This is a genomic window from Escherichia ruysiae, from assembly GCF_031323975.1.
In the GTDB taxonomy this organism is placed as follows: domain Bacteria; phylum Pseudomonadota; class Gammaproteobacteria; order Enterobacterales; family Enterobacteriaceae; genus Escherichia; species Escherichia ruysiae.
In genome coordinates this window covers 1208332-1263993 of sequence record NZ_JAVIWS010000001.1, presented here as the reverse complement: position 1 = coordinate 1263993, position 55662 = coordinate 1208332, and the positions used below count along the sequence as shown (strand labels likewise).

58 protein-coding genes, 6 tRNA genes and 2 other RNA genes (1 of these 66 only partly in view) are annotated in these 55662 nt (G+C 52.4%); 43 read left to right on the top strand and 23 right to left on the bottom strand.

Annotated elements, in window-relative coordinates:
• The first annotated feature begins 8 nt into the window (after window positions 1-8).
• From eutP to eutR, 16 genes are all read left to right on the top strand, one after another.
• Window positions 9-488, top strand: a complete 480-nt coding sequence (gene eutP / locus RGV86_RS06410; RefSeq protein ID WP_000820741.1) for an ethanolamine utilization acetate kinase EutP — start codon at window positions 9-11, stop codon at window positions 486-488.
• Window positions 463-1164, top strand: coding sequence for an ethanolamine utilization acetate kinase EutQ (gene eutQ, locus RGV86_RS06405; RefSeq protein WP_085461005.1), 702 nt, complete (start codon window positions 463-465; stop codon window positions 1162-1164). The genes eutP and eutQ overlap by 26 nt, the downstream gene beginning before the upstream one ends.
• Window positions 1161-1964 (top strand): ethanolamine utilization cob(I)yrinic acid a,c-diamide adenosyltransferase EutT, encoded by an 804-nt coding sequence (eutT, locus tag RGV86_RS06400; RefSeq protein WP_085461004.1) that lies wholly within the window; start codon window positions 1161-1163, stop codon window positions 1962-1964. The genes eutQ and eutT overlap by 4 nt, the downstream gene beginning before the upstream one ends.
• Window positions 1961-2977: a phosphate acetyltransferase gene (pta, locus tag RGV86_RS06395; RefSeq protein ID WP_085461003.1), complete on the top strand. Its 1017-nt coding sequence runs from the start codon at window positions 1961-1963 to the stop codon at window positions 2975-2977. The genes eutT and pta overlap by 4 nt, the downstream gene beginning before the upstream one ends.
• A gap of 38 nt (window positions 2978-3015) precedes the next feature.
• The gene (gene eutM, locus RGV86_RS06390; protein ID WP_000387713.1) at window positions 3016-3309 is read left to right on the top strand and encodes an ethanolamine utilization microcompartment protein EutM; all 294 of its coding nucleotides are present in this window, start codon (window positions 3016-3018) and stop codon (window positions 3307-3309) included.
• Window positions 3310-3415: 106 nt separating this feature from the next.
• Window positions 3416-3703, top strand: a complete 288-nt coding sequence (gene eutN, locus RGV86_RS06385; protein WP_000762200.1) for an ethanolamine utilization microcompartment protein EutN — start codon at window positions 3416-3418, stop codon at window positions 3701-3703.
• A gap of 11 nt (window positions 3704-3714) precedes the next feature.
• Entirely contained in the window at window positions 3715-5118 is a 1404-nt protein-coding gene (locus tag RGV86_RS06380; RefSeq protein ID WP_001075654.1) for an aldehyde dehydrogenase family protein, read from the top strand.
• 10 nt (window positions 5119-5128) lie between these two features.
• Window positions 5129-5965, top strand: coding sequence for an ethanolamine utilization protein EutJ (gene eutJ, locus RGV86_RS06375; protein WP_000929746.1), 837 nt, complete (start codon window positions 5129-5131; stop codon window positions 5963-5965).
• Window positions 5955-7142, top strand: a complete 1188-nt coding sequence (gene eutG / locus RGV86_RS06370) for an ethanolamine utilization ethanol dehydrogenase EutG (RefSeq protein ID WP_085461002.1) — start codon at window positions 5955-5957, stop codon at window positions 7140-7142. Before eutJ ends, eutG begins: the two co-directional genes overlap by 11 nt.
• Before the next feature lie 116 nt (window positions 7143-7258).
• On the top strand, window positions 7259-8485 hold the full coding sequence (gene eutH / locus RGV86_RS06365; RefSeq protein WP_000512384.1) for an ethanolamine utilization protein EutH: 1227 nt from the start codon (window positions 7259-7261) through the stop codon (window positions 8483-8485).
• Window positions 8482-9885, top strand: a complete 1404-nt coding sequence (gene eutA / locus RGV86_RS06360) for an ethanolamine ammonia-lyase reactivating factor EutA (protein ID WP_085461001.1) — start codon at window positions 8482-8484, stop codon at window positions 9883-9885. The genes eutH and eutA overlap by 4 nt, the downstream gene beginning before the upstream one ends.
• An 11-nt stretch (window positions 9886-9896) precedes the next feature.
• Complete coding sequence (gene eutB, locus RGV86_RS06355) at window positions 9897-11258, top strand: ethanolamine ammonia-lyase subunit alpha (protein ID WP_000769998.1); 1362 nt, start codon at window positions 9897-9899, stop codon at window positions 11256-11258.
• Between the two features lie 20 nt (window positions 11259-11278).
• Window positions 11279-12166 carry an ethanolamine ammonia-lyase subunit beta gene (gene eutC, locus RGV86_RS06350; protein WP_309508398.1) on the top strand — a complete coding sequence of 296 codons (888 nt, stop codon included), beginning with the start codon at window positions 11279-11281 and terminating at the stop codon, window positions 12164-12166.
• Between the two features lie 9 nt (window positions 12167-12175).
• Window positions 12176-12835: an ethanolamine utilization microcompartment protein EutL gene (gene eutL, locus RGV86_RS06345; protein WP_001111028.1), complete on the top strand. Its 660-nt coding sequence runs from the start codon at window positions 12176-12178 to the stop codon at window positions 12833-12835.
• Window positions 12836-12847: 12 nt separating this feature from the next.
• Window positions 12848-13336 (top strand): ethanolamine utilization microcompartment protein EutK, encoded by a 489-nt coding sequence (eutK, locus tag RGV86_RS06340; protein ID WP_010344606.1) that lies wholly within the window; start codon window positions 12848-12850, stop codon window positions 13334-13336.
• A gap of 45 nt (window positions 13337-13381) precedes the next feature.
• The gene (eutR, locus tag RGV86_RS06335) at window positions 13382-14434 is read left to right on the top strand and encodes an HTH-type transcriptional regulator EutR (RefSeq protein WP_032225906.1); all 1053 of its coding nucleotides are present in this window, start codon (window positions 13382-13384) and stop codon (window positions 14432-14434) included.
• A 5-nt stretch (window positions 14435-14439) separates the two neighbouring features.
• Here eutR and hemF read toward each other — a convergent pair whose 3' ends face one another.
• Window positions 14440-15339, bottom strand: coding sequence for an oxygen-dependent coproporphyrinogen oxidase (hemF, locus tag RGV86_RS06330; protein WP_085461000.1), 900 nt, complete (start codon window positions 15337-15339; stop codon window positions 14440-14442).
• 3 nt (window positions 15340-15342) lie between these two features.
• Window positions 15343-16212 (bottom strand): N-acetylmuramoyl-L-alanine amidase AmiA, encoded by an 870-nt coding sequence (gene amiA / locus RGV86_RS06325; protein ID WP_000102902.1) that lies wholly within the window; start codon window positions 16210-16212, stop codon window positions 15343-15345.
• A gap of 213 nt (window positions 16213-16425) precedes the next feature.
• Between amiA and RGV86_RS06320 the strand changes: the two genes are divergently transcribed.
• The 4 genes from RGV86_RS06320 (at window position 16426) to yfeX (ending at window position 18918) form a co-directional block, all read left to right on the top strand.
• The gene (locus RGV86_RS06320) at window positions 16426-16851 is read left to right on the top strand and encodes a GNAT family acetyltransferase (protein ID WP_000406000.1); all 426 of its coding nucleotides are present in this window, start codon (window positions 16426-16428) and stop codon (window positions 16849-16851) included.
• The gene (locus RGV86_RS06315; protein ID WP_024212565.1) at window positions 16838-17287 is read left to right on the top strand and encodes a DUF2919 domain-containing protein; all 450 of its coding nucleotides are present in this window, start codon (window positions 16838-16840) and stop codon (window positions 17285-17287) included. The genes RGV86_RS06320 and RGV86_RS06315 overlap by 14 nt, the downstream gene beginning before the upstream one ends.
• A gap of 60 nt (window positions 17288-17347) precedes the next feature.
• Window positions 17348-17923 carry an RpoE-regulated lipoprotein gene (locus RGV86_RS06310; protein ID WP_000838931.1) on the top strand — a complete coding sequence of 192 codons (576 nt, stop codon included), beginning with the start codon at window positions 17348-17350 and terminating at the stop codon, window positions 17921-17923.
• A gap of 95 nt (window positions 17924-18018) precedes the next feature.
• Window positions 18019-18918, top strand: a complete 900-nt coding sequence (gene yfeX / locus RGV86_RS06305; protein WP_010344616.1) for a porphyrinogen peroxidase — start codon at window positions 18019-18021, stop codon at window positions 18916-18918.
• A gap of 146 nt (window positions 18919-19064) precedes the next feature.
• On the opposite strand, the gene murP is transcribed toward yfeX, so the two are convergent.
• Window positions 19065-20489, bottom strand: coding sequence for a PTS N-acetylmuramic acid transporter subunit IIBC (gene murP, locus RGV86_RS06300; protein ID WP_001040441.1), 1425 nt, complete (start codon window positions 20487-20489; stop codon window positions 19065-19067).
• A 3-nt stretch (window positions 20490-20492) separates the two neighbouring features.
• Window positions 20493-21389, bottom strand: a complete 897-nt coding sequence (gene murQ / locus RGV86_RS06295; RefSeq protein ID WP_001175639.1) for an N-acetylmuramic acid 6-phosphate etherase — start codon at window positions 21387-21389, stop codon at window positions 20493-20495.
• A gap of 229 nt (window positions 21390-21618) precedes the next feature.
• Here murQ and ucpA point away from each other — a divergent pair, with 229 nt between their 5' ends.
• From ucpA to cysM, 6 genes are all read left to right on the top strand, one after another.
• Entirely contained in the window at window positions 21619-22410 is a 792-nt protein-coding gene (gene ucpA / locus RGV86_RS06290) for an SDR family oxidoreductase UcpA (RefSeq protein ID WP_000517454.1), read from the top strand.
• Between the two features lie 303 nt (window positions 22411-22713).
• The gene (cysP, locus tag RGV86_RS06285) at window positions 22714-23730 is read left to right on the top strand and encodes a thiosulfate/sulfate ABC transporter substrate-binding protein CysP (RefSeq protein ID WP_085460999.1); all 1017 of its coding nucleotides are present in this window, start codon (window positions 22714-22716) and stop codon (window positions 23728-23730) included.
• Window positions 23730-24563, top strand: a complete 834-nt coding sequence (cysT, locus tag RGV86_RS06280) for a sulfate/thiosulfate ABC transporter permease CysT (RefSeq protein ID WP_032225900.1) — start codon at window positions 23730-23732, stop codon at window positions 24561-24563. Before cysP ends, cysT begins: the two co-directional genes overlap by 1 nt.
• Window positions 24563-25438 carry a sulfate/thiosulfate ABC transporter permease CysW gene (cysW, locus tag RGV86_RS06275; protein WP_000852695.1) on the top strand — a complete coding sequence of 292 codons (876 nt, stop codon included), beginning with the start codon at window positions 24563-24565 and terminating at the stop codon, window positions 25436-25438. Before cysT ends, cysW begins: the two co-directional genes overlap by 1 nt.
• The gene (cysA, locus tag RGV86_RS06270) at window positions 25428-26525 is read left to right on the top strand and encodes a sulfate/thiosulfate ABC transporter ATP-binding protein CysA (protein ID WP_085460998.1); all 1098 of its coding nucleotides are present in this window, start codon (window positions 25428-25430) and stop codon (window positions 26523-26525) included. The genes cysW and cysA overlap by 11 nt, the downstream gene beginning before the upstream one ends.
• Window positions 26526-26659: 134 nt before the next feature.
• Window positions 26660-27571, top strand: a complete 912-nt coding sequence (gene cysM / locus RGV86_RS06265; RefSeq protein ID WP_000105472.1) for a cysteine synthase B — start codon at window positions 26660-26662, stop codon at window positions 27569-27571.
• 2 nt (window positions 27572-27573) lie between these two features.
• On the opposite strand, the gene RGV86_RS06260 is transcribed toward cysM, so the two are convergent.
• On the bottom strand, window positions 27574-27942 hold the full coding sequence (locus RGV86_RS06260; RefSeq protein WP_000719935.1) for a YfeK family protein: 369 nt from the start codon (window positions 27940-27942) through the stop codon (window positions 27574-27576).
• Between the two features lie 103 nt (window positions 27943-28045).
• Here RGV86_RS06260 and pdxK point away from each other — a divergent pair, with 103 nt between their 5' ends.
• Window positions 28046-28897, top strand: a complete 852-nt coding sequence (pdxK, locus tag RGV86_RS06255) for a pyridoxine/pyridoxal/pyridoxamine kinase (RefSeq protein WP_000096632.1) — start codon at window positions 28046-28048, stop codon at window positions 28895-28897.
• Between the two features lie 41 nt (window positions 28898-28938).
• Here pdxK and crr read toward each other — a convergent pair whose 3' ends face one another.
• The 5 genes from crr to cysZ form a co-directional block, all read right to left on the bottom strand.
• Window positions 28939-29448 carry a PTS glucose transporter subunit IIA gene (crr, locus tag RGV86_RS06250; protein ID WP_000522247.1) on the bottom strand — a complete coding sequence of 170 codons (510 nt, stop codon included), beginning with the start codon at window positions 29446-29448 and terminating at the stop codon, window positions 28939-28941.
• Window positions 29449-29488: 40 nt separating this feature from the next.
• Window positions 29489-31216 carry a phosphoenolpyruvate-protein phosphotransferase PtsI gene (ptsI, locus tag RGV86_RS06245; RefSeq protein ID WP_000623129.1) on the bottom strand — a complete coding sequence of 576 codons (1728 nt, stop codon included), beginning with the start codon at window positions 31214-31216 and terminating at the stop codon, window positions 29489-29491.
• Between the two features lie 44 nt (window positions 31217-31260).
• Window positions 31261-31518, bottom strand: coding sequence for a phosphocarrier protein Hpr (gene ptsH / locus RGV86_RS06240; protein ID WP_000487600.1), 258 nt, complete (start codon window positions 31516-31518; stop codon window positions 31261-31263).
• A 383-nt stretch (window positions 31519-31901) separates the two neighbouring features.
• Window positions 31902-32873: a cysteine synthase A gene (gene cysK / locus RGV86_RS06235; RefSeq protein ID WP_000034402.1), complete on the bottom strand. Its 972-nt coding sequence runs from the start codon at window positions 32871-32873 to the stop codon at window positions 31902-31904.
• 183 nt (window positions 32874-33056) lie between these two features.
• Window positions 33057-33818, bottom strand: a complete 762-nt coding sequence (gene cysZ / locus RGV86_RS06230; RefSeq protein WP_000255356.1) for a sulfate transporter CysZ — start codon at window positions 33816-33818, stop codon at window positions 33057-33059.
• Window positions 33819-34047: 229 nt separating this feature from the next.
• Here cysZ and zipA point away from each other — a divergent pair, with 229 nt between their 5' ends.
• The 3 genes from zipA to RGV86_RS06215 all read left to right on the top strand — a co-directional run bounded on the left by zipA (window position 34048) and on the right by RGV86_RS06215 (window position 37346).
• The gene (gene zipA / locus RGV86_RS06225) at window positions 34048-35040 is read left to right on the top strand and encodes a cell division protein ZipA (protein WP_032225895.1); all 993 of its coding nucleotides are present in this window, start codon (window positions 34048-34050) and stop codon (window positions 35038-35040) included.
• 70 nt (window positions 35041-35110) lie between these two features.
• A complete protein-coding gene (ligA, locus tag RGV86_RS06220; protein WP_032225892.1) occupies window positions 35111-37126 on the top strand; it encodes an NAD-dependent DNA ligase LigA in 2016 nt (671 codons plus the stop codon).
• A gap of 1 nt (window position 37127) precedes the next feature.
• A complete protein-coding gene (locus RGV86_RS06215) occupies window positions 37128-37346 on the top strand; it encodes a DUF3820 family protein (RefSeq protein WP_000410201.1) in 219 nt (72 codons plus the stop codon).
• Here the strand turns inward: RGV86_RS06215 and RGV86_RS06210 are convergent.
• Entirely contained in the window at window positions 37343-38341 is a 999-nt protein-coding gene (locus RGV86_RS06210) for a bile acid:sodium symporter family protein (protein ID WP_000765627.1), read from the bottom strand. The two genes, RGV86_RS06215 and RGV86_RS06210, sit on opposite strands and share 4 nt — an antisense overlap.
• A gap of 283 nt (window positions 38342-38624) precedes the next feature.
• Window positions 38625-39389, bottom strand: coding sequence for a nucleoside-specific channel-forming Tsx family protein (locus tag RGV86_RS06205; RefSeq protein WP_085460997.1), 765 nt, complete (start codon window positions 39387-39389; stop codon window positions 38625-38627).
• Between the two features lie 249 nt (window positions 39390-39638).
• Here RGV86_RS06205 and xapA point away from each other — a divergent pair, with 249 nt between their 5' ends.
• The 4 genes from xapA to xapR are packed head-to-tail and all read left to right on the top strand — an operon-like array spanning window position 39639 to window position 42924.
• On the top strand, window positions 39639-40472 hold the full coding sequence (xapA, locus tag RGV86_RS06200; protein WP_032225890.1) for a xanthosine phosphorylase: 834 nt from the start codon (window positions 39639-39641) through the stop codon (window positions 40470-40472).
• Between the two features lie 59 nt (window positions 40473-40531).
• Window positions 40532-41788 carry a xanthosine/proton symporter XapB gene (gene xapB / locus RGV86_RS06195; RefSeq protein ID WP_000020387.1) on the top strand — a complete coding sequence of 419 codons (1257 nt, stop codon included), beginning with the start codon at window positions 40532-40534 and terminating at the stop codon, window positions 41786-41788.
• A gap of 52 nt (window positions 41789-41840) precedes the next feature.
• Window positions 41841-41999, top strand: a complete 159-nt coding sequence (locus tag RGV86_RS06190; protein WP_000651752.1) for a DUF1427 family protein — start codon at window positions 41841-41843, stop codon at window positions 41997-41999.
• 40 nt (window positions 42000-42039) lie between these two features.
• Window positions 42040-42924, top strand: a complete 885-nt coding sequence (xapR, locus tag RGV86_RS06185; protein WP_000439925.1) for a DNA-binding transcriptional regulator XapR — start codon at window positions 42040-42042, stop codon at window positions 42922-42924.
• A 106-nt stretch (window positions 42925-43030) separates the two neighbouring features.
• Here xapR and RGV86_RS06180 read toward each other — a convergent pair.
• From RGV86_RS06180 to RGV86_RS06155, 6 genes are all read right to left on the bottom strand, one after another.
• Window positions 43031-43164, bottom strand: a non-coding RNA gene (locus RGV86_RS06180) — RtT sRNA.
• 22 nt (window positions 43165-43186) lie between these two features.
• A non-coding RNA gene (locus RGV86_RS06175) (RtT sRNA) lies at window positions 43187-43318 on the bottom strand.
• Between the two features lie 24 nt (window positions 43319-43342).
• A tRNA-Lys gene (locus RGV86_RS06170) sits at window positions 43343-43418 on the bottom strand.
• Window positions 43419-43422: 4 nt separating this feature from the next.
• Window positions 43423-43498, bottom strand: a tRNA-Val gene (locus RGV86_RS06165).
• 46 nt (window positions 43499-43544) lie between these two features.
• Window positions 43545-43620: transfer RNA gene (locus RGV86_RS06160), tRNA-Val, on the bottom strand.
• 44 nt (window positions 43621-43664) lie between these two features.
• Window positions 43665-43740: transfer RNA gene (locus RGV86_RS06155), tRNA-Val, on the bottom strand.
• 258 nt (window positions 43741-43998) lie between these two features.
• Here RGV86_RS06155 and gltX point away from each other — a divergent pair.
• Window positions 43999-45414, top strand: a complete 1416-nt coding sequence (gene gltX / locus RGV86_RS06150; protein WP_085460996.1) for a glutamate--tRNA ligase — start codon at window positions 43999-44001, stop codon at window positions 45412-45414.
• A 50-nt stretch (window positions 45415-45464) separates the two neighbouring features.
• Here gltX and RGV86_RS06145 read toward each other — a convergent pair whose 3' ends face one another.
• A complete protein-coding gene (locus RGV86_RS06145) occupies window positions 45465-45857 on the bottom strand; it encodes a MerR family transcriptional regulator (protein ID WP_000826490.1) in 393 nt (130 codons plus the stop codon).
• Window position 45858: 1 nt separating this feature from the next.
• Entirely contained in the window at window positions 45859-46218 is a 360-nt protein-coding gene (locus RGV86_RS06140) for a YfeC-like transcriptional regulator (protein ID WP_000472029.1), read from the bottom strand.
• A gap of 220 nt (window positions 46219-46438) precedes the next feature.
• Here RGV86_RS06140 and RGV86_RS06135 point away from each other — a divergent pair.
• From RGV86_RS06135 to RGV86_RS06125, 3 genes are all read left to right on the top strand, one after another.
• A tRNA-Ala gene (locus RGV86_RS06135) sits at window positions 46439-46514 on the top strand.
• A gap of 39 nt (window positions 46515-46553) precedes the next feature.
• Window positions 46554-46629 (top strand) — tRNA-Ala (locus tag RGV86_RS06130).
• 207 nt (window positions 46630-46836) lie between these two features.
• The gene (locus RGV86_RS06125; RefSeq protein ID WP_024212638.1) at window positions 46837-49026 is read left to right on the top strand and encodes a bifunctional diguanylate cyclase/phosphodiesterase; all 2190 of its coding nucleotides are present in this window, start codon (window positions 46837-46839) and stop codon (window positions 49024-49026) included.
• Between the two features lie 55 nt (window positions 49027-49081).
• On the opposite strand, the gene nupC is transcribed toward RGV86_RS06125, so the two are convergent.
• Window positions 49082-50284 (bottom strand): nucleoside permease NupC, encoded by a 1203-nt coding sequence (gene nupC, locus RGV86_RS06120; RefSeq protein ID WP_001516818.1) that lies wholly within the window; start codon window positions 50282-50284, stop codon window positions 49082-49084.
• A gap of 298 nt (window positions 50285-50582) precedes the next feature.
• On the opposite strand from nupC, the gene RGV86_RS22440 reads away from it, so the two are divergent.
• Both RGV86_RS22440 and RGV86_RS06115 read left to right on the top strand, forming a co-directional pair.
• Entirely contained in the window at window positions 50583-50642 is a 60-nt protein-coding gene (locus RGV86_RS22440) for a hypothetical protein (RefSeq protein WP_423779531.1), read from the top strand.
• Window positions 50623-51861 carry an Nramp family divalent metal transporter gene (locus RGV86_RS06115; protein WP_000186377.1) on the top strand — a complete coding sequence of 413 codons (1239 nt, stop codon included), beginning with the start codon at window positions 50623-50625 and terminating at the stop codon, window positions 51859-51861. The genes RGV86_RS22440 and RGV86_RS06115 overlap by 20 nt, the downstream gene beginning before the upstream one ends.
• 142 nt (window positions 51862-52003) lie before the next feature.
• On the opposite strand, the gene ypeC is transcribed toward RGV86_RS06115, so the two are convergent.
• Both ypeC and RGV86_RS06105 read right to left on the bottom strand, forming a co-directional pair.
• Entirely contained in the window at window positions 52004-52330 is a 327-nt protein-coding gene (gene ypeC / locus RGV86_RS06110) for a DUF2502 domain-containing protein YpeC (protein WP_000490072.1), read from the bottom strand.
• 114 nt (window positions 52331-52444) lie between these two features.
• The gene (locus RGV86_RS06105; protein WP_032225851.1) at window positions 52445-53701 is read right to left on the bottom strand and encodes an ion channel protein; all 1257 of its coding nucleotides are present in this window, start codon (window positions 53699-53701) and stop codon (window positions 52445-52447) included.
• 203 nt (window positions 53702-53904) lie between these two features.
• Between RGV86_RS06105 and glk the strand changes: the two genes are divergently transcribed.
• The 3 genes from glk to RGV86_RS06090 form a co-directional block, all read left to right on the top strand.
• The gene (gene glk / locus RGV86_RS06100) at window positions 53905-54870 is read left to right on the top strand and encodes a glucokinase (protein ID WP_000170385.1); all 966 of its coding nucleotides are present in this window, start codon (window positions 53905-53907) and stop codon (window positions 54868-54870) included.
• A 218-nt stretch (window positions 54871-55088) separates the two neighbouring features.
• On the top strand, window positions 55089-55415 hold the full coding sequence (locus RGV86_RS06095) for a PTS fructose transporter subunit IIB (protein WP_000038454.1): 327 nt from the start codon (window positions 55089-55091) through the stop codon (window positions 55413-55415).
• Between the two features lie 21 nt (window positions 55416-55436).
• Window positions 55437-55662, top strand: partial view of a PTS fructose transporter subunit IIC gene (locus RGV86_RS06090; protein ID WP_000985311.1) — the 5' end (the start) only. It continues 1022 nt past the right edge of the window; only the first 226 of its 1248 coding nucleotides appear in the window; its start codon is at window positions 55437-55439; the stop codon falls past the right edge of the window.

Genomic DNA, 55662 nt, shown 5'->3' with positions numbered 1-55662 from the left:
AGGCATTCATGAAACGAATTGCGTTTGTGGGTGCTGTCGGAGCAGGAAAGACAACGTTATTTAATGCGTTGCAAGGGGATTATACCCTCGCGCGAAAAACGCAGGCTGTGGAATTTAATAATAAGGGTGATATTGATACGCCAGGTGAATATTTTAGCCATCCCCGCTGGTATCACGCCTTAATTACCACGCTACAGGATGTGGACATGCTGATATATGTCCACGGCGCGAATGACCCGGAAAGCCGATTACCTGCCGGGTTGCTGGATATTGGCGTCACTAAACGGCAAATCGCCGTCATCAGTAAAACGGACATGCCGGATGCTGACGTCGCCGCAACGCGACAGTTATTGCGCGAGACTGGCTTTGAAGAGCCGATTTTCGAGCTAAACAGCCACGACCCGCAAAGCGTGCAGCAACTGGTGGATTATCTGGCATCTCTCACCGAACAGGAGGAAGCAGGTGAAAAAACTCATCACAGCGAATGATATTCGTGAAGCCCATGCGCGCGGCGAACAGGCAATGTCCGTGGTTCTACGTGCCAGCATTATTACTCCGGAAGCCCGTGAAGTGGCGGATCTACTGGGTTTTACCATCACCGAATGCGATGAATCGACTCCGGTAACGGCGTCCGTTCCTGCCAGCGCGCCTGCCGATAAAACCGAAAGTCAGCGCATTCGCGAAACCATCATCGCCCAACTGCCGGAAGGCCAGTTTACCGAAAGCCTGGTCGCGCAACTGATGGAAAAAGTGATGAAGGAAAAGCAGTCGCTGGAGCAGGGCGCAATGCAGTCGAGTTTTAAATCGGTGACCGGCAAAGGCGGCATCAAAGTTATCGATGGCGGCAGCGTGAAGTTTGGTCGTTTTGACGGCGCGGAGCCTCAATGCGTCGGGTTGACCGACCTGGTTACCGGAAATGACGGCAGCAGCATGGCTGCGGGTTTTATGCAGTGGGATAACGCCTTCTTCCCGTGGAAGCTGAACTACGACGAAATCGACATGGTACTGGAAGGTGAACTGCACGTTCGCCATGAAGGCGAAACCATGATCGCCAAAGCGGGCGACGTGATGTTTATCCCGAAGGGTTCCAGCATCGAATTTGGTACGACATCCAGCGTGAAATTCCTGTATGTCGCCTGGCCGGCTAACTGGCAATCCCTATGAAAGATTTCATCACCGAAGCATGGCTAAGAGCGAACCATACGCTTAGCGAAGGCGCAGAGATCCATCTCCCTGCGCACAGTCGCCTGACGCCCTCTGCCCGGGAGTTACTGGAAAGCCGCCATCTGCGCATCAAGTTTATTGACGAGCAGGGCAGCCTGTTTGTTGACGATGAACAGCAGCAGCCGCAGCGCGTTCACGGGCTGACCAGTAGCGATGAATATCCGCAGGCGTGCTGCGAACTCTGCCACCAGCCGGTGGCGAAAAAGCCAGACACGCTGACTCATCTGTCGGCGGAAAAAATGGTCGCTAAAAGCGATCCGCGCCTGGGTTTTCGCGCTGTTCTCGACAGCACCATTGCGCTGACAATGTGGCTGCAAATTGAACTGGCGGAACCGTGGCAGCCGTGGCTGGCGGACATCCGTTCGCGTCTTGGCAACATTATGCGCGCCGATGCGCTGGGAGAACCGCTGGGCTGCCAGGCGATTGTCGGGCTTTCAGACGAAGACCTGCATCGGCTTTCCCATCAGCCTCTGCGTTATCTCGATCACGATCATCTGGTGCCGGAAGCCAGCCACGGGCGCGATGCCGCGTTGCTCAATCTGCTACGCACCAAAGTGCGTGAAACCGAAACCGTAGCGGCGCAGGTGTTTATCACCCGCAGTTTTGAAGTATTACGCCCGGACATCTTGCAGGCGCTGAACCGCCTTTCCAGCACAGTTTACGTGATGATGATCCTGAGCGTGACGAAGCAGCCGCTAACGGTGACGCAGATCCAACAACGACTGGGAGAGACGCCATGATAATTGAACGTTGTCGTGAACTGGCGTTGCGAGCGCCCGCCAGAGTGATTTTTCCGGATGCGTTAGATCAACGTGTGCTGAAAGCCGCGCAATATTTACATCAACAAGGTCTGGCAACGCCCATTCTGGTCGCCAATCCGTTTGAACTTCGCCAGTTTGCGCTCAGTCACGGCGTGGCGATGGACGGGCTACAGGTGATTGATCCACACAGCAATCTTGCGATGCGGGAAGAATTTGCCCACCGCTGGCTTGCTCGCGCAGGCGATAAAACGCCGCCGGACGCGCTGGATAAACTCACCGATCCGCTGATGTTTGCCGCCGCAATGGTCAGCGCCGGTAAAGCGAATGTTTGCATTGCGGGCAACCTCTCTTCCACGGCGAATGTGTTACGCGCCGGATTACGCATTATTGGTTTGCAGCCGGGCTGTAAAACGCTCTCCTCCATTTTCCTGATGCTGCCGCAGTACAGCGGCTCCGCGTTGGGTTTTGCCGATTGCAGCGTGGTGCCACAGCCGACGGCGGCGCAACTGGCGGATATCGCGCTTGCCAGCGCCGACACCTGGCGCGCTATCACCGGAGAAGAACCGCGCGTGGCGATGCTGTCGTTTTCCAGCAACGGCAGCGCCCGTCACCCCTGCGTTGCTAACGTTCAGCAGGCGACCGAAATCGTCCGTGAACGCGCGCCACAGCTTGTGGTGGATGGAGAATTACAGTTTGACGCCGCCTTCGTGCCGGATGTCGCGGCGCAAAAAGCGCCTGCCAGCCCGCTACAGGGCAAAGCGAATGTAATGGTTTTTCCGTCGCTGGAGGCAGGAAATATTGGCTACAAAATCGCACAACGACTTGGCGGATATCGTGCCGTCGGACCGTTGATACAAGGGCTTGCCGCGCCGATGCACGATCTCTCTCGTGGCTGTAGCGTACAGGAAATTATCGAACTGGCGCTGGTGGCAGCCGTACCGCGTCAGACAGAAGTGAACCGCGAAAGCAGTTTACAAACACTGGTTGAATGAACGGTCCCGTTCTGGACCCCTATAAAGAGGAAAACACAATGGAAGCATTAGGAATGATCGAAACCCGGGGCCTGGTTGCACTGATTGAGGCTTCTGACGCGATGGTAAAAGCTGCGCGCGTCAAACTGGTTGGTGTTAAGCAGATTGGCGGCGGCCTGTGTACTGCGATGGTTCGCGGTGATGTTGCTGCCTGTAAAGCGGCGACCGATGCCGGTGCCGCAGCGGCACAGCGTATCGGCGAGCTAGTATCTGTCCACGTTATTCCGCGTCCGCACGGCGACCTGGAAGAAGTGTTCCCGATCGGCCTGAAAGGCGACAGCAGTAACCTGTAATCACCCTGTGTGACGTCGATTCGGGCGTCACGCTCTCTCCTTTTTCTATTTACCTTCTGCGGAGGGTAGGGGGAGCTTTTACCTGAAATACGCCACGGAGGCGGGTATGAAACTGGCAGTCGTCACTGGACAAATTGTTTGTACCGTACGCCATCACGGACTGGCGCATGACAAATTGCTGATGGTGGAAATGATTGATTCACAGGGAAACCCTGACGGGCAGTGTGCCGTTGCCATCGACAACATTGGCGCAGGAACCGGGGAGTGGGTGTTGCTGGTGAGTGGCAGTTCCGCCCGCCAGGCGCATAAAAGCGAAACGTCACCGGTCGATCTGTGCGTGATTGGCATCGTCGATGAGGTGGTCTCTGGCGGTCAGGTAATTTTCCACAAATAAGGCAGAACATCATGAATCAACAGGATATTGAACAGGTGGTGAAAGCGGTACTGCTGAAAATGCAAAGCAGTGACATGCCGCCCGCCGTCGTTCATGAGATGGGCGTTTTCGCTTCCCTGGATGACGCCGTTGCGGCAGCCAAAATTGCTCAGCAAGGGTTAAAAAGCGTGGCAATGCGCCAGTTAGCTATTGCTGCCATTCGTGAAGCAGGCGAAAAACACGCCAGAGATTTAGCGGAACTTGCCGTCAGTGAAACCGGCATGGGGCGCGTGGAAGATAAATTTGCCAAAAACGTCGCTCAGGCGCGCGGTACGCCGGGCGTTGAGTGTCTCTCTGCGCAGGTGCTGACCGGCGACAACGGCCTGACCCTAATTGAAAACGCGCCCTGGGGCGTGGTGGCTTCGGTGACGCCGTCCACTAACCCGGCGGCAACCGTAATTAATAACGCCATCAGCCTGATTGCGGCGGGCAACAGCGTCATTTTTGCCCCGCATCCGGCGGCGAAAAAAGTCTCCCAGCGGGCGATTACGCTGCTCAACCAGGCGATTGTTGCCGCAGGCGGGCCGGAAAACTTACTGGTGACCGTGGCAAATCCGGATATCGAAACCGCGCAACGCTTGTTCAAGTTTCCGGGCATCGGCCTTTTGGTGGTGACCGGCGGCGAAGCAGTGGTGGAAGCGGCGCGTAAACACACCAATAAACGTCTGATAGCCGCAGGTGCAGGCAACCCGCCGGTAGTGGTGGATGAAACCGCCGACCTTGCCCGTGCCGCTCAGTCCATTGTCAAAGGCGCTTCTTTCGATAACAACATTATTTGTGCCGATGAAAAGGTACTGATTGTCGTCGATAGCGTAGCCGATGAACTGATGCGTCTGATGGAAGGCCAGAACGCGGTGAAACTGACCGCAGAGCAGGCGCAGCAGTTGCAACCGGTGTTGCTGAAAAATATCGACGAACGCGGAAAGGGCACAGTCAGCCGCGACTGGGTAGGTCGCGATGCGGCGAAAATCGCGGCGGCAATCGGTCTGAACGTGCCGCAAGAAACGCGCTTGCTGTTTGTAGAAACCACCGCAGAACATCCGTTTGCCGTGACCGAACTGATGATGCCGGTACTGCCGGTGGTGCGCGTCGCCAATGTGGCGGATGCCATTGCGCTGGCGGTGAAACTGGAAGGCGGTTGCCACCATACGGCGGCAATGCACTCGCGCAATATCGAAAACATGAACCAGATGGCGAACGCCATTGATACCAGCATTTTCGTTAAGAACGGACCGTGCATTGCCGGGCTGGGTCTGGGCGGGGAAGGCTGGACCACCATGACCATCACCACGCCAACCGGTGAAGGGGTAACCAGCGCACGGACGTTTGTCCGTCTGCGTCGCTGTGTATTAGTCGATGCGTTTCGCATTGTTTAAGGAGTAACCGATGGCGCACGACGAACAATGGCTCACCCCGCGTCTGCAAACGGCGGCAACGCTGTGTAACCAGACGCCTGGCGCGACGGAGTCTCCGCTGTGGCTGGGGGTGGATCTGGGCACCTGCGATGTGGTGTCGATGGTTGTCGACCGCGAAGGTCAGCCGGTGGCGGTATGCCTCGACTGGGCCGATGTGGTCCGCGACGGCATCGTCTGGGATTTCTTCGGCGCAGTCACCATTGTTCGTCGCCATCTCGACACCCTTGAGCAGCAATTCGGTCGCCGTTTTAGCCATGCGGCGACGTCATTTCCCCCAGGTACGGATGCGCGTATTTCCATCAACGTACTGGAATCTGCCGGACTGGAAGTCAGCCATGTGCTGGATGAGCCAACCGCAGTCGCGGATCTACTGCAACTGGATAACGCAGGCGTAGTGGATATCGGCGGCGGCACCACCGGTATTGCCATCGTGAAACAGGGCAAAGTGACCTACTCGGCGGATGAAGCCACCGGCGGACATCACATTTCTCTGACGCTCGCCGGAAATCGTCGTATTCCGCTGGAAGAGGCGGAGCAGTACAAGCGCGGTCACGGTGAAGAGATTTGGCCAGTGGTGAAACCGGTGTACGAAAAAATGGCGGACATTGTCGCGCGGCATATCGCAGGGCAGGGCATTACTGATTTATGGCTGGCAGGCGGCTCCTGTATGCAACCGGGCGTGGCGGAGCTGTTTCGCAAACAATTCCCGACATTACAGGTGCATTTACCGCAGCACAGTCTGTTTATGACCCCGCTGGCGATTGCCAGTAGCGGGCGAGAGAAAGCGGAGGGGATCTATGCAAAATGAATTGCAGACCGCGCTCTTTCAGGCATTCGATGCCCTGAATCTGCAACGGGTAAAAACATTTAGCGTTCCACCGGTGACGCTTTGCGGCTCTGGTGCGGTGAGCAGTTGCGGACAGCAGGCGCAAACGCGCGGGTTGAAACATCTGTTCGTGATGACAGACAGCTTGTTGCATCAGGCGGGGATGACCGCCGGGCTGACGCGTAGCCTGGCGGTAAAAGGTATCGCCATGACGCTCTGGCCATGTCCGGTGGGCGAACCGTGCATTACCGACGTGTGTGCGGCTGTGGCGCAACTGCGTGAATCGGGTTGCGATGGGGTGATTGCGTTTGGCGGTGGATCGGTGCTCGATGCGGCGAAAGCCGTGGCGTTGCTGGTGACGAACCCCGATAGCACGCTGGCAGAGATGTCAGAAACCCGCGTTCTGCAACCGCGCCTGCCGCTGATTGCCATTCCAACTACCGCCGGAACCGGCTCTGAAACCACTAACGTAACGGTGATTATCGACGCTGTGAGCGGGCGCAAGCAGGTGTTAGCACATGCCTCGCTGATGCCGGATGTGGCGATTCTCGATGCCGCGCTGACCGAAGGCGTGCCGTCGCATGTCACGGCGATGACCGGCATCGATGCGTTAACCCATGCCATTGAAGCGTATAGCGCACTGAAAGCCACACCGTTTACCGATAGCCTGGCGATTGGCGCCATTGCGATGATTGGTAAATCGCTGCCGAAAGCGGTGGGCTACGGTCATGACCTTGCCGCGCGCGAAAGTATGTTGCTCGCATCATGCATGGCGGGAATGGCGTTTTCCAGTGCGGGGCTTGGGTTATGCCACGCGATGGCGCATCAGCCGGGCGCGGCGCTGCATATTCCGCACGGTCTGGTGAATGCCATGCTGCTGCCAACGGTGATGGAGTTTAACCGGATGGTATGCCGCGAACGTTTTAGCCAGGTAGGCAGGGCGCTGCGAACTAAAAAATCCGACGAGCGTGATGCTATTAACGCGGTTAGTGAGCTGATTGCGGAAGTTGGGATTGGTAAACGACTGGGCGATGTTGGTGCGACATCTGCGCATTACGGCGCATGGGCGCAGGCCGCACTGGAAGATATTTGTCTGCGCAGTAATCCGCGTACCGCCAGCCTGGAACAGATTGTCGGTCTGTACGCAGCAGCACAATAAATGCCGGATGCGACGCTTTCCGCGTCTTATCCGACCTACAGGATTGCACATGTAGGGCGGATAAGGCGTTTACGCCGCATCCGCCAATAAATAACAACTAACAGGGAGTAAAGGCGATGGGAATTAACGAAATCATCATGTACATCATGATGTTCTTTATGCTGATAGCGGCCGTAGACAGGATCTTGTCGCAGTTCGGCGGTTCTGCACGTTTCCTCGGTAAATTCGGTAAAAGTATTGAAGGATCGGGCGGGCAGTTCGAAGAAGGCTTTATGGCGATGGGCGCACTGGGCCTGGCGATGGTCGGTATGACCGCGCTGGCACCGGTACTGGCGCATGTACTTGGGCCGGTAATCATCCCCGTTTATGAAATGCTCGGCGCAAACCCTTCCATGTTCGCCGGAACACTGCTGGCGTGCGATATGGGCGGCTTCTTCCTCGCCAAAGAGCTGGCGGGCGGTGACGTAGCAGCGTGGCTATACTCTGGGTTAATTCTCGGATCGATGATGGGGCCAACGATTGTGTTTTCCATTCCGGTGGCGCTCGGCATTATCGAACCTTCTGACCGTCGTTATCTGGCGCTCGGCGTACTGGCGGGCATTGTGACCATTCCGATTGGCTGTATTGCCGGTGGCCTGGTGGCAATGTACTCCGGCGTACAGATCAACGGCCAGCCGGTGGAGTTCACCTTCGCCCTGATTCTGATGAACATGATCCCGGTGCTTATCGTTGCGGTGCTGGTGGCGCTGGGGCTGAAGTTCATCCCGGAAAAAATGATCAACGGCTTCCAGATCTTCGCCAAATTCCTCGTTGCATTAATCACCCTCGGTCTTGCTGCTGCGGTGGTGAAATTCCTGCTTGGTTGGGAACTGATCCCCGGTCTTGATCCCATCTTTATGGCGCCTGGCGATAAACCTGGTGAAGTGATGCGCGCGATTGAGGTTATCGGTTCGATCTCCTGCGTCCTGCTTGGCGCGTATCCGATGGTACTGCTGCTGACCCGCTGGTTTGAAAAACCGCTGATGAGCGTCGGTAAAGTGCTGAATATGAACAATATCGCGGCAGCAGGCATGGTGGCGACGCTTGCCAACAATATCCCGATGTTCGGCATGATGAAGCAGATGGATACTCGCGGCAAAGTCATCAACTGTGCCTTCGCCGTTTCCGCAGCCTTCGCCCTGGGCGACCATTTAGGCTTCGCGGCTGCCAACATGAACGCCATGATCTTCCCGATGATTGTTGGCAAGCTGATCGGCGGCGTCACGGCGATTGGCGTGGCGATGATGCTGGTGCCAAAAGAAGACGCGGCAACGGCTAAAAACGCAGCGGAGGCGCAATCGTGAGCACTCGCCAGCTACTGAGCGTCGGTATTGATATCGGCACCACCACCACTCAGGTGATCTTCTCCCATCTGGAACTGGTTAACCGTGCGGCGGTGTCGCAGGTGCCGCGCTACGAATTTATCAAACGCGAAATTAGCTGGCAAAGCCCGGTGTTCTTTACCCCTGTCGATAAACAGGGCGGGCTAAAAGAAGCGGAACTGAAATCCTTAATCCTCGAGCAATATCAGGCCGCAGGCATCGCGCCGGAAAGCGTTGATTCCGGCGCCATCATCATCACCGGCGAAAGCGCGAAAACCCGCAATGCCCGTCCGGCGGTGATGGCGCTCTCCCGGTCGCTGGGCGATTTTGTCGTCGCCAGCGCCGGACCGCATCTCGAATCCGTGATTGCAGGCCACGGCGCCGGGGCGCAAACCCTTTCTGAACAACGGTTATGTCGGGTACTGAATATTGACATCGGCGGTGGCACCGCGAACTACGCCCTGTTCGATGCCGGAAAAATCAGCGGGACTGCCTGCCTCAACGTCGGCGGTCGCCTGCTGGAAACCGACAGCCAGGGGCGCGTGGTTTACGCCCATAAACCGGGGCAGATGATTGTGGATGAGTGCTTCGGCGCAGGCACCGATGCCCGTTCACTGACCGGTGCGCAACTGGTGCAGGTCACCCGGCGGATGGCGGCGCTGATTGTCGAAGTGATTGACGGTACGCTCTCGCCGCTCGCGCAGGCATTGATGCAAACCGGTTTGCTGCCCGCAGGCGCTACGCCGGAAATCATTACGCTCTCCGGCGGGGTTGGCGAATGTTATCGCCACCAGCCCGCTGACCCGTTCTGTTTTGCCGATATTGGCCCGTTGCTGGCAACGGCGCTGCATGAGCATCCGCGCCTGCGTGAAATGAACGTGCAGTTTCCGGCGCAAACCGTGCGCGCCACGGTGATTGGCGCGGGCGCGCATACCCTTTCGCTCTCGGGCAGCACTATCTGGCTGGAGGGCGTACAACTGCCGCTGCGCAATTTGCCAGTGGCGATCCCAATTGATGAAACGGATCTGGTGAATGGCTGGCAACAGGCGCTGATTCAGCTTGATCTATGCCCCAAAACTGACGCGTACGTGCTGGCGCTTCCCGCCGGGCTTCCGGTGCGTTACGCCTCGGTACTGACGGTCATCAACGCGCTGGTCGATTTCGTCGCGCGTTTTCCGAATCCGCATCCCCTGCTGGTGGTAGCCGGGCAGGACTTTGGTAAAGCTCTGGGCATGTTATTGCGCCCACAGCTACAACAACTCCCGTTGGCAGTCATTGACGAAGTGATTGTTCGCGCGGGGGACTATATCGACATTGGTACGCCTCTTTTTGGCGGATCGGTTGTGCCGGTGACGGTGAAATCACTCGCATTTCCTTCCTGAGGGAACGACTTATGAAACTAAAGACCACATTGTTCGGCAATGTATATCAGTTTAAGGATGTAAAAGAGGTGCTGGCTAAAGCCAACGAACTGCGTTCGGGGGATGTGCTGGCGGGCGTTGCAGCGGCAAGCTCGCAGGAGCGCGTGGCGGCAAAGCAGGTGTTGTCGGAAATGACGGTGGCGGATATCCGCAATAATCCGGTGATTTCTTATGAAGAGGACTGCGTAACGCGGCTGATTCAGGACGACGTTAACGAAACGGCCTACAACCAGATTAAAAACTGGAGCATCAGCGAACTGCGCGAGTATGTGCTGAGCGACGAAACCAGCGTGGATGACATTGCCTTTACCCGCAAAGGGCTGACCTCGGAAGTGGTCGCGGCGGTGGCGAAGATTTGTTCCAACGCGGATCTCATCTACGGCGCGAAGAAAATGCCGGTGATCAAAAAGGCCAATACCACCATCGGTATCCCAGGCACTTTCAGCGCCCGTTTGCAGCCAAATGATACCCGTGACGACGTGCAAAGTATTGCCGCACAAATCTACGAAGGGCTTTCTTTCGGCGTGGGCGATGCGGTGATTGGCGTTAACCCGGTGACTGATGACGTGGAAAACTTAAGCCGCGTGCTGGACACCATTTACGGTGTTATCGACAAATTCAACATTCCAACTCAGGGCTGCGTGCTGGCGCATGTCACCACCCAGATCGAAGCGATCCGTCGCGGCGCGCCGGGCGGCCTGATTTTCCAGAGTATTTGCGGCAGTGAAAAAGGGCTGAAAGAGTTTGGCGTGGAGCTGGCGATGCTTGACGAAGCCCGCGCAGTGGGCGCGGAGTTCAACCGTATTGCCGGGGAAAACTGCCTCTACTTCGAAACCGGGCAAGGTTCTGCGCTCTCCGCTGGCGCTAATTTCGGCGCTGACCAGGTGACGATGGAAGCGCGAAACTACGGGCTGGCGCGCCATTACGACCCGTTTATCGTCAACACCGTGGTCGGTTTTATTGGGCCGGAGTATCTCTACAATGACCGGCAGATTATCCGCGCGGGCTTAGAAGATCACTTTATGGGCAAGCTGAGCGGCATCTCTATGGGCTGTGACTGCTGCTACACCAACCACGCTGACGCTGACCAGAACCTCAACGAAAACCTGATGATCCTGCTTGCTACCGCAGGCTGCAACTACATCATGGGGATGCCGCTGGGCGATGACATCATGCTCAACTATCAGACCACCGCCTTCCATGACACCGCCACAGTGCGTCAGTTACTCAACCTGCGTCCGTCACCGGAGTTTGAACGCTGGCTGGAAAGCATGGGCATTATGGCAAACGGTCGCCTGACCAAACGGGCGGGCGATCCGTCACTGTTCTTCTGATGACGCGGAGATAACACATCATGGATCAAAAACAGATTGAAGAAATTGTACGCAGCGTGATGGCGTCAATGGGGCAGGCGGATGCCGCGCCAGCGGAAACCAAATGCGCCACCACATCGTGCGCTGCGCCGGTGACCTCTGAAAGTTGCGCGCTGGATTTAGGTTCCGCTGAAGCGAAGGCATGGATTGGCGTGGAAAATCCGCATCGCGCAGACGTATTAACAGAACTGCGTCGCAGCACCGTGGCTCGCGTTTGTACCGGTCGTGCCGGCCCGCGTCCGCGTACTCAGGCGTTGCTGCGTTTCCTGGCCGATCACTCTCGTTCGAAAGATACCGTACTGAAAGAAGTGCCGGAAGAGTGGGTGAAAGCGCAGGGTTTGCTGGAAGTACGTTCTGAAATCAGTGACAAAAATCTCTACCTGACTCGCCCGGACATGGGGCGTCGCCTGTGTGCGGAAGCTGTTGAAGCCTTGAAAGCACAGTGCGTTGCCAATCCGGACGTACAGGTCGTTGTCTCCAATGGTTTGTCAACTGATGCCATCACCGTCAACTATGAAGAGATCCTGCCGCCGCTGATGGCAGGTCTGCAACAGGCGGGGCTGAAAGTCGGTACGCCGTTCTTTGTGCGTTATGGTCGCGTGAAAATTGAAGACCAGATTGGCGAACTTCTCGGCGCGAAAGTGGTTGTCCTGCTGGTGGGTGAACGTCCGGGGTTAGGGCAGTCGGAAAGTCTCTCCTGCTACGCTGTTTACTCGCCGCGTATGGCGACCACCGTTGAGGCCGATCGCACCTGCATCTCTAACATTCACCAGGGCGGTACACCGCCGGTTGAAGCCGCAGCCGTCATTGTGGATTTGGCGAAACGTATGCTGGAGCAGAAAGCATCCGGCATCAACATGACCCGATAAGGAGGCATCATGCCAGCTTTAGATTTGATTCGACCGTCGGTCACCGCCATGCGGGTGATTGCCTCCGTTAACGCTGATTTTGCGCGTGAACTGAAATTACCGCCGCATATTCGTAGTCTCGGGCTGATTTCTGCTGATTCCGATGACGTCACCTACATTGCGGCTGACGAAGCGACCAAACAGGCGATGGTCGAAGTGGTGTATGGCCGCTCGCTGTATGCCGGAGCGGCGCACGGACCGTCACCGACTGCCGGTGAAGTGCTGATTATGCTCGGCGGGCCAAACCCGGCGGAAGTGCGTGCCGGCCTGGATGCGATGGTTGCGCATATTGAAAATGGTGCGGCGTTCCAGTGGGCGAACGATAAGCAAGACACCGCATTTCTCGCGCATGTGGTTTCGCGTACCGGTTCTTATCTCTCATCAACCGCCGGGATCACGCTTGGCGATCCGCTGGCGTATCTGGTGGCGCCGCCGCTGGAAGCGACCTATGGCATTGATGCGGCGTTGAAATCGGCTGACGTGCAACTGGTGACCTATGTACCGCCACCGTCAGAAACCAACTATTCAGCGGCATTTTTAACCGGTAGCCAGGCAGCGTGTAAAGCGGCCTGCAACGCCTTTACCGATGCAGTGCTGGAAATCGCGCGTAATCCAATCCAGCGTGCGTAACGGAGGTTGCCGATGATCAATGCACTGGGATTGCTGGAAGTGGACGGCATGGTCGCCGCGATAGATGCGGCAGATGCCATGCTGAAAGCGGCTAACGTGCGTCTGCTCAGTCACGAAGTGCTTGACCCAGGTCGATTAACGCTGGTGGTGGAAGGCGATCTGGCGGCGTGTCGTGCGGCGCTGGACGCAGGTTGTGCCGCCGCGATGCGTACCGGGCGTGTCATCAGCCGTAAGGAGATTGGTCGGCCTGATGATGACACCCAGTGGCTGGTTACTGGCTTTAATCGCCAACCGAAGCAACCTGACGCGTCCGCTATTGCCGTGGGATCTGCTGATGAGTTGTTGGCGCTGTTAACATCAGTACGTCAGGGAATGACGGCAGGAGAAGTGGCTGCCCACTTTGGCTGGCCGCTGGAAAAAGCCAGAAATGCGCTCGAACAGCTCTTTTCTGCCGGGACGTTACGTAAACGCAGTAGTCGTTATCGTCTCAAGCCCCATTAACCTGTTGGAGGTGCCGGGTGTCATACAACACCCGGCATTAACATCATGAAAAAGACCCGTACAGCCAATTTGCACCATCTTTATCATGAACCCTTACCCGAAAACCTGAAGCTCACGCCGAAGGTCGAAGTGGATAATGTTCATCAACGACAGACAACGGATGTCTATGAACATGCCTTGACGATTACCGCCTGGCAGCAGATTTACGATCAGCTCCATCCGGGCAAGTTTCATGGTGAATTTACGGAAATCCTGCTCGATGATATTCAGGTTTTCCGTGAATACACCGGTCTGGCGCTGCGTCAGTCGTGCCTGGTCTGGCCGAACTCGTTCTGGTTTGGCATTCCGGCGACACGAGGTGAACAGGGATTTATCGGTTCGCAATGTCTGGGAAGCGCAGAAATTGCCACGCGCCCTGGTGGAACCGAGTTTGAATTAAGTACGCCGGACGATTACACGATCCTTGGCGTAGTGCTTTCTGAAGACGTCATTACCCGGCAGGCTAACTTTTTGCATAATCCGGATCGGGTATTACATATGCTGCGTAGCCAGTCGGCGCTGGAAGTGAAAGAGCAGCATAAAGCCGCTCTGTGGGGCTTTGTCCAACAGGCGCTGGCGACGTTTTGCGAGAACCCGGAAAATCTTCATCAGCCTGCTGTGCGTAAAGTGCTGGGGGATAATTTGCTAATGGCGATGGGGGCGATGCTGGAAGAAGCGCAGCCGATGATGACGGCGGAAAGCATCAGTCATCAGAGTTACCGTCGATTGCTTTCCCGCGCCCGTGAATATGTGCTGGAAAACATGTCCGAACCGGTGACGGTGCTGGACTTGTGTAATCAACTGCATGTCAGTCGCCGCACGTTACAAAACGCGTTTCACGCTATTTTAGGCATTGGCCCGAACGCGTGGTTGAAACGTATTCGTCTGAACGCCGTGCGACGCGAACTGATAAGCCCGTGGTCGCAAAGCACAACGGTAAAAGACGCCGCCATGCAATGGGGATTCTGGCATCTGGGGCAATTCGCCACGGATTACCAGCAACTGTTTGCCGAGAAGCCGTCACTGACGCTGCATCAGCGGATGCGGGAGTTGGGGTGAGGGAGTTACACCCAATCCCTGACCTGAATAAACTCACTCAACGCCGCTTCCGGACTGCCATCTTCTGGCTGATAATCATACTCCCAGCGAACCAGTGGCGGCATTGACATCAGGATTGATTCAGTGCGCCCGCCGGTTTGCAAACCAAACAGCGTGCCGCGATCCCAGACCAGGTTGAATTCGACATAACGACCGCGACGGTAGAGCTGGAAATTACGCTCGCGCTCGCCGTATTCCATCGCTTTACGTCGTTCTACAATTGGTAAATAAGCGTCGGTGTAGCCTTTGCCTACCGCCTGCATAAAGGCAAAACAGTGGTCGAAATCTGGCGTGTTCAGATCATCAAAGAACAGCCCGCCAATACCGCGCTGTTCGTTGCGATGTTTGAGGTAGAAGTATTCGTCGCACCACTTTTTATAACGTGGATAAACGTCTTCGCCAAACGGCTGGCACAGGTCACGGGCGGTGCGGTGCCAGTGAATGGCGTCTTCTTCAAAGCCATAGAAGGGGGTTAAGTCGAAGCCACCGCCAAACCACCAGACGGGTTCGGCACCCGGTTTTTCGGCAATAAAAAAGCGCACATTCGCGTGGCTGGTGGGAACATACGGATTATGCGGATGCACTACCAGTGAAACGCCCATCGCCTCGAAACTGCGCCCGGCAAGTTCCGGGCGATGAGCGGTGGCGGAAGACGGCATTGCATCGCCGTGGACGTGTGAAAAGTTGACGCCTGCCTGTTCGAAAACACCACCATTACGCAACACCCGGCTACGTCCGCCGCCGCCAGCGTCGCGCTGCCAGCTATCTTCGACAAACTCTGCGCCATCGACGGCGCTCAGTTGCTGGCAAATTGTGTCCTGAAGGTTGAGCAGGAACTGTTTAACCTGGTGTGCGTCGGGCTTCATAACTTACCGTTTTTTCGAGTGTGCTTTCTGGTTGTCAAACCAGTGGAAATAACTGATCACGCCTTCAGCAATCGCTGTGGCGATTTTCTGACGAAACGCCGCCGTGCCTAACAGTCGCTCTTCTTCCGGGTTGGTGATAAACGAAGTTTCCACCAGCACTGAAGGAACCGACGGCGATTTCAACACCACAAACGCGGCTTGCTCAGTGTTGCGGCTGTGCAGTTTATGCACCGGCTTAATCTTTTTCAGAATATGCGAGCCAAGCGTCAGGCTGTTTTTAATGGTATCTGTTTGCACCAGATCAAACAGCACTTGCTGCAATAGATGATCTCTGTCAGTCGCTTTTTTCCCGGCGACTTCATCGGCACGGTTTTCGCGTTCCGACAAATATTTTGCCATCGCACTACTTGCGCCACGGTTAGAGAGGGCAAAGACTGATGCACCTGCGGCTTTTGGGTTGGTAAAGCCGTCGGCGTGAATTGACATAAACAGATCCGCGCCATGTTTATGGGCGATTTCAACGCGATCGTACAGTGGGATAAACGTATCGCCAGAACGCGTTAAACGCGCATCAATGCCATGATTGCGCAAAATGGAACGGACGTTTTTGGCAATTGCCAGCACCACGTGTTTTTCTTTCGAACCGTTGCGACCGATCGCCCCGGTATCAATCCCGCCGTGGCCTGGATCGAGAACAACGACACGTTTGCCGCCAGCTTTTTTGGCTTTTGGCTTGCTGTGTCCGTTACTGGTTTTTAAAGGTTCTTCTTTGGCGATGGCTTGCGACATGCCTGACAACGTCAGGGCAGCCAATCCGGCTTTCAGCACCTGGCGGCGCGAAGTGAGTGTTTTTAGTGGTTTAAAAGTGCTCATACGGCCTGAGTTGTAATAATAAAGTTCCAGATGTTATATCGTATCGCGTAATCCGTTACGACCGTTTGCTGTTGAGAATTGTTTTACTTTTCATTTCAATAGTTGACAACTCCCCATTATGCCACTTTTTCAACCGATTTTCGTCAGATATTGGCTAATTCGACCGTTCACGCCATAATCACCCTTTTAACCCGCAAAAAGGTAACGAATACCATGGAGATACGCGTATTTCGCCAGGAAGATTTCGAAGAGGTCATCACCCTTTGGGAGCGTTGCGACTTGCTGCGTCCGTGGAATGATCCGGAAATGGACATCGAGCGCAAGATGAACCATGACGTCAGTTTGTTTCTGGTCGCTGAGGTGAACGGTGAAGTGGTGGGAACGGTGATGGGCGGTTATGACGGGCATCGCGGATCTGCTTATTATCTTGGCGTGCATCCTGAGTTTCGTGGGCGTGGCATTGCTAATGCGCTGCTTAATCGGCTGGAGAAAAAGCTGATTGCTCGCGGCTGCCCGAAAATTCAGATCAACGTGCCGGAAGATAACGACATGGTGCTCGGAATGTATGAACGCCTGGGATATGAACACGCCGACGTGCTGAGTCTGGGTAAGCGTTTGATTGAAGATGAAGAGTACTGAGTTTCATCCTGTCCATTATGATGCGCACGGACGCCTGCGTTTACCTTTTCTCTTCTGGATTGTGCTTTTGCTACAGGCGCGAACCTGGGTATTGTTTGTTATTGCCGGTGCATCGCGCGAGCAGGGTACTGCGCTGCTAAATCTGTTTTATCCCGATCACGATAATTTCTGGCTGGGGCTGATTCCTGGCATTCCGGCGGTGCTGGCGTTTTTGTTGAGCGGTCGGCGGGCTACGTTTCCTCGCACCTGGCATGGGCTCTATTTTCTGTTGCTGTTAGCGCAAGTGGTTTTACTTTGCTGGCAACCGTGGCTGTGGCTGAACGGTGAATCCGTTAGCGGTATCGGTCTGGCGCTGGTAGTGGCGGATATTGTGGCGTTAATCTGGCTGCTGACCAATCGACGTTTACGCGCTTGTTTTAATGAAGAAAAAGAATAACGGCACTTTTTGGTGAATTTGCACTCCAAGCAACGTTATTGAATAACCAAAGGAAGTGACATGAAATCGCTGCGTTTATTGTTATGCGCTATGCCGTTGATGCTGACTGGCTGTTCCACGATGTCGTCAGTTAACTGGTCTGCCGCTAACCCGTGGAACTGGTTTGGGTCGTCCACCAAAGTGAGCGAGCAGGGCGTGGGTGAATTAACGGCGTCCACACCACTGCAAGAACAAGCCATTGCCGATGCGCTTGATGGCGATTATCGCCTGCGCAGCGGAATGAAAACCGCGAACGGCAACGTGGTGCGCTTTTTCGAAGTGATGAAAGGCGACAACGTGGCGATGGTGATTAACGGCGATCAGGGCACAATCAGCCGTATTGACGTGCTGGATAGCGATATTCCTGCTGATACGGGTGTTAAAATCGGAACACCGTTTAGCGACCTCTACAGCAAAGCATTTGGCAATTGCCAAAAAGCTGATGGTGATGATAATCGTGCTGTCGAATGTAAAGCCGAAGGCAGTCAACATATTAGCTACCAGTTCAGCGGTGAGTGGAGTGGTCCTGAAGGGTTAATGCCTTCAGACGATACCCTGAAAAACTGGAAAGTCAGTAAAATTATCTGGCGGCGTTAATTTGCGTCTGAACAAACCGCCGCCGCGAAAAAACACGTAAAATAGCGCCCAACAATGCCACGGATTGCGTGGCATTCTTATTTTCAGGAGGAACAATGTCTCAGGTTCAGAGTGGCATTTTGCCAGAACATTGCCGCGCAGCGATTTGGATTGAAGCCAACGTAAAAGGGGATGTTGATGCCCTGCGTGCGGCCAGTAAAACCTTTGCCGATAAACTGGCAACCTTTGAAGCAAAATTCCCGGACGCGCATCTCGGTGCTGTGGTTGCCTTTGGTAACAACACCTGGCGTGCTCTGAGTGGCGGCGTTGGGGCCGAAGAGCTGAAAGATTTTCCGGGCTACGGTAAAGGTCTTGCGCCGACGACCCAGTTCGATGTGTTGATCCACATTCTTTCTCTGCGTCACGACGTAAACTTCTCTGTCGCTCAGGCGGCGATGGAAGCCTTTGGTGACTGCATTGAAGTGAAAGAAGAGATCCACGGCTTCCGTTGGGTTGAAGAGCGTGACCTGAGCGGCTTTGTTGACGGTACAGAAAACCCGGCGGGTGAAGAGACGCGTCGCGAAGTGGCGGTTATCAAAGACGGCGTGGATGCGGGCGGCAGCTATGTGTTTGTGCAGCGTTGGGAGCACAACCTGAAGCAGCTTAACCGTATGAGTGTTCACGATCAGGAGATGATGATCGGGCGCACCAAAGAAGCCAACGAAGAGATTGACGGCGACGAACGTCCGGAAACCTCTCACCTGACCCGCGTTGATCTGAAAGAAGACGGCAAAGGGCTGAAGATTGTTCGCCAGAGCTTGCCATACGGTACAGCCAGCGGCACGCACGGTCTGTACTTCTGCGCTTACTGCGCACGTCTGCACAACATTGAGCAACAGCTGCTGAGCATGTTTGGCGATACTGATGGCAAACGTGACGCAATGTTACGTTTCACCAAACCGGTCACTGGCGGCTATTACTTCGCACCGTCGCTGGACAAGCTGATGGCGCTGTAAGTTTTACTCACGCACCTGTAGCGTCTTGCCGGAGCGGCGTAAATGCTTTATCCGGCCTGTATGATCGTTAAAATTCAATAAATTGCAGTTAACCTGCAGGCCCGATAAGCGTAGCGTATCGGGCTGTTTTGTTTCTAAGTTACGGCTTAGTCCAGATTGACGTCACGGCAGCCAAAGAGCGTGGTGAAAATGAACCCGCTAATCCATGCCACCAGAATCCCACCTGCATACACAGCCATTGCCGGAAGGATGCCTTGTGCCGAAGTCATCAGCGGCAACGCCACCAGGCCAGACGGCCCAAAGGCACTGTTTAGCCCCATCGGCAGACCCCACCATGCGATAAGACCAATAAACAATCCACCTGCTGCGCCGCCTAAACAAGCGGTAACAAACGGTTTCATGCGCGGCAGGGTGACACCGTAAATCAACGGTTCACCAACGCCCAGCAGACCAGGGATAATCGCCCCGCGCACCTGGCTGCGTAAGGCACTGTGCGGCTGCGCGCGCCAGTAAAGCGCCAGCGCCGCGCCCACCTGACCTGCGCCTGCCATTGAAAGGATCGGGAATAGACTGTTGAAACCCTGGCTGTCCATCAAGGCAAGATAAACGGGAATAAAGCCCTGATGCACGCCGAAGACCACGGCAATCAGGAACAGTCCGGCAAGCACTGCACAGCCAAGTGGATTACTGTTCAGATGCATAAACAGCCAGGACATGCCTTCGAATAACCAGCCTCCCAGCGGCATAATCACCAGATATGCCAGCGTAGCGGTGATCAGCAGAGTGATTAACGAGGTCAGCAGCATGTCGAGATCGTCCGGCATAAATTGACGCACCATACCTTCAATGCGGGCGCAGGCCCAGGCGGCAATCAGTACGCCGATGATATTTCCGCGCGGATCGATAGGCAGGCCGAAGAAATCGTGAAAACCAGCGTAGTAACCGGTGGTCGCGCCTGGGTTATAACCGAGCAAAAACAGTGCGGCGATAATCGCGCCATTTACACCTGTGCCGCCGAAGGCCTGAGCGGCGTTATATCCCACCAGGATCACCAGGAAGGTGAATAAGCCTTTGCTGAATACCTTCATAAAATTCAGCGCATCGGGCAGCGTTCCCTGGGCATCTGCCGGAACGTGCATCACCGTGGCGATTAACGTCGCAATCCCCAGCAGCAGACCGGCGGCAATAAATCCGGGGATTAGCGGCGTAAAGATAGTGGCGAATTTGGCGAGAAATTGCTGCACGCCAGAGGTTTGTCTGGCTTTTAACTGACGTTTGTTCTGAGCGGCGATTTCTGCGGCATCCTGCACTGGTGTTTCACCCAACAACACGCTCATCGCTTTTGCGGCACGATGCGCTTTGCCCGACCCAAATACCACCTGTACTTGATCGCTGGTCAAAATGACACCCTTCACCCCTTCCAGCGTTTTGATATCAGGATCAACCAGTGAACTGTCATGTACACCGAGACGCAGACGCGTCATACAGTGACCACAACTGGCGATATTTCCCGCGCCGCCGACGCGGGTAAGAATGGTGTTCAGAAGCTCACTGCTGATCTCTTTAGCCATAGGTTATTCCTTTTCCAGAGCCTTACGAATAAAACCGCCATGCTGCGCCAGGCGTTTTTTCGCTTCTGCGGCATCGAGATTTTTCAAGACCATTACAATCGCTGTTTTGCAGTGGCGATCGCAGGCAATTAGCGCCGCTTCCGCCTGTTCCGCGCTACATCCGGTCGCGTTTTTGACAATATTGACCTGGCGCACGTGTAGTTTTTCATTGGTGGCGACCACATCGACCATCAGGTTGCCGAACACTTTTCCTGACTTAATCATCAGCCCGGTGGAGAGCATGTTGAGCACCAGTTTCTGCGCCGTACCTGCTTTCATCCGCGAAGAACCGGTAACCACTTCAGCCCCGACGACTGGCGTAATAGCAAACTCTGCGGTTGTTGAAACAGCACTACCGGGATTACAGGAAATGCCCACCGTGCGGCAGCCCAACTGGCGAGCGTATTCCAGCCCGGCAATCACATACGGCGTGCGACCACTGGCAGCAATACCGACAACCACATCCTGCGCCGTTAACGCAATATTTTTCAGATCGTTGACGCCGCCTTCCCGGCTGTCTTCCGCGCCTTCCACCGCGTGCTGAATGGCATATTCGCCGCCAGCAATCAAACCAACCACCAGACCAGGTTTCACGCCGTAGGTTGGGGGGCACTCGCTGGCATCCAGAATCCCCAGCCGACCGGAAGTCCCGGCACCGAGATAAATCAGACGACCACCACCGCTGACCTGGGCGTGGATGACATCAATCGCCGCTGCGATATCCGGCAGTACTCGCTCAACGGCCAATGGAACGGTTTTATCTTCATCATTGATAATTCGGCACATTTCCAGCGTCGATACGCGGTCGATTTCAGCCGAGGCGCTGTTCGAACCTTCAGTAATCATTTTTTCAAGTTGCATATACAATCACCTTAAATATTTGCCTTCGAATAATTTCATATGGAGTGAATCATATCTCCCTGCCTGATTATGTACAGCAGGGAATGCATACAATGACAGAGTTGTGGTTAAGGGAGATTTTACTTAAGATTTTCCTGAATTTAGATCCACTCCTCAGCATTGATCTGTTATTCAGGTATGGTAGGGACAATAGAGCGTAATGCTCTGTATTCAAAAGGAGAAACTTGAAATGGGTAAACTCACGGGCAAGACAGCACTGATTACGGGCGCATCGCAAGGCATTGGTGAAGGAATTGCCAGAACCTTTGCGCGTCATGGCGCAAACCTAATCTTGCTGGATATCTCCCCTGAGATTGAAAAGCTGGCGGATGAGCTGTGTGGTCGTGGTCATCGCTGTACGGCGGTAATTGCCGATGTACGCGACCCGGCGTCAGTTACGGCAGCGATCAAGCGCGCGAAGGAAAAAGAAGGGCGCATTGATATTCTGGTGAATAACGCAGGTGTTTGCCGTCTGGGTAGTTTTCTTGAAATGAGCGATGACGATCGCGATTTCCATATTGATATCAATATCAAAGGTGTCTGGAACGTCACGAAGGCGGTGCTGCCGGAGATGATTGCCCGCAAAGATGGTCGCATTGTGATGATGTCTTCGGTCACCGGCGATATGGTGGCCGATCCGGGCGAAACAGCGTATGCCTTAACGAAAGCGGCGATTGTGGGGCTAACCAAATCGCTGGCAGTGGAGTATGCACAGTCGGGGATTCGCGTTAATGCAATCTGCCCTGGTTACGTTCGCACGCCAATGGCGGAAAGCATCGCCCGTCAGTCAAATCCGCAAGATCCGGAATCGGTGCTCACCGAAATGGCAAAAGCAATCCCGCTGCGTCGCCTCGCCGATCCGCTGGAAGTCGGCGAACTGGCAGCCTTCCTCGCGTCGGATGAATCCAGCTATTTAACAGGTACACAGAATGTGATCGATGGCGGTAGCACACTACCGGAGACGGTTAGCGTCGGCATCTGATTCACCTCTGTTTCCTCCCTGCATTAGTGGGGAGGATTTCGTCTTGAACTAAGTTCACCAGGCTATTTTATTTGTCATTTTTGCCCCAGGCAGTGCTCGAAATCCTCACGTACTATGTGTACGCTCCGGTTTCTCCGCGCTGTCCGTGTCCAAACTGACTGCAACAATTACGCCTGTTGAACCAAGTTCTTATTCCCTTTTCAACTTCCAAATCACCAAACGGTATATAAAACCGTTACTCCTTTCATGCCCGTTATAAATATGATGGCTATTAGAAAGTCATTAAATATATAAGGGTGCGCAATGGCCGTTAACTTACTGAAAAAGAACTCTCTCGCGCTGATCGCTTCGCTGCTGCTGGCTGGCCACGTGCAGGCAACGGAACTGCTTAACAGTTCTTATGACGTCTCCCGCGAGCTGTTTGCCGCCCTGAATACCCCGTTTGAACAGCAGTGGGCAAAAGATAACGGCGGCGACAAACTGACGATAAAACAATCTCATGCCGGGTCATCAAAACAGGCGCTGGCGATTTTGCAGGGCTTAAAAGCCGACGTTGTTACTTATAACCAGGTGACCGACGTACAAATCCTGCACGACAAAGGCAAGCTGATCCCGGCGGACTGGCAGTCGCGCCTGCCGAACAACAGCTCGCCGTTCTACTCCACCATGGGCTTCCTGGTGCGTAAGGGCAACCCGAAGAATATCCACGACTGGAACGATTTGGTTCGCTCCGACGTGAAGCTGATTTTCCCGAACCCGAAAACGTCCGGTAACGCGCGCTACACCTATTTAGCCGCGTGGGGCGCAGCGGATAAAGCCGACGGTGGTGATAAAGCCAAAACCGAACAATTTATGACCCAGTTCCTGAAAAACGTCGAAGTGTTCGATACCGGCGGTCGTGGCGCAACCACCACTTTTGCCGAGCGCGGTTTGGGCGATGTGCTGATCAGCTTCGAATCGGAAGTGAACAACATCCGTAAACAGTATGAAGCGCAGGGCTTCGAAGTGGTGATTCCAAAAACCAACATTCTGGCGGAGTTCCCGGTGGCGTGGGTGGATAAAAACGTGCAGGCCAACGGTACGGAAAAAGCCGCCAAAGCTTACCTGAACTGGCTCTACAGCCCGCAGGCGCAAACCATCATCACCGACTATTACTACCGCGTAAATAACCCGGAAGTTATGGACAAACTGAAAGATAAATTCCCGCAGACCGAGCTGTTCCGCGTGGAAGACAAATTTGGCTCCTGGCCGGAAGTGATGAAAACTCACTTCACCAGCGGCGGCGAGTTAGACAAGCTGTTAGTGGCGGGGCGTAGCTGATGTTTGCCGTCGCTTCCAGACGTGTGCTGCCGGGCTTTACCTTAAGCCTCGGCACCAGTCTGCTGTTTGTGTGCCTGATTTTGTTACTGCCGCTTTCCGCACTGGTGATGCAGCTCTCTGAGATGAGCTGGGCGCAGTACTGGGAGGTGATCACCAACCCGCAGGTGGTGGCGGCCTATAAAGTGACGTTGCTGTCGGCGTTTGTGGCATCGATTTTTAACGGCGTTTTCGGTCTGCTGATGGCATGGATCCTAACCCGTTATCGCTTTCCGGGGCGCACTCTGCTTGATGCGCTGATGGATTTGCCGTTTGCATTGCCGACGGCGGTAGCAGGTTTAACGCTGGCTTCGCTGTTTTCGGTCAACGGCTTTTACGGTGAATGGCTGGCGAAGTTTGATATCAAAGTCACCTACACCTGGCTGGGGATTGCGGTGGCAATGGCCTTTACCAGTATTCCGTTTGTGGTGCGTACCGTGCAGCCGGTGCTTGAAGAGTTAGGCCCGGAATATGAAGAAGCGGCGGAAACGCTCGGAGCAACGCGCTGGCAGAGTTTCTGCAAAGTGGTGCTGCCGGAGCTTTCCCCTGCGCTGGTGGCGGGTGTGGCGCTGTCGTTCACCCGTAGCCTCGGTGAGTTTGGCGCAGTGATTTTTATCGCCGGGAACATCGCATGGAAAACCGAAGTCACATCGCTGATGATTTTTGTGCGGTTACAGGAATTTGATTACCCGGCGGCGAGCGCGATCGCTTCGGTGATCCTCGCGGCATCACTGCTGCTGCTGTTCTCTATTAACACTCTGCAAAGTCGCTTTGGTCGGCGTGTGGTAGGTCATTAATGGCGGAAGTTACCCAATTGAAGCGTTATGACGCGCGCCCGATTAACTGGGGCAAATGGTTTCTGATTGGCACCGGGATGCTGGTTTCGGCGTTCATCCTGCTGGTGCCAATGATTTACATCTTCGTGCAGGCATTCAGCAAAGGGCTGATGCCGGTTTTACAGAATCTGGCCGACCCGGACATGCTGCACGCCATCTGGCTGACGGTGATGATCGCCCTGATTGCCGTACCGGTAAACCTGGTATTCGGCATTCTGCTGGCCTGGCTGGTGACGCGTTTTGATTTTCCGGGACGTCAGTTGCTGCTGACGCTGCTGGACATCCCGTTTGCCGTATCGCCGGTGGTTGCCGGTCTGGTCTATCTGCTGTTTTACGGCTCGAATGGCCCGCTGGGCGGTTGGCTCGACGAGCATAACCTGCAAATTATGTTCTCGTGGCCGGGGATGGTGCTGGTCACTATCTTCGTGACTTGCCCGTTCGTGGTGCGCGAGCTGGTGCCGGTGATGTTAAGCCAGGGCAGCCAGGAAGACGAAGCGGCGATTTTGCTTGGTGCATCTGGCTGGCAGATGTTTCGTCGCGTCACATTGCCGAATATTCGCTGGGCGCTACTTTACGGTGTAGTGCTGACCAACGCCCGCGCAATTGGTGAGTTTGGCGCGGTGTCGGTGGTTTCCGGCTCGATTCGCGGTGAAACGCTGTCGCTGCCGTTACAAATTGAATTGCTGGAGCAGGACTACAACACTGTCGGCTCCTTTACCGCTGCGGCGTTATTGACGCTGATGGCGATTATCACCCTGTTTTTGAAGAGTATGTTGCAATGGCGCCTGGAGAATCAGGAAAAACGCGCGCAGCAGGAGGAACATCATGAGCATTGAGATTGCCAGGATTAAGAAGTCTTTTGGTCGCACCCAGGTGCTGAACGATATCTCACTGGATATTCCTTCAGGCCAGATGGTCGCGCTGCTGGGGCCGTCCGGTTCCGGGAAAACCACGCTGCTGCGTATTATTGCCGGGCTGGAACATCAAACCAGCGGACATATTCGCTTCCACGGCACTGACGTCAGCCGCCTGCACGCGCGCGACCGTAAAGTCGGTTTCGTGTTCCAGCATTACGCGTTGTTCCGCCATATGACGGTATTCGACAATATCGCTTTTGGCCTAACGGTGCTGCCGCGTCGCGAGCGGCCAAATGCCGCAGCCATCAAAGCGAAAGTGACAAAATTGCTGGAGATGGTGCAGCTTGCTCATCTGGCGGATCGTTATCCGGCGCAGCTTTCCGGCGGTCAGAAACAGCGTGTGGCGCTGGCGCGCGCGCTTGCTGTTGAACCGCAAATTCTGCTACTTGATGAACCGTTTGGCGCACTGGATGCGCAGGTGCGTAAAGAGCTGCGTCGTTGGTTGCGTCAACTGCATGAAGAACTGAAATTCACCAGCGTCTTTGTGACCCACGACCAGGAAGAAGCGATGGAAGTCGCTAACCGCGTGGTGGTGATGAGCCAGGGCAATATTGAACAGGCTGACGCGCCGGATCAGGTATGGCGCGAACCGGCGACCCGTTTTGTGCTGGAATTTATGGGCGAAGTAAACCGTCTGCGTGGCACCATTCGCGGCGGGCAGTTCCACGTTGGCGCGCACCGTTGGCCGCTGGGATATACGCCTGCCTATCAGGGGCCGGTGGATCTCTTCCTGCGCCCGTGGGAAGTGGATATCAGCCGCCGTACCAGCCTCGATTCGCCACTGCCGGTACAGGTACTGGAGGCCAGCCCGAAAGGCCACTACACCCAATTAGTGGTGCAGCCGCTGGGATGGTATGACGACCCGCTAACCGTGGTGATGCGCGGGGATGACGCGCCAGTACGCGGCGATCGCCTGTTTGTTGGGCTGCAACATGCGCGGCTGTATAACGGTGACGAGCGTATCGAAACCCTCGATGAGGAACTTGCTCTCGCACAAAGCGCCTGATAGGTTGAGTGAATGTTAAACGCCCGGAGGCGCTTCCCGCGATCCGGGCTTTTTAATGGCAAGGTTTTGTAACCTGTAGGCCTGATAAGACGCGCAAGCGTCGCATCAGGCAACACCATGTATGGACAGAGATCGTGAGTACATTAGAACAAACAATAGGCAATACGCCTCTGGTGAAGTTACAGCGAATGGGGCCGGATAACGGCAGTGAAGTCTGGTTAAAGCTGGAAGGTAATAATCCGGCAGGTTCGGTGAAAGATCGTGCGGCGCTATCGATGATTGTTGAGGCGGAAAAACGCGGTGAGATTAAACCGGGCGATGTGTTGATTGAAGCCACCAGCGGTAACACCGGCATTGCGCTGGCAATGATCGCCGCGCTAAAAGGCTATCGCATGAAATTGCTGATGCCCGACAACATGAGCCAGGAACGCCGTGCGGCGATGCGTGCCTACGGTGCGGAGCTGATTCTGGTGACCAAAGAACAAGGCATGGAAGGCGCGCGCGATCTGGCGCTGGAAATGGCGAACCGGGGCGAAGGCAAGTTGCTCGATCAGTTCAACAACCCCGATAACCCCTACGCCCATTACACCACCACCGGGCCGGAAATCTGGCAGCAAACTGGCGGTCGCATTACCCATTTTGTCTCCAGTATGGGGACAACCGGCACCATTACCGGTGTGTCACGGTTTATGCGCGAGCAATCCAAACCGGTGACCATTGTCGGCCTGCAGCCAGAAGAGGGCAGCAGCATTCCGGGCATTCGCCGCTGGCCAGCAGAGTATCTGCCGGGGATTTTCAACGCCTCGCTGGTGGATGAGGTGCTGGATATTCATCAGCGCGATGCGGAAAACACCATGCGCGAACTGGCGGTGCGGGAAGGGATTTTCTGCGGCGTTAGTTCTGGCGGCGCGGTTGCTGGTGCGCTGCGCGTGGCAAAAGCTAACGCTGGCGCGGTAGTGGTGGCGATTATCTGCGATCGCGGCGATCGCTACCTTTCCACCGGCGTATTTGGCGAAGAACACTTTAGCCAGGGGGCGGGGATTTGAGTTTATTGCGCAGGCAACGTTTTATCCGTCTGGGCAATTAACGTATGTAAAAAAGGTTGCGCGTTTTCATCGCTCTTACCAGGGATCTTCACAATGTAAGGCTTTCCGGTAATCGATGATGACGAGGCAACCTTATCAATAAATTGCTCGGCAGTATCAATGCGATTACGGGTATTGCCCAGCTTCAGACGCAGGTGGGAAACCGCTTCATCGCAGGTGTGTTCATCGCCGTTGCGTACAAATATCAAATCCTTTTTCTGTGCTAATCCCTCTAGTATGGCGTTGATGCGGGCTTCTTCATGGGCTGTTAACTTCGCGTAAGCGGGAAGTGCCATTAACAGCGTAATGACCAGACAAATGATTTTCTTCACTGAATTACCTTATCCTTGTTTTGTGATAGCCGATTTGACTGCCAGAATCAGGTAAAGTTTCGGTTGGAATACGATGGGGATCATCGGCAAGGAGAAAAACTAAATGAGTAGTTTGTTGTTGTTTAACGATAAGAGCAGGGCGCTGCAGGCGGATATCGTCGCCGTGCAGTCGCAGGTGGTGTACGGCAGCGTAGGTAACAGCATTGCCGTGCCTGCGATTAAACAGAACGGCCTGAATGTCTTTGCCGTGCCGACCGTGTTGCTGAGCAATACGCCGCATTACGATACGTTCTACGGTGGTGCGATTCCGGACGAGTGGTTTAGTGGCTATTTGCGTGCGCTTCAGGAGCGTGATGCGCTGCGCCAACTTCGCGCTGTTACCACGGGCTATATGGGGACGGCATCGCAAATCAAAATCCTTGCTGAATGGCTGACAGCCTTACGCGAAGAGCATCCTGACTTGCTGATTATGGTTGATCCGGTGATTGGCGATATTGATAGCGGTATTTACGTCAAAGCTGATCTTCCCGATGCGTATCGGCAATATTTACTGCCGCTGGCGCAGGGGATTACGCCAAATATCTTTGAGCTGGAAATATTGACCGGTAAAAACTGCCGCGACCTCGACAGCGCCATTGCTGCTGCAAAAAGCCTGCTTTCAGAGACATTAAAATGGGTGGTTGTTACCAGCGCCTCCGGCAATGAAGAACACCAGGAGATGCAGGTGGTGGTGGTCAGTGCCGATAGCGTGAATGTCATTTCCCATTCACGGGTAAAAACCGACCTGAAAGGTACTGGCGATCTGTTTTGCGCCCAGCTTATTAGTGGATTACTGAAAGGGAAGGCGTTAACCGACGCAGTACACAGCGCGGGCTTACGTGTGCTGGAGGTAATGCGTTATACCCAGCAACATGAGAGCGATGAATTGATTTTGCCGCCGCTGTTAGAAGCATAAAAAAATGGCGCCGATGGCGCCATTTTTCATTGCGGCAAGAATTACTTCTTGATGCGGATAACCGGGGTTTCACCCACAGTCACGCTACCGGACAGTTTGATCAGTTCTTTGATTTCGTCCATGTTGGAGATAACAACCGGAGTCAGGGTAGACTTGGCTTTCTCTTCCAGCAGCGGCAGATCGAATTCAATAACCGTATCGCCAACTTTCACGCGCTGACCTTCTTCAGCAATACGCTTGAAGCCTTCGCCTTTCAGTTCAACGGTGTCGATACCGAAGTGGACGAACAGCTCAACGCCGCTATCGGATTCGATAGAGAACGCGTGGTTGGTTTCAAAGATTTTACCAATGGTGCCGTCAACCGGAGCGACCATTTTGTTACCAGTTGGTTTGATAGCAATGCCATCACCAACGATTTTTTCCGCAAAAACGACATCCGGCACGTCTTCGATATTGACGATCTCGCCAGAGAGCGGAGCAATGATCTCAATAGTTCCGGTATCCTTTTTGTCATCGGAAACCAGAGATTTCAGTTTATCGAACAAACCCATGATCTTCTCCTAAGCAGTAAATTGGGCCGCATCTCGTGGATTAGCAGATTGTTTTTTCTTCAATGAACTTGTTAACCAGCGTCATTAACTCGTCCGTTGTCGGTTGAGCAAGAGCCTGCTCTGCTAACACCTTCGCATCTTCGAAGTTCGTGTTACGGATAATCTTCTTAATGCGCGGGATAGAAATGGCGCTCATAGAGAATTCGTCCAGACCCATCCCCAGCAACAGAAGTGTAGCACGTTCATCGCCAGCAAGCTCACCACACATGCCAGTCCATTTGCCTTCAGCATGAGAAGCATCAATAACTTGCTTGATCAAGTTCAGCACGGACGGTGACATTGGCTGGTAAAGGTGTGAAATCATATCATTACCACGGTCAACTGCCAGAGTGTACTGCGTTAAATCATTGGTGCCGATACTAAAGAAATCAACTTCTTTGGCTAAATGACGCGCAATTGTTGCGGCAGCCGGTGTTTCCACCATTACGCCAATTTCAATTGATTCGTCAAACGCTTTACCTTCGTCACGCAGTTCCTGTTTGTAGATTTCGATCTCTTTGCGCAGAGCGCGAACTTCTTCGACAGAGATGATCATCGGGAACATGATGCGCAATTTACCGAAAGCAGAGGCACGCAGGATAGCGCGGAGCTGATCGCGCAGGATCTCTTTACGATCCATCGCGATACGGATAGCACGCCAGCCGAGGAACGGGTTCTCTTCTTTCGGGAAGTTCATGTACGGCAGCTCTTTGTCGCCGCCAATGTCCATGGTACGAACGATAACAGCCTGCGAACCACACGCTTCAGCCACTGCTTTATAGGCAGCAAACTGTTCTTCTTCTGTTGGCAGCGCGTCGCGGTCCATGAACAAGAATTCAGTACGATACAGACCAACGCCTTCAGCGCCGTTACGTTCTGCACCTTCAACATCACGAACAGTACCGATGTTAGCGCACACTTCTACCTGGTGACCGTCCAGCGTAATAGCCGGGAGATCTTTCAGTTTAGCAAGCTCTGCTTTTTCAGAAGCAACTTGCTCCTGAACAGCGCGCAATTTATCGATAACTTCGTTGGTTGGATTGACGTAAACCTGATTATTTACGGCATCCAGAATCAGATAGTCGTCATTTTTCACCTGCGAAGTGACGCTACCAGTACCCACGATGGCCGGCAGCTCCAGAGAACGCGCCATAATAGAAGTGTGGGAAGTACGGCCACCCGCGTCGGTGATGAAACCCAGCACCTTCTTCAGGTTCAACTGTGCGGTTTCGGACGGTGTCAGGTCAGCGGCAACCAGAATGACTTCATCCTGAATGGCGCTCAGATCGATAATCTTCAGACCCAGGATGTTGCGCAGCAGGCGCTTACCGATATCACGCACGTCAGCCGCACGCTCTTTCAGGTATTCATCATCCAGTTCTTCCAGGGCAGAAGCCTGACCTTCAATAACTTCATGAGCAGCTGCGTCAGCCGTCATGTGCTTATCTTTAATCAGGGCTATGATTTCCTGCTCCAGCTCCTCATCTTCGAGCAGCATAATATGCCCTTCAAAGATGGCTTCTTTTTCTTCACCGAACGTTTCACCAGCTTTCGTTTTGATCGTTTCCAGCTGGGCTGATGCCTTGGCACGACCGCTCAGAAAACGTTCAACTTCCTGATCAACCTGGTCGGCAGAAATTTTTTTCCGGTCAATGACGATTTCGTCTTCTTTCAGAAGCAGAGCTTTACCGAAAGCGATACCCGGGGATGCTAAAATGCCTGAAATCATAACCCTACCTTACTTGTGACTGATTTTTAAAAGAACCCGGGAAATTACTCGAGTTCCGCCATCAGTTTAACCAGATGTTCAACCGCTTTCTGCTCGTCTTCGCCTTCAGCGGAGATAGTCACAACGGTCCCTTGAGTCAGGCCCAGAGTCTGCAGTTTAAACAGGCTTTTCGCGCTGGCGCTTTTGCCGTTGGAAGTCACAGTAATTTCAGAAGTGAAGCCCTTAGCTTCTTTTACAAACTGGGCAGCAGGGCGGGTGTGCAGACCGTTCGGAGCGGTAATGGTAACTTCTTGCTGGAACATTGTATTTCCCCAACTTATAGGTTTAGTGTTGTGGAACTAAAGTCTAGCCTGGCGGTTTGACTTTAGCCTGTATTGTTAGCGCCAGTTTTTAACAGACGCGACGCACGAAGTGTTCTGTACAGTCCATTGCTGGCGGATATCGACCGCTGACGTTTCGTTCATCATTAAACATTATGCCGCTAAAGGAAGAATTGAACCAAATCATAAAATCGATTCAGCTAAGGCTTTTCCTGTAACGATTAATTTCGCGCATCAAAATAATTAGTCAGGTTAAATACCAGTTCCGACAGGCTGAATCAATGCCAGGAGAGGCTAAAATTTGAAGTAGGCCACAAAAAAGCACCTGAAAAGGTGCTTTTTTACGCATTTTTAACAACCTGGCATTACTGTTGCAATTCTTTTTCGGTAAAGAGATCGGCAAATAATGCGGTGCTTAAATAACGCTCACCCGATGATGGCAGAATAACCACAATATTCTTATTGGTAAAGCTTTCATCTTCTTGTAGTTTCAACGCCGCAGCAACCGCCGCACCGGAAGAGATTCCGGCAAGAATGCCTTCTTCTTCCATTAAACGACGTGCAGTAGAGATAGCTTCTTCATTGGTGATGCCAATAACTTTATCGACCAGTTTGAGATCAAGGTTCGCCGGGATAAAGCCAGCGCCGATGCCCTGGATTTTATGCGGGCCGGGTTTGATTTCTTCACCTGCCAGCGCCTGGGCGATAACGGGAGAATCGGTTGGCTCAACGGCAACAGAGATGAGGTCAGTCTTGCCTTTGGTGCCTTTAATGTAGCGGCTGACGCCGGTCAGCGTACCGCCAGTACCGACACCCGCAATAAATACATCAACCTGACCGTCGGTATCTTCCCAGATCTCCGGACCGGTGGTTTTTTCATGAATTTCCGGATTCGCCGGGTTGCTGAATTGTTGTAGCAGCAGGTATTTCTCTGGGTTACTGGCGACAATTTCTTCTGCTTTTTGAATCGCGCCTTTCATGCCCTTCGCGCCTTCAGTCAGTACCAGGTTTGCGCCCAGGGCTTTCAGCAGTTTGCGGCGTTCAATACTCATTGTCTCTGGCATGGTCAGAGTGAGTTTATAACCGCGAGCGGCTGCCACATAAGCCAGAGCAATACCAGTGTTGCCGCTGGTGGGTTCAACCAGTTCAACGCCGGGTTTCAGCACGCCGCGTTTTTCGGCATCCCAAATCATATTGGCACCGATACGGCACTTAACGCTGAAGCTGGGGTTACGAGATTCCACCTTCGCCAGAATACGTCCGTTACCGATGCGATTCAGGCGAACCAGCGGTGTGTGACCGATAGTCAGCGAGTTATCTTCAAAAATCTTACTCATGGCCTGTCCTTAACTGTATGAAATTGGGATACAACAGGTAGCATACCCGCTCAGAGAATATGCGGAAGTAAGGATTTAGCATATCTATATGCAGAAGGGAAATAATGACTTGCAAGATGGAATAAGGGTGGCATAAGCCACCCTTGTTTCATACAAATAGTTTACAAAATAACCGGAAGATTGTTACCGCCATAGTGCATGTTTAGCGCGATAGCAATCGACCCACATTGCTGTCGCGCCACAGACGGCCACCGGCATGATGAACAGGTTGAGCACCGGGATCATCGTGAACAGACTCGTTAATGCGCCAAACTGCATGTTAGTGATTTTGCGCGTGCGCAGGGCAGTGCGCATTTCTTTGAACGGCACTTTGTGGTTGTCGAACGGATAGTCGCAGTACTGAATGGCTAACATCCAGGCGCTGAACAGGAACCACAACACTGGCGCGACGGTTTGCCCGATGCCAGGGATAAAGTAGAGGATCAGCAATACGATGGCGCGTGGCAAATACCACGCAAATTTTTGCCATTCGCGTTTCATAATTCGCGGCACATCTTTCATGATACCCAAAATTCCGGTATCCGGCGGCGTAGCGCCTGTCAGCCTTGCTTCCAGTTGTTCAGCCAATAAACCGTTAAATGGCGCGGCAATCCAGTTCGCAATAGTTGAGAAAAAATAGCCAAAAATCAGCAGCACGGAGAGAACCGCGACAGGCCACAGCAAATAGCTTAACCATTGCAGCCAGTCAGGCACGTGGCTCATTAATGATGGGATCCAGACATCCAGTTGGGTAAAGAGCCACCAGAATGCACTTCCCATCAACAAAATATTGACCAACAGAGGTAAAATGACAAAACGCCGAATCCCGGGTTGCGAGACGAGCTTCCAGCCTTGCGCAAAATAGTAAAAACCGCTGCGTGGGGAAGATGTGTATGTTGAAACCATAATCAGGAGATGCTCCTTTTGACCAATCCCAGGAAAATTCTGCGTATTTTACCGGGTAATTGCGCAATGGACAGTTAGGATATGTTCGAAAAAACAGCAAAAAGCACGATTTCATCTATCTTTGTGCTGTGAAAGTTAAGAGTGCACTTGCACTCGAGGTAATCGGCAAATACTCTTAGTGAGTAAATGTTTGCCGTGGTGGCAAGGTGTTAGAACAACAGAGAATATAATGATGCAGGATTTGCGTCTGATATTAATCATTGTTGGCGCGATCGCCATAATCGCTTTACTGGTACATGGTTTCTGGACCAGCCGTAAAGAACGATCTTCTATGTTCCGCGATCGGCCATTAAAACGAATGAAGTCAAAACGTGACGACGATTCTTATGATGAGGATGTCGAAGATGATGAGGGCGTTGGTGAGGTTCGTGTTCACCGCGTAAATCATGCCCCGGCTAACGCCCAGGAGCATGAGGCTGCTCGTCCGTCGCCGCAACACCAGTACCAACCGCCTTATGCGTCTGCGCAGCCGCGTCAACCGGTTCAGCAGCCGCCTGAAGCGCAGGTATCGCCGCAACATGCTCCGCATTCAGCGCAGCCGGTTCAGCAACCGCAGCCGGTTCAGCAGCCGACCTACCAGCCGCAGCCTGAACAGCAGGTTGCTTCGCAAGTACCGCCAGCTCCGCAACCGACGCAGCCAGCGCCCCAACCAGCGCAGCAGGCTTTCCAGGTTGCGGAACCCGTAGCGGCACCGCAGCCTGAACCTGTAAATGAACCGGCACCTGTCATGGATAAGCCGAAGCGTAAAGAAGCGGTGATCATTATGAACGTCGCGGCGCATCACGGTAGCGAGCTGAATGGTGAACTGCTTCTTAACAGCATTCAGCAGGCGGGCTTTATCTTTGGCGATATGAATATTTACCATCGTCATCTCAGCCCGGACGGCAGTGGCCCTGCGTTATTCAGCCTGGCGAATATGGTGAAACCGGGAACATTCGATCCTGAAATGAAGGATTTCACCACTCCTGGCGTCACTATCTTTATGCAGGTTCCGTCTTATGGTGATGAACTGCAAAACTTCAAGCTGATGCTGCAATCTGCGCAGCATATCGCTGATGAAGTCGGTGGCGTAGTTCTTGACGATCAGCGCCGTATGATGACTCCGCAGAAACTGCGCGAGTATCAGGACATCATCCGCGAAGTGAAAGACGCTAACGTCTGATACACTTAAGGCAAATTAACTCTTCTTCGAACCCCCGCTTGTCGGGGGTTTTTAGCATTGATGGTGCGATATGGAATCAATCGAAAGACAACTCACAGAACTGCGAACGACGCTTCGCCATCATGAATATCTTTATCATGTGATGGATGCGCCGGAAATTCCCGACGCTGAATACGACAGGCTGATGCGTGAGCTGCGCGAGCTGGAAGCAAAACATCCGGAACTCATTACCCCGGATTCACCAACCCAGCGCGTAGGTGCAGCGCCGCTGGCAGCCTTCAGCCAGATCCGTCATGAAGTACCGATGCTGTCGCTGGACAACGTTTTTGATGAAGAGAGTTTTCTCGCTTTCAACAAACGCGTACTGGATCGTCTGAAAAGTAACGAAAAAGTCACCTGGTGCTGTGAGCTGAAGCTTGATGGCCTTGCCGTCAGCATTCTGTATGAGAATGGCGTTCTGGTCAGTGCGGCGACCCGTGGTGATGGCACCACCGGCGAAGACATCACCTCTAACGTCCGTACTATTCGCGCGATTCCGCTGAAATTGCATGGTGAGAATATCCCGGCGCGCCTGGAAGTGCGTGGTGAAGTATTCCTGCCACAAGCAGGGTTCGAAAAGATCAACGAAGAGGCGCGACGCACGGGCGGGAAAGTATTTGCTAACCCACGTAATGCTGCGGCAGGTTCGCTGCGTCAGCTTGATCCGCGTATCACGGCGAAGCGACCGCTCACGTTCTTCTGCTACGGCGTTGGTGTGCTGGAAGGCGGCGAGCTGCCGGACACCCATCTTGGTCGTTTAATGCAATTTAAAAAGTGGGGATTACCGGTCAGCGATCGTGTCACGTTATGTGAATCGGCAGAAGAGGTGCTGGCGTTTTATCACAAAGTTGAAGAAGACCGCCCGACGCTGGGCTTTGATATCGACGGCGTGGTGATTAAAGTCAACTCACTGGCGCAGCAGGAACAGCTTGGGTTTGTTTCACGTGCCCCGCGCTGGGCAGTGGCATTTAAATTCCCGGCGCAGGAACAGATGACTTTCGTGCGTGACGTTGAGTTTCAGGTTGGGCGTACCGGCGCTATTACGCCCGTTGCGCGTCTGGAACCTGTACATGTTGCAGGCGTGCTGGTGAGCAATGCTACCTTACACAATGCCGATGAAATCGAACGTCTTGGTTTACGTATTGGCGATAAGGTGGTGATCCGCCGCGCTGGCGATGTGATCCCGCAGGTGGTTAACGTCGTGCTTTCTGAACGCCCTGAAGACACCCGTGAGGTTGTATTCCCGACGCATTGCCCGGTATGTGGTTCTGACGTCGAGCGTGTGGAAGGTGAAGCAGTCGCCCGCTGTACAGGTGGCCTGATTTGCGGCGCTCAGCGTAAAGAGTCGCTGAAACATTTTGTTTCCCGTCGGGCGATGGACGTTGACGGTATGGGTGACAAAATCATCGACCAGCTGGTTGAAAAAGAGTACGTCCACACACCTGCTGACCTGTTTAAACTCACCGCAGGCAAACTGACCGGACTGGAGAGAATGGGGCCGAAATCAGCGCAAAACGTGGTTAACGCGCTGGAAAAAGCGAAAGAAACCACCTTTGCTCGCTTCCTTTATGCGCTTGGCATTCGCGAAGTCGGCGAGGCCACTGCAGCAGGTTTGGCAGCATATTTCGGCACGCTGGACGCACTGGAAGCAGCCTCGATTGAAGAGCTGCAAAAAGTGCCCGATGTCGGAATTGTCGTCGCATCCCATGTTCACAACTTCTTTGCCGAAGACAGTAACCGCAATGTCATCAGCGAGCTGTTGGCGGAAGGTGTTCACTGGCCTGCGCCGGTGGTGATTAACGCGGAAGAGATCGACAGTCCGTTTGCCGGTAAAACCGTGGTGCTCACCGGTAGCTTAAGTCAGATGTCGCGTGATGATGCTAAAGCTCGCCTGGTCGAACTGGGCGCGAAAGTCGCGGGCAGCGTTTCGAAGAAAACCGATCTGGTGATCGCCGGAGAAGCCGCAGGTTCTAAACTGGCGAAAGCGCAGGAATTGGGCATTGAAGTGATCGACGAAGCAGAGATGCTACGTTTGCTGGGTAACTGAGATGGAAAAAGAGCAGCTGATTGAAATAGCCAATACGATAATGCCGTTTGGCAAGTACAAAGGGCGTCGCTTAATCGACCTGCCGGAAGAGTATCTTTTGTGGTTTGCCCGCAAGGATGAGTTCCCGGCAGGAAAACTCGGTGAGCTAATGCAAATCACGCTGCTGATTAAAACCGAGGGGCTGACGCAACTGGTTCAGCCCCTGAAACGTCCGCTTTAAATCTTCCCTGCGTGGCTTTCCTGCTGCGCCTGTAGTTGCTCGGTCTGGCGCTTATAACGACGCGCCAGCACCGCGCAAACCATCAGCTGGATCTGATGGAAAATCATCAGTGGCAGCACCATCATACCGATAACTGACGTTGGGAACAGAATGTTCGCCATCGGAATACCATTCGCCAGGCTCTTTTTCGAACCACAGAAGACAATCGTTATCTCATCTGCCTTATTGAAACCCAGTCGACGCGCCATAAAAACGTTAATCACAATCACAATAGCCAGCAATACGCAGCTAACTACCACAATAAACAGCAGCGAACCCCAACCGACTTTGTGCCAGATGCCGTTAACAACAGCTTCGCTGAAGGCCGTATAGACCACCAACAGAATGGAAGTCTGGTCAGTTTTCGCAATCCACTTTTTATTACGCGCCACCCAGTTGCCAATCCACGGGCGAGAAAGATGCCCCAACACAAAAGGTAGTAACAGCTGCAGCATAATCTTACCGACCTGTTCGAGGCTGCCCTCTGCACCGTGAACATTCATCACCAGACCAACCAGCAATGGCGAAAGGAAAATACCCAGCAGGCTGGATGCTGATGCAGAACAAACGGCCGCCGCAACGTTACCGCCCGCCATCGAGGTAAAAGCGATTGCAGACTGCACGGTGGCTGGGAGAATGCAAAGATAGAGAAAGCCGGAATAGAGCATTGGATCGACGTTTACTGGTTTCCACCAGGCAAACAACACGCCCAGAACCGGAAACAGCACGAAGGTACTGCACATCACCCACAAATGCAGTCGCCAGTGACTACCGCCTGCAATAATGGCCTCTCGCGACAACTTCGCGCCGTGCATAAAGAACAACAGGGCAATGGCTGCCGTGGTCAGATTTTCAAAGAAGGGGACGAAATCGCCTCTGGCCGGAAAGAAAGAAGCCAGTAACACCACCGTGACCAGGGTTAAGGTGAAAGGATCGAGGATACGAAAAAGTTTCATAAAGGCTCCAGATAATCGATGGTTCTATTGTGCTTCTTCCAGTTTGAGAAATAAAATTGATTTATTGCATTCATTCATGAAGAAAATAGATGAATGACTCTTTAAAACAATTAAAGGTTTTCGTCACAGTAGCGAAGGAAGAACCGGACACTTTCAACAGCTGGTGAAGCATTAGAGGACGTGGAGCAAGAACAGGGGGAATAGTGATGGCAGGGCGAGAAGGGGAGCCGTTGTATCATATATCGTGTTATGCATTTCTGCCGGGAATCCCGGCAGAAATGGTTCAGAAGTTAAATTTGACCGAGTAAATGATGGCGTCCTGATACCAGGCTTCTCCCAGCTTGTCGTCCGCGTAGCGATACTGAAGCCCCGTAGTTATATTCGGGGTAGCATTCCACCAGAGGGCGACCGCACCGTTCAGCCCTTCTTTACCGCCATTACCTGCTGCGTAGGTGGCATCACGATCAAACTCGTACTCGTTCCAGTTGGTGAGGGTGAATTTCTCTCTGCCCAGCATAAAGCTGTAACCCGCAACCCAACCTGCCACGTAGCCGTTATCGCCCGTGTAATAGGTTTGATCCGTATAGCGTTTGGCAAAGAAAGGTTTGAACCACCAACTGTTACCGGTGAAGTTGTAGCCAAAACCGTACAGGAACATATCGTCGTGGAAATTTACCCGATTTGCAGAACCGTAGGTGCCATACGCGTGCAGGTAGAGATTAAATCCGGTATTGCCCAGGTAAATGCGGCTGGTATTTTTAAAGGTATAACGCTGCTCACTACCTGGTTTATCGTGGCGGTCGTTATAAAAGTTTTCCCAGTCGAAAAACCCGTACATTTCTCCCCAACTAAAGTTGGCACCGCCTTCCAGTTCCAGATAACCAAAATCATCTTTGTGTGACTTAGTTGACGATTTCTCGGTGGTTCGGCTGGTCCAGTCCAGGTAATGCACGCCGATATCTGCAAACCCACCTTTAAATTCTGCGTGGGAGATTACGGGTACGGCTAATAAAGAGGTGAGCGTCAGAGTTAAAAGATGTTTTTTCATAGCATAATTCCCTATGCCGATCGTTATTAGTAGATTGCTTAATAAAGTGGTTTGTTAAAAACAGCATATTGTTAATGCAAGGGAGTGAATATCGCCAATACAGTTTTTGCTGGGAATTAATAGTGAAAAGATATAAATCCATCGATATCAAATCGCTATTGAATGCGTGAGGAAAGTGTATTGGTAAGAGCCGGGACAACCTCGCTATAAAAAGACATTAGATTCAACCCTACTGAAAAAAGGATATATATGTCTCAGGCTCAATTTTCTCATAACCCGCTGTATTGCGTCGATATTATCCAGGCTTATAAACCAGATTTCACACCACGAGTGGCTTTTATTTTAGGTTCCGGGCTGGGCGCGCTGGCCGATCAGATTGATAACGCTGTCGCCATTTCCTATGAAAAGCTGCCGGGTTTCCCGGTGAGTACGGTGCATGGACATGCGGGTGAGCTGGTGTTGGGGCATCTCCAGGGCGTTCCGGTGGCATGTATGAAAGGTCGAGGGCATTTCTATGAAGGTCGTGGAATGACCATCATGACCGACGCGATTCGTACTTTCAAATTGCTGGGCTGTGAACTGCTGTTCTGCACCAATGCGGCGGGCTCACTGCGTCCGGAAGTCGGTGCGGGCAGTCTGGTTGCGCTGAAAGACCACATCAACACCATGCCAGGTACACCGATGGTGGGTCTTAACGATGAACGCTTTGGCGAACGCTTCTTCTCGCTGGCGAATGCCTACGATGCGGACTACCGCGCACTGTTGCAAAAAGTGGCGAAAGAAGAGGGTTTCCCCCTGACGGAAGGTGTGTTCGTCTCGTATCCGGGGCCGAATTTCGAAACGGCGGCAGAGATTCGCATGATGCAAATTATTGGCGGGGATGTCGTTGGAATGTCCGTTGTGCCTGAAGTTATTTCAGCACGCCATTGTGACCTGAAGGTCGTGGCCGTTTCTGCGATTACCAATATGGCGGAAGGTCTGAGTGACGTGAAGCTCTCGCATACTCAAACGTTGGCGGCAGCGGATCTCTCTAAGCAGAACTTTATCAACCTTATTTGCGGCTTTCTGCGCAATATTGCCTGATTAAAACAACAATAAACGGCCTCACGGGTGAGGCCACATGATGCGACAAGGAAACGATTATGAGCATCGCTTTGCGCTTAAAGGTAATGTCCTTTTTGCAATATTTTATCTGGGGGAGCTGGCTGGTTACCCTCGGTTCCTACATGATTAATACCCTTCATTTTACCGGCGCTAACGTCGGTATGGTCTACAGCTCCAAAGGGATTGCTGCGATTATTATGCCTGGCATTATGGGGATTATCGCGGATAAATGGCTGCGTGCGGAACGCGCATATATGCTGTGCCACCTGGTGTGTGCTGGCGTGCTTTTTTATGCGGCATCCGTCAGTGATCCGGATACGATGTTTTGGGTGATGTTAGTCAATGCAATGGCATTTATGCCGACCATCGCGTTATCAAACAGCGTCTCTTATTCCTGCCTCGCTCAGGCCGGGCTTGACCCGGTGACAGCTTTCCCGCCTATTCGCGTTTTTGGTACGGTGGGGTTCATTATTGCGATGTGGGCAGTAAGCTTACTGCATCTGGAATTGAGCAGCCTGCAATTGTATATCGCTTCCGGTGCGTCTCTGCTGCTGTCGGCTTACGCGCTGACTTTGCCTAAAATTCCTGTTGCGCAGAAAAAAGTGACTACTTCGCTTGCCAGTAAACTCGGTCTGGACGCGTTTGTGCTATTCAAAAATCCGCGTATGGCCATCTTTTTCCTCTTCGCCATGATGCTGGGCGCGGTACTGCAAATTACCAACGTTTTTGGCAACCCGTTCCTGCATGATTTTGCCCGTAACCCGGAGTTTGCTGATAGCTTCGTGGTGAAATATCCGTCCATTTTATTGTCAGTTTCACAGATGGCTGAAGTCGGTTTCATTCTGACGATTCCGTTCTTTTTGAAGCGTTTCGGCATCAAAACGGTCATGCTTATGAGTATGGTGGCCTGGACGCTGCGCTTTGGCTTCTTTGCTTATGGCGATCCGTCACCAACTGGGTTTATTTTGCTGCTGCTGTCGATGATTGTTTACGGCTGCGCATTTGATTTCTTCAATATTTCCGGTTCGGTCTTTGTTGAACAGGAAGTTGATTCCAACATTCGTGCCAGCGCACAGGGGCTCTTTATGACCATGGTAAATGGTGTCGGTGCTTGGGTCGGCTCGATTCTGAGCGGCATGGCAGTGGATTACTTCTCGGTAGATGGCGTAAAAGACTGGCAAACTATCTGGCTGATGTTTGCAGGATATTCTCTTTTCCTCGCAGTGATATTTTTCTTTGGATTTAAATATAACCATGACCCTGAAAAGATAACACATCGAACAGTGACACATTAAAAGAACTGGCAGCTCCGTTTTTCAGGGCTGCTTTTATGATAAAGGTTAATTAATGAAAGATATTTTATTTTCTTCTGGCGTCGGTTTTGGTATTGGTGCTTTATTTACAATCGTGCGGTTACCTATTCCCGTGCCAAATGTATTGCCGGGTATATTATCTATTGTGTTTATGTATGTAGGTTATCTGGTGGTGAAATACTTTATGCCGTGATAATTTAATAAGATATATTTATTAAACGGAGCATTTAATTATGGAACGCATTTACAGAACAGACCTTAAGTTGCTCCGTTATTTTCTTGCTGTAGCGGAAGAGTTACATTTTGGCCGCGCAGCGGCGCGTTTAAATATGTCTCAGCCTCCGCTCAGTATTCATATTAAAGAGCTGGAAAATCAACTCGGCACACAGCTTTTTATTCGTCATTCGCGCAGCGTCGCCCTGACACACGCGGGCAAAATCTTGATGGAAGAATCGCGCCGATTGCTGATGAATGCAAATCAGGTGTTGGCTCGGATTGAACAAATAGGCCGGGGAGAAGCAGGGCGGATTGAGCTCGGTGTGGTCGGAACGGCAATGTGGGGACGGATGCGGCCGGTTATGCGGCGATTCCTTAGGGAAAACCCCAACGTTGAAGTATTGTTTCGCGAAAAGATGCCTGCGATGCAAATGGCGCTGTTGGAGCGCCGCGAACTCGATGCCGGGATCTGGCGAATGGCGACAGAACCACCGGAAGATTTTACCAGCTTACGCTTGCATGAATCGGCGTTTCTGGTAGCGATGCCTGAAGAGCATCACCTCTCATCATATTCCGACGTTCCGCTGGAAGCACTACGTGACGAGTATTTTGTCACAATGCCGCCCGTGTACACTGACTGGGAATTTTTGCAGCGCGTTTGTCAGCAGGCGGGTTTTTCACCGGTTGTTATTCGCGAAGTTAATGAACCACAAACGGTGCTGGCCATGATCAGTATGGGCATTGGTATCACATTGATAGCAGACAGCTATGCACAGATGAACTGGCCTGGTGTCATTTTCCGTCCGCTCAAAGAGCGCATCCCGGCAGATTTATATATTGTTTATGAAACGCAGCAGGTGACGCCCGCGATGGTTAAGCTGTTGGCAGCATTGAGACAGTAGGCGAGGGGGAGATTGCCGGAAATCGTAGGTCTGATAAGCGAAGCGAATCTGGCAATTTCGCAAATCGCAGATAGCAAAAAAGCGCCTTTAGGGCGCTTTTTTACATTGGTGGGTCGTGCAGGATGACTCGCTTCGCTCGCCCTTCGGGTCGTCGCCGCAAGCGGCTCCGTTGTTTCGCTGCGCTCAACTCGAACCTGCTGCAGGTTCGAATCTTTGAATATCGCACATAGCAAAAAAGCGCCTTTAGGGCGCTTTTTTACATTGGTGGGTCGTGCAGGATGACTCGCTTCGCTCGCCCTTCGGGTCGTCGCCGCGAGCGGCTCCGTTGTTTCGCTGCGCTCAACTCGAACCTGCTGCAGGTTCGAATCTTTGAATATCGCAGATAGCAAAAAAGCGCCTTTAGGGCGCTTTTTTACATTGGTGGGTCGTGCAGGATTCGAACCTGCGACCAATTGATTAAAAGTCAACTGCTCTACCAACTGAGCTAACGACCCGAAGTGGTGGGTGATGACGGGATCGAACCGCCGACCCCCTCCTTGTAAGGGAGGTGCTCTCCCAGCTGAGCTAATCACCCACTTCGGTACTTCACATTATTGCAAGAAATTTAGCTGGCGAGAAAGTGGTGGGTGATGACGGGATCGAACCGCCGACCCCCTCCTTGTAAGGGAGGTGCTCTCCCAGCTGAGCTAATCACCCACTTCTCAATTTCTTGCTACACGGCGGAGACTACATAAAGTAGTTGGTGGGTGATGACGGGATCGAACCGCCGACCCCCTCCTTGTAAGGGAGGTGCTCTCCCAGCTGAGCTAATCACCCCCGCTGTGTGGAGTCGCATTATAGGGAGAGTTGGAAATGAGTCAACGCATTTTCTAAAGAATTTGTTTGTTCGTCGTAAAATTAAGCAGGATGATCGCAAAACAGACCGTGTTGCGCAATTTCTCAACGAAAACAATAATGCATCATGTAGCAACCCGAACTACATTGAGGAATCAGGCTGGAGTGATAGAATATCGCCCACTCAATTTTTCCAGGATTTGCCGGTTGTCGGCATCTTTCTAAACGTAAGGCCATTTCATGAAAATCAAAACTCGCTTCGCGCCAAGCCCAACAGGCTATCTGCACGTTGGCGGCGCGCGTACTGCTCTTTACTCCTGGCTTTTTGCACGTAACCACGGCGGTGAGTTCGTGCTGCGTATTGAAGACACCGATCTTGAGCGTTCTACGCCGGAAGCTATCGAAGCCATTATGGATGGTATGAACTGGCTGAGTCTGGAGTGGGATGAAGGTCCGTACTATCAGACCAAACGTTTTGATCGCTATAACGCAGTTATCGATCAGATGCTGGAAGAGGGCACGGCCTATAAATGCTATTGCTCTAAAGAGCGTCTGGAAGCACTGCGTGAAGAGCAAATGGCGAAAGGTGAGAAGCCGCGTTATGACGGTCGCTGCCGCCACAGCCATGAGCATCATGCTGATGATGAACCATGTGTCGTTCGTTTTGCTAATCCGCAAGAAGGTTCTGTGGTTTTTGACGATCAGATCCGTGGTCCGATCGAGTTCAGCAACCAGGAGCTGGATGATCTGATCATCCGCCGTACCGATGGTTCTCCGACCTATAACTTCTGTGTAGTTGTCGATGACTGGGATATGGAAATCACCCATGTTATCCGTGGTGAAGACCATATCAACAACACGCCGCGCCAGATCAACATTCTTAAAGCCCTGAAAGCACCAGTGCCGGTTTATGCGCACGTTTCTATGATCAACGGCGATGATGGTAAAAAACTGTCCAAACGCCACGGTGCGGTCAGCGTAATGCAGTATCGTGATGACGGCTATCTGCCGGAAGCGTTGCTGAACTATCTGGTGCGTCTGGGCTGGTCCCACGGCGATCAGGAAATCTTCACCCGTGAAGAGATGATCAAATACTTCACCCTGAATGCCGTCAGCAAATCCGCCAGCGCGTTCAATACCGACAAGCTGCTGTGGTTGAACCATCACTACATTAACACGCTGCCGCCGGAGTATGTTGCTACCCATTTACAGTGGCACATCGAGCAGGAAAATATCGATACCCGCAACGGCCCGCAGCTGGCGGATCTGGTTAAACTGCTGGGTGAACGCTGCAAGACGCTGAAAGAGATGGCACAGAGCTGCCGTTACTTCTACGAAGATTTTGCTGAGTTCGATGCCGATGCAGCGAAAAAACATCTGCGCCCGGTAGCACGTCAGCCGCTGGAAGTAGTTCGCGACAAACTGGCCGCGATTACTGACTGGACAGCTGAAAACGTTCACCACGCTATTCAGACGACGGCGGACGAGCTGGAAGTGGGAATGGGTAAAGTTGGTATGCCGCTGCGTGTCGCCGTTACTGGTGCGGGGCAGTCTCCGGCACTGGATGTTACTGTTCACGCGATCGGCAAAGCACGTAGCATCGAGCGCATCAATAAAGCTCTGGCTTTTATTGCTGAACGCGAAAACCAGCAGTAATTAGCGCATAAAAGATAAACGGCAGGAGAAATACCCCTGCCGTTTTTTATTTATGCTGATTCGTCTATGTCGAGACGGGCAAGGAAATTACGAATCCCTTCACGTGACAAAAATTGCGCAACTTTTTCCTGCTCACTGTGAGTCATATTGTCTATTGCGCTGATGATTTGCCGATAAGCCGGAGTGCGCATACCTGGCGCGTATTCAGCAAGGGGTTCTTCGGCCTCAAGAAGCATTGGCGTATTATGGAAGGCAGGCGTGTTTTGAATAAATTCGCAAACGTGTGTGTCCAGTAGAATAAGTCTGGCGCGACCTCCTTTCACTCCGGGAAATTTTTCTGTTTTCCAGCCTTTTTCTCTAATCCAGCGGTTAACGGTTTGTTTAGCCACACCGAGGCATTCCGCCAGTTCTTCGGTGGTCATTTTATTGCGTAATCTTTTCATATTATTTGCTATTGCGAATCCCTAAGCGTTGTAATAACCCGATAATCCCTTCCCGCAGAAGCAATGATGTAAACTGTTTTTGTTCAGCCGGAGTCATCTCTTTCGCCAGCGTAGCTAACAGCACTTCAAGCGGTGCATCGCCAGACAGGGCTGGGATTTCTCCCTGACCCTCCGTGCGTTCTGCATTGCGAATATATTCACGAACCTGTTCATTGACGTGTACCAGTCGAGCCTTGCCCCCCTGGACGCCTGGTTTGGGTGATGTCGTCCAGCCTTCCTTGCGTACCCATTTATTAATGGTCTGGCGGCTATAACCGGTCAGTCTGGCAAGTTCATCTGGCGTCATCCTCTCCTTGAACATAACAATTCCCGGAATAGTTGTGGGTCTATTAAGTGTTCATTTTATAGCATCAATTTACATGAAACCGTGACATGAATAACTACTGAATGCGAGGCGTAATCCAAAAATGTTCATTTGCCTGATTTTTCAGCGATTGAAACAAGGCGCTGCAATTTGCCGTTGACACATTCGGACGGAATTCATATGATGCCGCCCGTCAACTCGACAAGCTTTACGTGACGGGGCTATAGCTCAGCTGGGAGAGCGCTTGCATGGCATGCAAGAGGTCAGCGGTTCGATCCCGCTTAGCTCCACCAAATTTTGCACCCAGCAAATTTGGTACGTAAACACCTCGTGGGGCTATAGCTCAGCTGGGAGAGCGCTTGCATGGCATGCAAGAGGTCAGCGGTTCGATCCCGCTTAGCTCCACCAAATTTCAAACCCTCGCTGTGAAGCGGGGGTTTTTTGTCTCTGATTTTTGCCGCTTTTGTAATACAGTCTACGTCCGGGTTAGTGCCGCCTGGTGAAAGCATCATTGGATGAAAAATCGGCAACAGGCCGGCCCCTGTTTGCTTCGCGATGCGAATAAACTTATTATTTGTGTGCCTGAAAACCCCGATCAGTGAGAGTAGTCTACTCATGTTTGTGGAGCATAACCTGATAAAAAATATCAAGATATTCACACTGGCGTTTACGCTCACCGTGGTACTTATTCAGCTATCCCGTTTTATTTCGCCACTGGCCGTTATCCATTCCAGCTATATCTTTCTGGCGTGGATGCCACTGTGCGTAATGCTGTCAATATTATTCATCTTTGGCTGGCGTGGTGTTGTTCCTGTTTTATGCGGGATGTTTTGCACTAATCTGTGGAATTTTCATCTCTCATTTTTGCAAACTGCCGTCATGCTCGGCAGCCAGACGTTTGTCGTGCTGTGTGCCTGTGCAATATTACGCTGGCAGTTAGGAACGCGTTGGCGTTATGGGTTGACCACCCGATACGTCTGGCAACGTCTCTTCTGGCTTGGTTTAGTGACGCCGATTGGCATCAAAGGCAGCATGTATCTGGTGGGTAGCTTTTTTGATTTCCCGCTAAAGATATCGACATTTTTCGGCGATGCAGATGCTATTTTCACGGTCGTTGATTTGCTTAGCCTTTTCACCGCTGTGCTGATTTACAACATGTTCTTTTACTATCTCACTCGCATGGTTGTAAGTCCCCACTTTGCGCAGATATTGTGGCGCAGGGATATCGCCCCGTCGCTGAACAAAGAGAAACGTGCATTTACTTTAAGCTGGCTGGCAACTCTTAGCGTGCTGCTGCTTCTGATGTGTACGCCTTATGAAAACGATTTTATTGCCGGTTACCTGGTGCCCGTTTTCTTCATCATCTTTACCCTTGGTGTTGGTAAACTTCGTTATCCGTTTTTAAATCTCACCTGGGCTGTTTCGACTCTTTTCCTCCTGAATTACAACCAGAATTTTTTACAAGGGGTCGAAACCGAATATTCGCTGGCATTTATTCTCGCGGTGCTGATTTCCTTTAGCGTTTGCCTGCTTTACATGGTGCGTATTTATCATCGAAGTGAATGGCTTAACCGCCGCTGGCATTTGCAGGCGCTGACCGATCCATTAACGCTATTACCCAACTTTCGTGCACTGGAGCAATCGCAAGAGCAGGAGGCAGGAAAGAGTTTTTGCTGCCTGCGTATTGATAATCTTGAGTTTCTGAGTCGTCATTACGGCCTGGTGATGCGTGTTCATTGTATCCGCTCAATTTACCGTACCTTGCTGCCGTTGATGCAGGAAAACGAAAAGTTGTATCAACTGCCGGGCAGTGAATTGCTGTTGGTACTGACCGGGCCGGAAACGGAAGGTCGACTACAGCATATGGTTAACATCCTCAATAGTCGGCAGATTCACTGGAACAACACCGGCCTGGATATGGGCTATGGTGCCGCCTGGGGGCGTTTTGATGGCAATCAGGAAACCCTGCAGCCCATGCTGGGGCAGTTAAGCTGGCTGGCGGAACAATCCTGCGTTCATCATCATGTGTTGGCGTTGGATAATCGAGAGGAAATAGCGTCCGGGCAGACCACCAAACAGGTACTGTTGCTGAACACCATTCGTAAGGCGTTAGATAATGGTGACTTGCTCCTCTACGCTCAGCCCATTCGAAACAAAGAGGGGCAGGGCTATGATGAGATCCTGGCGCGTCTGAAATATGACGACGGCATTATGACGCCGGATAAATTTCTGCCGCTTATCGCCCAGTTTAACCTTAGCGCGCGTTTCGATTTGCAGGTGCTGGAATCTCTGTTGAAGTGGTTAGCAACTCACCCTTCCAACAATAAAGGTCCGCGCTTTTCAGTCAATTTAATGCCGCTCACTCTGCTGCAAAAAAATATCGCCGGGCGGATTATTCGTCTGTTTAAGCGTTATCACATCTCCCCGGAGACAGTCATTCTTGAGATCACCGAGGAGCAGGCGTTTTCAAATGCAGAAAGCAGCATGTACAACATCGAGCAACTGCATAAATTTGGCTTCCGTATTGCGATTGATGATTTTGGCACTGGTTATGCCAACTACGAGCGATTAAAACGTTTGCAGGCCGATATCATCAAGATTGATGGCGTCTTTGTGAAAGATATAGTGACTAATACGCTGGATGCGATGATTGTGCGGTCAATTACCGACCTGGCGAAAGCGAAGTCGTTAAGCGTGGTAGCGGAGTTTGTCGAAACGCAACAGCAGCAGGCGTTATTGCATAAACTTGGGGTGCAATATCTGCAAGGGTATTTGATTGGTCGCCCTCAGCCATTAGTTGATTAACAGACGTAAAAAAGCCGGGGAATTATCCCCGGCTTTTTTAATGAATGTATTGGACTTACAGCACCAGTGCTGCGATTGACGCAGAAAGCACACTCACCAGCGTAGAGCCGTAAACCAGTTTCAGACCGAAGCGAGAAACGACGTTACCTTGCTCTTCGTTCAGGCCTTTAACCGCGCCCGCGATAATCCCGATAGAAGAGAAGTTAGCAAAGGATACCAGGAATACAGAGATGATGCCTTCTGCACGCGGAGAAAGCGTGGAAGCAATTTTCTGCAGATCCATCATCGCAACGAACTCGTTGGAAACCAGTTTGGTCGCCATGATACTGCCCACTTGCAGTGCTTCACTGGAAGGAACACCCATCACCCATGCAATCGGATAGAATATGTAGCCCAGGATGCCCTGGAAGGAGATGCTGTAGCCAAACCAACCAGTCACGGTGGCAAACAGTGCGTTCAGTGCGGCGATCAGGGCGATAAAGCCGATCAGCATCGCTGCAACGATAATGGCGACTTTGAAACCTGCCAGAATGTATTCACCCAGCATTTCGAAGAAGCTCTGACCTTCGTGCAGGTTGGACATCTGAATGTTTTCTTCGCTGGCATCAACGCGGTAAGGGTTGATCAGCGACAGTACGATAAAGGTGCTGAACATGTTCAGTACCAGTGCAGCAACGACGTATTTCGGCTCCAGCATCGTCATGTATGCGCCAACGATGGACATCGACACGGTGGACATCGCCGTTGCTGCCATGGTGTACATACGGTTACGGGAGATTTTGCCGAGGATATCTTTATAGGCGATAAAGTTCTCGGATTGTCCCAAAATCAGGGAGCTTACGGCGTTAAAGGATTCCAGTTTGCCCATGCCATTGACTTTGGAAAGCAGGAAACCAATCGCGCGAATAATCACCGGCAACACGCGAATGTGCTGGAGAATACCGATCAACGCAGAAATAAAGACGATAGGGCACAGCACTTTCAGGAAGAAGAACGCCAGGCCTTGATCATTCATGCTACCAAAGACGAAGTTAGTACCTTCGTTGGCAAATCCGAGCAGTTTTTCGAACATTTCGGAGAAGCCTTTCACGAAGCCCAGACCAACGTCAGAGTTCAGGAAGAACCACGCCAGTAATACTTCGATAACAAGCAGTTGAATAATATAACGGATACGAATTTTTTTGCGGTCGCTGCTTGCCAGCAATGCGAGAATCGCAACAACGGCTAGTGCCAGTACAAAATGAAGGACGCGGTCCATATTTGCTCCAAATATGAGGCAGGTTAAATTTCCGTGCACATTCTATGCAACATGATTCAGGAAAACGAGATCTGACACACACTATAATGACGTCCTGTGACAAGCTTCAAAAATAGTGAGCTGTCCTACATTTCTGCTATGTTGTGTATGGAAGCGGAAAGTTATGTAAATGTGCTAACATTAAACATAAAAATAACATTCAAACCATCAATCTTTTCGTAGTCATAATCCTGGTCTATCAGAGAAATCATCACAACCCATTTAAATGAATTTGATAATCATTCTCGTTTGACATAGCATGAAACATAGCAAAGGCTATGTTTTAGAGGCACAACAAGATGACGAACTATCGCGTTGAGAGTAGCAGCGGACGGGCGGCGCGCAAGATGAGGCTCGCATTAATGGGACCTGCGTTCATTGCGGCGATTGGTTATATCGATCCAGGTAACTTTGCGACCAATATTCAGGCGGGTGCCAGCTTCGGCTATCAGCTATTGTGGGTTGTTGTCTGGGCTAATCTGATGGCGATGTTGATTCAGATCCTCTCGGCCAAACTGGGGATTGCCACCGGTAAAAATCTGGCGGAACAAATTCGCGATCACTACCCGCGTCCGGTCGTCTGGTTCTATTGGGTTCAGGCAGAAATTATTGCGATGGCTACCGACCTGGCGGAATTTATTGGTGCGGCTATCGGTTTCAAACTGATTCTTGGGGTTTCGCTGTTGCAGGGCGCCGTATTAACGGGTATCGCAACCTTCCTGATTTTAATGCTGCAACGTCGCGGGCAAAAACCGTTGGAGAAAGTGATTGGCGGGCTACTGCTGTTTGTCGCAGCGGCTTACATTGTTGAGCTGATCTTCTCCCAGCCTAACTTGGTGCAGTTGAGTAAAGGGATGGTGATCCCGAGTTTACCGACCTCAGAGGCGGTCTTCCTGGCTGCGGGTGTGCTGGGTGCGACAATTATGCCGCATGTGATTTATTTGCACTCTTCGCTGACCCAGCATCTGCATGGTGGGTCACGCCAGCAACGTTATTCAGCCACCAAATGGGATGTCGCGATTGCCATGACTATTGCTGGTTTTGTCAATCTGGCGATGATGGCAACGGCTGCTGCCGCGTTCCACTTTTCCGGCCATACTGGTGTCGCCGATCTTGACGAAGCCTACCTGACGCTGCAACCGCTGTTAAGCAATGCTGCAGCGACGGTCTTTGGTTTAAGCCTGGTGGCAGCAGGGCTTTCTTCAACGGTGGTGGGTACGCTGGCGGGGCAGGTGGTGATGCAGGGCTTTATTCGTTTCCATATCCCGCTGTGGGTGCGCCGGACAGTGACCATGTTGCCGTCATTTATTGTCATCCTGATGGGATTAGATCCGACACGGATTCTGGTCATGAGTCAGGTGCTGCTAAGTTTTGGTATTGCCCTGGCGCTGGTTCCACTGTTGATTTTCACCAGTGACAGTAAGTTGATGGGCGATCTGGTGAACAGCAAACGCGTAAAACAGGCTGGCTGGGTGATTGTGGTATTGGTAGTGGCGCTGAATATCTGGCTGTTGGTGGGAACGGCGCTGGGGTTGTAGTTCAACTGGCGTCGTACCAGGCATCACTGGCGGATGCGGCGTAAACGCCTTATCCGCCCTACGCGTTCAATGGAGTGGGGCTGTAGGCCTGATAAGACGCGCGGGCGTCGCATCAGGCATCGTGCTCCATTGGTGGATGTGTTTAATGACGATGTCCGTGTCCACGGCCTTTCCCGCGATGATCATCACGGTCGCGCCAGCCTTCACGATAGCCACGCTCATACGCTTTACGCTTATCCCAGCCACGGTGGTAGCCATTATCGTGACGCCACCAGCGGTTTTTACGCCATTCGTAATTACGATGCCAGTAATCACGGTCGCGCCAATGACCACCGTCCCAGTAATTACCATAATGATCGCGATCGCCAATTTGTAATTTGATTGATGGCAGTAGGGTAATTTCACCTGCGTTTGCCGCAAGCGGGGTAAAAGCCATCAGGGCGGCCGCCAGAAACAGTGACCTGAACATTGTTATTCTCCTTCACGATCGAAGCCGTCAGCGGCCTGTTAACGCAATATTACGGGGAGGTAAAGCCCCGTTTCATCGCCATAACTCTTAAATCATGATGGAGAGCATTTTTTGCTAAAGATTATCGTGGGGTGGTTGCTGCTTCGGGCGATTCACAATCATCATCGGTTTGCCAGCCAGCAATAGCCATGCCGGAAGCATAACGATACAAAGTAGCGGTAGCAGATTGGTATCAGGTACAACGACTGCCGCCATAAACAGGCTTAACCAGCCATCGCGCGTTACCACCAGTACCATACCGAGAATAGCGCAGGAGACAGTAATTGCCGCCGGGACTGCGGGAACGTGTTCATGTAGCATCAAACCTAACGCCACGCCAACAAACACTGCCGGGAAGATTCGCCCGCCACGAAACCCGCTGGCGGCGGCAATGACCAGAGCGGCGAGCTTAATCACTGCCAGTAAAAAGTAATCACTGGTGCTGAAAGCCTGATTCATCACCATTTGCTGCATCTCATCCAGCCCTTTAAACAGTGAAACCGGCCCACCAATAACGCCCAAAATACCGAGAATAAACCCGCCAACCCCGAGCATGAGCACAGGGTTTTTAATCTGATGCATCATTGCGTGCAACCGTGGCAGACACCATACGGCGACCATCCCCGCAGCGATGGCAATCGCCGCTACAATCGCACCGCTGATAATGTCTGCCATCTGCATCTGTCCGTAATGCGCAATGGGCAGCGAAAAATGGGGGTGGAAAAATAGACTTGTCGTCAGCGCACCAGCCGCCGCTGCCATTAACGGCGCAAAGAGTCGATCCCATAGCGGCACTTCATTACTGCCATTTAAGGTTTGCGAAAATATCAACGCCGCCGCAACAGGTGTGCCAAATAGCGCACCGATAGTTCCGGCTGAGGCTAAAATAGTCCATTCCATCCGGTTAACTCGAGGTAACAGGCGAGCGCCTATCGTTACCGCGAGGGCGATATTAACGGTCATAATCGGATGTTCCGGCCCCAGGCTGACGCCACCGGCAAGACCGAGAATTAATGCTACGATAAGCCCTGGTAGCGCAGAAGGGGGGACTGGCGCGCCGATCAGCGGTTCACTGGCGGGATCTGGTCCGGCATGACCCTGGCTGAAACGGATAACCAGTCCCACTGCGATCCCCGTCAGCGTTAATATTCCGATGATCCACAGCGGTGAATCCTGGGCTATCCCCAGACTTCCCGGCAGTCGTTGCCAGAGTAAATTCTGTAATACCGAGGCGATTTTCATCACCACAATCAGAATAAGACTGGACGCAATCCCAATTGCCAGGGCGGGAAGCGATAATAACAACATGGTTCTGGCTCGCGAATGGAGCATGTTCTATTCCTTATGCGGGGTCAGATACTTAGTTTGCCCAGCTTGCATAAAGGCATCGCTGCAATTGGTGCTGAAACGATAAAGTAATAGTGTGACCCAGATCTATATTTACAGGGAGCCCGCCTTTCCGGCGTTGTTGTTAGGCTCCCAGGTATTTACAGTGTGAGAAAGAATTATTTTGACTTTAGCGGAGCAGTAGAAGAATGACAAAGTATGCATTAGTCGGTGATGTGGGCGGCACCAACGCACGTCTTGCTCTGTGTGATATTACCAGTGGTGAAATCTCGCAGGCTAAAACCTATTCTGGGCTTGATTATCCCAGCCTGGAAGCGGTTATCCGCGTTTATCTCGAAGAACATAAGGTCGAGGTGAAAGACGGTTGTATTGCCATCGCTTGCCCAATTACCGGTGACTGGGTGGCAATGACCAACCATACCTGGGCGTTCTCAATTGCCGAAATGAAAAAGAATCTCGGTTTTAGCCATCTGGAAATTATTAACGATTTTACCGCTGTATCGATGGCGATCCCGATGCTGAAAAAAGAGCATCTGATCCAGTTTGGCGGTAAGGAACCAGTTGAAGGTAAACCTATCGCGGTTTACGGTGCCGGAACGGGGCTAGGCGTGGCGCATCTGGTTCATGTTGATAAACGCTGGGTAAGCCTGCCAGGCGAAGGCGGTCACGTTGATTTTGCGCCAAACAGCGAAGAAGAGGCCATTATTCTCGAAATACTGCGTGCTGAAATAGGCCATGTCTCTGCTGAACGCGTGCTCTCTGGGCCAGGGCTGGTGAATTTGTACCGCGCGATTGTGAAAGCAGATAACCGTCTGCCAGAAAATCTCAAGCCAAAAGATATTACCGAACGCGCGCTGGCCGACAGTTGCACCGATTGCCGCCGCGCGTTGTCGCTGTTTTGCGTGATTATGGGCCGTTTTGGCGGCAATCTGGCGCTCAATCTCGGCACATTTGGCGGCGTGTTTATTGCGGGCGGTATCGTGCCGCGTTTCCTTGAATTCTTCAAAGCCTCTGGTTTCCGTGCCGCTTTTGAAGACAAAGGCCGCTTTAAAGAATATGTCCATGATATTCCGGCTTATCTTATCGTCCATGACAATCCGGGTCTTCTCGGCTCAGGTGCACATTTACGCCAGACCTTAGGGTACGTCCTGTAAATCCTTCCTGCCATATCGGGAGATAATCCTCCCGATAATCTTTTAAATCATACGGTTAGTTCAATTTTTCTTTGTGTTTCATCACAAGGCCGACCTGCGTCACACTTCCGCACTACGGGATTAATTCTCCAGTAAATGCATTATTTGTCTGGTAACGGCAATTTGTTTTGCACGTTCATAATTTCACTCGTTAACTATAAACGAACGAGGAAATAACGATGAGTAAGAAACTGATTGCCTTATGTGCCTGCCCGATGGGCCTTGCGCACACTTTTATGGCGGCTCAGGCGCTGGAAGAGGCCGCAGTGGAAGCTGGCTATGAAGTGAAAATTGAAACCCAGGGCGCGGACGGTATCCAGAATCGCCTGACGGCGCAGGATATCGCCGAAGCGACCATCATCATCCACTCAGTGGCAGTTACCCCGGAAGATAACGAACGTTTCGAATCCCGCGACGTTTATGAAATCACTTTGCAGGACGCAATTAAAAACGCAGCGGGCATCATCAAAGAAATCGAAGAGATGATTGCCGCTGAACAACCGTAATTTTCGACAGGGATAATTGTTATGGCCATTAAAAAACGCAGTGCAACCGTTGTGCCTGGCGCATCCGGTGCGGCAGCGGCAATTAAGAATCCGCAGGCCTCTAAAAGCAGCTTCTGGGGTGAACTTCCGCAGCATGTGATGTCAGGGATTTCACGCATGGTGCCGACCTTAATTATGGGCGGCGTGATCCTCGCTTTCAGCCAGCTGATTGCTTATAGCTGGCTAAAAATTCCCGCTGACATTGGCA

Excerpts from the sequence above, each read along its gene's own strand:
- eutP (WP_000820741.1), top strand. The coding sequence starts at position 9 with ATGAAACGAATTGCGTTTGTGGGTGCTGTCGGAGCAGGAAAGACAACG.
- eutT (WP_085461004.1), top strand. The coding sequence starts at position 1,161 with ATGAAAGATTTCATCACCGAAGCATGGCTAAGAGCGAACCATACGCTT.
- pta (WP_085461003.1), top strand. The coding sequence starts at position 1,961 with ATGATAATTGAACGTTGTCGTGAACTGGCGTTGCGAGCGCCCGCCAGA.
- eutM (WP_000387713.1), top strand. The coding sequence starts at position 3,016 with ATGGAAGCATTAGGAATGATCGAAACCCGGGGCCTGGTTGCACTGATT.
- eutN (WP_000762200.1), top strand. The coding sequence starts at position 3,416 with ATGAAACTGGCAGTCGTCACTGGACAAATTGTTTGTACCGTACGCCAT.
- RGV86_RS06380 (WP_001075654.1), top strand. The coding sequence starts at position 3,715 with ATGAATCAACAGGATATTGAACAGGTGGTGAAAGCGGTACTGCTGAAA.
- eutJ (WP_000929746.1), top strand. The coding sequence starts at position 5,129 with ATGGCGCACGACGAACAATGGCTCACCCCGCGTCTGCAAACGGCGGCA.
- eutG (WP_085461002.1), top strand. The coding sequence starts at position 5,955 with ATGCAAAATGAATTGCAGACCGCGCTCTTTCAGGCATTCGATGCCCTG.
- eutH (WP_000512384.1), top strand. The coding sequence starts at position 7,259 with ATGGGAATTAACGAAATCATCATGTACATCATGATGTTCTTTATGCTG.
- eutB (WP_000769998.1), top strand. The coding sequence starts at position 9,897 with ATGAAACTAAAGACCACATTGTTCGGCAATGTATATCAGTTTAAGGAT.
- eutC (WP_309508398.1), top strand. The coding sequence starts at position 11,279 with ATGGATCAAAAACAGATTGAAGAAATTGTACGCAGCGTGATGGCGTCA.
- eutL (WP_001111028.1), top strand. The coding sequence starts at position 12,176 with ATGCCAGCTTTAGATTTGATTCGACCGTCGGTCACCGCCATGCGGGTG.
- eutK (WP_010344606.1), top strand. The coding sequence starts at position 12,848 with ATGATCAATGCACTGGGATTGCTGGAAGTGGACGGCATGGTCGCCGCG.
- eutR (WP_032225906.1), top strand. The coding sequence starts at position 13,382 with ATGAAAAAGACCCGTACAGCCAATTTGCACCATCTTTATCATGAACCC.
- hemF (WP_085461000.1), bottom strand. The coding sequence starts at position 15,339 with ATGAAGCCCGACGCACACCAGGTTAAACAGTTCCTGCTCAACCTTCAG.
- amiA (WP_000102902.1), bottom strand. The coding sequence starts at position 16,212 with ATGAGCACTTTTAAACCACTAAAAACACTCACTTCGCGCCGCCAGGTG.
- RGV86_RS06320 (WP_000406000.1), top strand. The coding sequence starts at position 16,426 with ATGGAGATACGCGTATTTCGCCAGGAAGATTTCGAAGAGGTCATCACC.
- RGV86_RS06315 (WP_024212565.1), top strand. The coding sequence starts at position 16,838 with ATGAAGAGTACTGAGTTTCATCCTGTCCATTATGATGCGCACGGACGC.
- RGV86_RS06310 (WP_000838931.1), top strand. The coding sequence starts at position 17,348 with ATGAAATCGCTGCGTTTATTGTTATGCGCTATGCCGTTGATGCTGACT.
- yfeX (WP_010344616.1), top strand. The coding sequence starts at position 18,019 with ATGTCTCAGGTTCAGAGTGGCATTTTGCCAGAACATTGCCGCGCAGCG.
- murP (WP_001040441.1), bottom strand. The coding sequence starts at position 20,489 with ATGGCTAAAGAGATCAGCAGTGAGCTTCTGAACACCATTCTTACCCGC.
- murQ (WP_001175639.1), bottom strand. The coding sequence starts at position 21,389 with ATGCAACTTGAAAAAATGATTACTGAAGGTTCGAACAGCGCCTCGGCT.
- ucpA (WP_000517454.1), top strand. The coding sequence starts at position 21,619 with ATGGGTAAACTCACGGGCAAGACAGCACTGATTACGGGCGCATCGCAA.
- cysP (WP_085460999.1), top strand. The coding sequence starts at position 22,714 with ATGGCCGTTAACTTACTGAAAAAGAACTCTCTCGCGCTGATCGCTTCG.
- cysT (WP_032225900.1), top strand. The coding sequence starts at position 23,730 with ATGTTTGCCGTCGCTTCCAGACGTGTGCTGCCGGGCTTTACCTTAAGC.
- cysW (WP_000852695.1), top strand. The coding sequence starts at position 24,563 with ATGGCGGAAGTTACCCAATTGAAGCGTTATGACGCGCGCCCGATTAAC.
- cysA (WP_085460998.1), top strand. The coding sequence starts at position 25,428 with ATGAGCATTGAGATTGCCAGGATTAAGAAGTCTTTTGGTCGCACCCAG.
- pdxK (WP_000096632.1), top strand. The coding sequence starts at position 28,046 with ATGAGTAGTTTGTTGTTGTTTAACGATAAGAGCAGGGCGCTGCAGGCG.
- crr (WP_000522247.1), bottom strand. The coding sequence starts at position 29,448 with ATGGGTTTGTTCGATAAACTGAAATCTCTGGTTTCCGATGACAAAAAG.
- ptsI (WP_000623129.1), bottom strand. The coding sequence starts at position 31,216 with ATGATTTCAGGCATTTTAGCATCCCCGGGTATCGCTTTCGGTAAAGCT.
- ptsH (WP_000487600.1), bottom strand. The coding sequence starts at position 31,518 with ATGTTCCAGCAAGAAGTTACCATTACCGCTCCGAACGGTCTGCACACC.
- cysK (WP_000034402.1), bottom strand. The coding sequence starts at position 32,873 with ATGAGTAAGATTTTTGAAGATAACTCGCTGACTATCGGTCACACACCG.
- cysZ (WP_000255356.1), bottom strand. The coding sequence starts at position 33,818 with ATGGTTTCAACATACACATCTTCCCCACGCAGCGGTTTTTACTATTTT.
- zipA (WP_032225895.1), top strand. The coding sequence starts at position 34,048 with ATGATGCAGGATTTGCGTCTGATATTAATCATTGTTGGCGCGATCGCC.
- ligA (WP_032225892.1), top strand. The coding sequence starts at position 35,111 with ATGGAATCAATCGAAAGACAACTCACAGAACTGCGAACGACGCTTCGC.
- RGV86_RS06215 (WP_000410201.1), top strand. The coding sequence starts at position 37,128 with ATGGAAAAAGAGCAGCTGATTGAAATAGCCAATACGATAATGCCGTTT.
- RGV86_RS06210 (WP_000765627.1), bottom strand. The coding sequence starts at position 38,341 with ATGAAACTTTTTCGTATCCTCGATCCTTTCACCTTAACCCTGGTCACG.
- RGV86_RS06205 (WP_085460997.1), bottom strand. The coding sequence starts at position 39,389 with ATGAAAAAACATCTTTTAACTCTGACGCTCACCTCTTTATTAGCCGTA.
- xapA (WP_032225890.1), top strand. The coding sequence starts at position 39,639 with ATGTCTCAGGCTCAATTTTCTCATAACCCGCTGTATTGCGTCGATATT.
- xapB (WP_000020387.1), top strand. The coding sequence starts at position 40,532 with ATGAGCATCGCTTTGCGCTTAAAGGTAATGTCCTTTTTGCAATATTTT.
- RGV86_RS06190 (WP_000651752.1), top strand. The coding sequence starts at position 41,841 with ATGAAAGATATTTTATTTTCTTCTGGCGTCGGTTTTGGTATTGGTGCT.
- xapR (WP_000439925.1), top strand. The coding sequence starts at position 42,040 with ATGGAACGCATTTACAGAACAGACCTTAAGTTGCTCCGTTATTTTCTT.
- gltX (WP_085460996.1), top strand. The coding sequence starts at position 43,999 with ATGAAAATCAAAACTCGCTTCGCGCCAAGCCCAACAGGCTATCTGCAC.
- RGV86_RS06145 (WP_000826490.1), bottom strand. The coding sequence starts at position 45,857 with ATGAAAAGATTACGCAATAAAATGACCACCGAAGAACTGGCGGAATGC.
- RGV86_RS06140 (WP_000472029.1), bottom strand. The coding sequence starts at position 46,218 with ATGTTCAAGGAGAGGATGACGCCAGATGAACTTGCCAGACTGACCGGT.
- RGV86_RS06125 (WP_024212638.1), top strand. The coding sequence starts at position 46,837 with ATGTTTGTGGAGCATAACCTGATAAAAAATATCAAGATATTCACACTG.
- nupC (WP_001516818.1), bottom strand. The coding sequence starts at position 50,284 with ATGGACCGCGTCCTTCATTTTGTACTGGCACTAGCCGTTGTTGCGATT.
- RGV86_RS06115 (WP_000186377.1), top strand. The coding sequence starts at position 50,623 with ATGACGAACTATCGCGTTGAGAGTAGCAGCGGACGGGCGGCGCGCAAG.
- ypeC (WP_000490072.1), bottom strand. The coding sequence starts at position 52,330 with ATGTTCAGGTCACTGTTTCTGGCGGCCGCCCTGATGGCTTTTACCCCG.
- RGV86_RS06105 (WP_032225851.1), bottom strand. The coding sequence starts at position 53,701 with ATGCTCCATTCGCGAGCCAGAACCATGTTGTTATTATCGCTTCCCGCC.
- glk (WP_000170385.1), top strand. The coding sequence starts at position 53,905 with ATGACAAAGTATGCATTAGTCGGTGATGTGGGCGGCACCAACGCACGT.
- RGV86_RS06095 (WP_000038454.1), top strand. The coding sequence starts at position 55,089 with ATGAGTAAGAAACTGATTGCCTTATGTGCCTGCCCGATGGGCCTTGCG.